Genomic DNA, 57671 nt, shown 5'->3' with positions numbered 1-57671 from the left:
CTTCCCGTAAGGATTGTATGAGAGGCGGAAGCGGGTATTTCATATATTTATACTCACCTTTTCCAAAACGATACCGCTCCATAGTAATGGTTTTTCGATACAATCCCGGATTATCGTATTGTTGCCTCAGCGCATCGCATTGCTCCTCACTGAGAAAATTGTCGATGATCACAAATCCTTTGTTGTGCAGCGTTTCACGGTAGATCTGCCAGGGTAGCTGCGCTATTTCGTTCTGCATTTTTTTCTGTAAAAGTATCCCTGTTGCAACGCCCCTTAAACCCGGTTCTTGCTAAAATGGTGAAATATCACTAAAACACGGAGGTCTTTAGCGATATTTCGCTAAAATACTACGATGATATCCTTGTAATTAATTGATTATTAAGTAGATATGGCTATGGCACGGCGCTTGACTACTACAGGCCATTATACTAAATCAATAGACGATGGCACCCTCATACTACGCAACACCACATCTGACTCCTGCAAATGGCGGGAAGTACCGGGGCAACATGATAGCTGTTACCATTAACGGAGGAATAAGTATTGAACCCTTGTCGTGGCTGGTACAACAAAACCAGACCGCGGCCACACAACTGCACTGCTATGAAATCATCTGGCTTAAAGCCGGTAGTGGCACCATGATCGCTGACCTGGCCGACTGGAACCTTTCCGACTACACGGTGCACATCCTCAGGCCCGGCCAGTTCCGTAAGATCATGATAGATGATTACTGCGAAGGATTTTGTATCCATGTAACACGCGAGTTTCTGGAACAACACGAAATGCACGGCATGGAACAATTCCTCCGCGCCAACCCCGCCATTTCCATAACAGGCGAGCTGCTGGCAGAAACAGAAGAAATCCTGCTGAAGCTGCGCCGCGAATACATGACGCATGCCACTGTAAGGCAACCTATCTTAAAAAGATTTTTCGAACTATTCCTGCTATACCTGGCCGAACAGCCGGTAGCAGAAAGTGTAACCACCACCGTTAGTTCGGAACAGGTGCTGGCAGAAAAATTTCTGCAGGCCGTGCGGGCGGAGTTCCGCGTACGTAAGATGGTAGCCGATTACGCCGCCATACTCTGGGTAACCCCTGGTCATCTCAACAGAACAGTGAAACACGTCACCGGATTCCCGGCCAGCTACCATATACAACAGCAAATCATCCTGGAAGCCAAACGGAAAGCACGCTATTCTGAAATGAGTATGAAAGAAATTGCCTACGATCTTGGATTCGAAGATGCTTCGCATTTCAGTAAATTTTTCAGAAATAACTCAGGTGTCAACTTCACAGATTTCCGCCGACAGGTGCTGAAAGACCAGCTGATATGCCAGGAAGCTATGGTGTAAAACAGAAAAACCCGCTATATTTGAAGGTCAAAACTGCACCCGGCGGGATCGGACTGTTCACAACCGTAACATATGAAGTTGAAACGAGCGCCAATATTTGTACTCACCTGTTTCCTGTTATTATGCTCCTTTGCTAAGGCACAAAATATTAACCGACAGATGGTCATGCTGCTACAGGAAGAACTGCGCAGCAGCAACGCGGATACCACCAGGATCAGCATCCTCGTGGAGTTAGGCAAATATCAGCTGTATAAAGCCGGCGAAGCTAGGGCCGACCTGGATAGCAGCCAGCAGTTCCTGCAGGCCGCCGCAAAACTCAGCGACTCGCTTGGCCAACTGAGCTGGAAACATGAAATTAAGAGTCTGGAAATGGTGCTCACCATGGAACGGGGCGACTCCGCCGGGGGCAGAAAGATCTACAATCAGCTGATAGAAGAATGCAGACGCACCAACGATAAAGCTACGGAAGCGGCTACACTCTTCAGAATGGGCATATGGGAGCGGGTCCGCTTCGGCTCCTACGTAAAAGTGCTGCACGCATTCGCCCGGTCCATGCAGCTCTACAGAGAACTGCACGACACCCTCAACGAAATAAAGATGCAAAAAGAAATAGCCTGGATGCATCTCACAGAAGGGAAAAATCAACTGGCAGAAGATATGCTGCTGGATATTTTAGAGAGATATAAAGCTGTCGGATACAAAAAATTACATTACACCTATAACCTGCTCTCTGTTGCCAGCAGGGTAAAGGGAGATAACGATAAAGCACTGCTGTACGCCATCGCTACGGTAGAAACCATGCAGGCCACACAGGATACCCTGAGCGCCGCCAGCTTCTACGGCGACCTTGCCAAAATTTATGAAGACATTGGTAACCACAAGGAAAGTATCCGCTACTTCCAACGCTCACTGGATACCTGGAAACAGGAAGGCCTGCCTAACTTTGCCATGTTCTTCGCCGCCAGCAAGGTAGTGCGGGAAATGATCAGCCAGGGCAAGCCTAAAGAAGCACTGGACCTGATCAATAACCTGGTAGTACAGGTGCCACCCATCACCCTCATTCAGCACGCCATCATCGCTCAAACACGGGCACACTGCTACGATGCCCTGCAACAATACCCCCTCGCAGAAAAATATTTCTTAACGGCACTGGGCAAGTTCCAGGAAGCCAATATGGATTTTGAAGGGTCACAGCAGCTGCAACAGCATATCGGGAGGTTTTACCTCGCCCGGGGCGACTTCCAGCGCGCCGGCACTTTTCTCCGCAAGGCCCTGAGCTATTATCCGCAGAAAAATGCAGTAGCCTCCCTGATGGATATCCACTTTATGCTGTACAAAGTGGATAGCGCACAAAACGATTTCCGCTCTGCCCTCAATCACCTGCGCATCAATAAGGAATTATCGGATTCGATATTCAACGAAAATAAAAGTAAGCAGATCTCCGAGCTGGAAGTGAAATATCAGACGGTACAACAGGAGAAAAATATACAAGAGTTGAATAATCAGTCGTCCCTGCAGGCGGCGCAGCTTCGGCAGGCGGAGATGAAGCAGCAGGTTACACTGGGAGGCATCGCCGTACTGGTGATTATGTCGGGCCTGTTGTACTACCTGTACATCATGAAAAACCGGCATAACCACGAGCTGGAAGTACAGCAAACGAAAATAGAAAGTAAGAATACCTCCCTGCAACAACTCCTCGGTGAAAAGGAATGGCTGCTTAAAGAATTACACCACCGCGTAAAAAATAACCTGCACATGGTGATGAGCTTACTGGAATCACAATCGGCCTTTCAGCACAATGAGGACGCTGTGCAGGCCATTACGCAGAGTCGCGACCGCGTATATGCGATGTCGTTAATCCACCAGAAACTTTATCAGACGGATAATGTATCGACGGTGGACGTCGCGGAATACCTGCGCGAGCTGGTAGCACATTTGAAGGACAGCTTTGACAATTGCAGCAAAATCCGATTTGACTTACAAACCGAGCGGATTGAAATTGACATCTCCCAGGCAGTACCACTGGGGTTGATACTCAATGAAGCGATTACCAACTGTATCAAGTATGCTTTTCCGGCAGCCAGAAAAGATAATGTAATCTTAATTCGCATGGCATATGCCGCCGATGGCCAGGTACAGCTGCTGGTAGCGGATAATGGCATCGGGTTGCCGGCCGACTTCAACAGCAAACGCCGTGGAAGCCTGGGCATGCGACTCATGCAGGGACTTACTGATGATTTAAATGGTATCTTTACCGTTAGTTCCGAAAACGGAACGACTGTTACAGTGGCGTTTGCCCGTAGTGAAATGACGGACATGCCTGCAGCCAGTACTGACTTAAATGCCATGTCGCTTACAGCATGAAGGAGAAAATACTGATAGTAGAAGACCAGTTTATTGAAGCCAACAACCTCGAAATGATTTTAACCCGCGCTGGATATGCCGTTAGCGGGATTGCACGTTCAGTGCCTGCTGCACTGAAACTCATCGAACAGGACAAGCCGGATATGGTGATGTTGGATATTTTTTTACAGGGGCCTGCCACCGGCATTGACCTGGCAAAGGTGCTGCGCGAAAAAAATATCGCTTTCATCTACCTGTCCGCCAACTCCAATAAAGAAATACTGGACCAGGCGAAGGCCACCTATCCATACGGGTTCCTCGTGAAGCCCTTTCGCGAGAAAGATGTGCTGGTAACACTGGAAGTGGCCAGGTACCTGCATTTGCACAGTCTCGAGTCCATGATCCGCAATACGGTAACATCTCCCGAACCGGAAACAGACACGGACAGCAATTTTCATGGGATCATTGGCCACAGCAGCAGCCTTAAAAAAATGCTGGAGCACCTGCAGATAGTAGCCCCCGTGGATACCTCGGTGCTGATCCTGGGGGAAAGTGGCACAGGTAAAGAGAAAGTAGCGGAACTGGTGCATGAACTGTCAGCCAGGAGCCAGCAGCCACTCGTGAAGGTTAACTGCGCCGCCCTGCCGGCCACTTTGATTGAATCCGTGCTATTTGGGCATGAAAAGGGTGCTTACACCGGTGCTACCGAACGCCGCATCGGTAAATTTGAACAGGCCAACAAAGGCACTATTTTCCTGGATGAAATCGGGGAGATGCCAATGGACCTTCAGATGAAACTGCTGCGTGTATTGCAGGAGCGCGAGATTGAACGTATAGGAGGCAATACCACCATCAAAATAGATGTGCGGGTAATAGCCGCCACCAACAGAAACCTGGAACAGGAGGTGGCGGAAGGCCGCTTCCGCATGGACCTCTACTACCGCCTCCGGGTATTCCCGCTCACCCTGCCCCCGTTGCGGGAAAGGAAGGAAGACATCCACCTGCTGGCCTATCATTTCCTGCATATTTACAACGCGAAGGCCGGGCGGCAGATCAAGTCCATCTCTCCCAAAATCATGGATATGTTCCTGAGCTACGACTGGCCAGGCAACATCCGGGAGCTGGAACATATGATGGAAACAGCTGTACTCCTGAGCGACGGGAAAACCATTAACCAGGTACCCATGCCGGCTGCTAAACCTGCTGAACCCCCGAAAGTGAAGACCATAGAGGAAAACGAAAGAGAACATATCATTTCCGTGCTGATCAAATGCAACGGGAAAATATTCGGTAAAAACGGCGCGGCAGAACTGCTGGGCATGAATGTATCCACCCTCAACTCCCGTATCAAAAAACTGGGTATCGATAAAACCCGGTACTGATATTTGAAATATACATATGTTAGCGCAATTTGTCCGTTGATGCCGGCAATGGTGGCAGCTATCTTTGTACGGACAAACTATGCTGCTTTATGGCCCGGATCACTTCTAAAACGATCCTGTTTATTACAGGTGCTTTTATAGACCACAGGTGCTGGGACAATTGGAAGCAGTTTTTTCATCATAAAGGTTACAGGGTAATAGTAGCACCATGGCCGGCAAAAGATGCAGATGCGGAGACCTTGCGGGGCCGACATCCGGACCCGGTACTGGCAGCAGTTACCATCAGGGAGCTGATTTCCTATTATGCAGCCATCATACACGGTTTGCCGGAAACGCCTATCGTGATAGGCCATTCTTTTGGAGGGCTGCTCACACAGATACTGCTTAACCGCGATCTGGCAGCAGCGGGTATCGCGATTCATTCCGTACCACCAAGAGGTGTGATCGCCTGGGAGCCCCGGTTTTACCTCAGTAATACAGCCGCATTAGGCCTGTTTACCGATATCAGTAAAACCTACCTCATGCCATTTAAAAGCTGGCGTAAGGTATTTACCAACGGAATGCCATTTGAGGATCAACAGGAATCCTATTACGACCACTGTATCCCTGAATCCAAAAGGGCTATCCGTGGCGGACTGGGACCTGCAGCGAAAGTAAATTTTAAAAAGCCCCATGAGCCGCTGCTGATCGTGGCCGGTAGCAACGACCACTGTATCCCATGGACGCTGAATCGCCGCAATTTCAGGGCTTATCAGCATAAAGGCTCCGTAACAGACTTCATCGTAAAGCCACGGAACCATTATGTACTCGGACTCCCCACCTGGGAGGACGATGCATCGGAAATACTAGAATGGATTAAGAATCATTAGCCTGCACAGAGCGTTAATTTAGTTAGGAAAGGGCCATGTGCCCTTTCTTTCGTTATACGGGGTATTTTTATATCTTTGCAACCTTGTGAAACGTATCATCGCATACATATTATTGAGCATATTTCTGTTGCACAACACAACGGTGGATCAGCTGCTGAAGTTGCCTACCCTGGTCATCCATTACCAGGAGCACCATCAGCTGAATCAGAACCTGACAGTAACAGACTTTCTCTGTATGCATTATATCGGCGATGACGATAAAGATGATGATTACGACCGTGATATGCAGCTGCCCTACAAAAGTGTAAACGTACAGGTGCTGCAGCATGCCTACGTACCACTGGCCAGGGTGATTGCCGAACGGCCACAGTTCAGTAGTACCATCGATATCAACTACCCGGTGCTGAAGCAGTTTCATCTCCCTGAACCTGCCTTATCCTCCTTATTCCGCCCTCCACAGGTATAAACCTTACCAGATTTATACTGTTATCCATGCAGTGGCATGGATCAATTATTAATGCCAATTTTTATTATCATGCTTAATAAGATAATTAGCTTTTCCGTGAGGAACAAGCTGATCGTTGGGCTGTTTGTACTTGCACTGATTGGCTGGGGGAGCTTTGAAGTCACCCGCCTGCCCATCGATGCCGTGCCCGACATTACCGATAACCAGGTACAGGTAATTACCGTGTCGCCGGCTTTGGGCGCACCGGATGTAGAGCGCCTCATTACCTTCCCGATTGAACAGTCGTGCAGCAACATTCCGGGCCTGAAGCAAATCCGCAGCTTTTCCCGCTTTGGACTGAGCCTTGTTACCATCGTATTCGATGATGAAACGGATGTGTACTGGGCCCGCCAGCAGATTGCAGAGCGCCTGCAACAGGTGCAGCAGCAAATCCCTGCGGGCGTAGGTTCGCCCGAGATGGCCCCGGTGACTACCGGTTTAGGGGAAATATATCAATATGTGGTGAGACCCAAGCCCGGCTATGAAAGCAGGTACGGTCCCATGGAACTGCGTACTATTCAGGATTGGATCGTACGCCGGCAGCTGCTGGGAACCCCGGGCATCGCCGATGTGAGCAGCTTTGGTGGCCGGCTGAAGCAATATGAAATTGCCGTAAGGCCAGGGCAGCTTAAGGCCAATAATGTAACCATTGCAGATATTTTTGACGCCCTCGAAAAAAACAATGAAAATACCGGTGGCGCCTATATCGAAAAGGGGCCAACGGTATTGTATATACGAAGCGAAGGGCTTACCCAGAGCATAGATGATATTGAGAAGATCGTGGTGAAAACACTGCCAGGTGGGATGCCCGTGCTGATCCGCGATGTAGCGGTAGTGCAGCTGGGTTCGGCCACCCGCTATGGCGCCATGACCTTCAACGATAAAGGGGAGGTAGCCGGCGCAGTGGTGATGATGCTCAAAGGAGAAAACTCTTCTGCCGTTATCAAGCGCGTGAAAGAGAAAGTAGCAGCTATTCAGAAGTCCCTGCCGGAAGGCGTTGTGATAGAGCCTTTCCTGGACCGCACTAAAATGGTGAACAACGCTATCAAAACCGTGGAAACAAACCTGATAGAAGGGGCGCTGATCGTGGTGTTCGTACTCGTGTTCTTCCTCGGTAACTTACGTGCCGGCCTTATCGTATCCTCGGTGATTCCATTGTCGATGCTATTTGCCATCATCCTCATGAACAAGTTTGGCGTAGGGGGTAACCTCATGAGTTTGGGCGCCATTGATTTCGGGTTGATTGTAGATGGTACGGTGATCGTGGTGGAAGCGATTCTGCACCGCTTCAGCCATTCGAAGCAATTTAAAACCCTGATGAAGATCGATCAGCCTACGATGGACGCAGAAGTGAATGCCAGCACCGGCCAGATGATCAAATCCGCCGTTTTCAGTCAGATCATTATCCTCATTGTATATATTCCCATCCTAACGTTGCAGGGCATCGAAGGAAAGATGTTTAAGCCGATGGCCTTCACTGTAGGCTTTGCGATATTAGGGGCCTTCCTGCTATCCATCACCTACGTGCCCATGATGAGTGCACTGTTCCTGAGTAAGAAAATCAGTCATAAAAAATCGTTAGCCGATAAAATGATGATTTGGCTGGAGAAACGTTACCAGCCCTTGTTAGGCAGGGTGATGTATTATCCTAAAACCATCATTGCCGGGGTGCTGGCATTGTTTGCCGTGGCCGTTATTATATTAGGGGGTATGGGGGGAGAATTTATACCACAGTTGGAAGAAGGCGACTTCGCCGTTGAAACCCGGCTGTTAACGGGAAGTAATTTGAATACCACCATCCAGGCTACCCAGCAGGCTTCCGGCATTTTGCTGAAAAAATTTCCGGAGGTAGAAAAAGTGGTTACCAAAATCGGTAGTGCTGAAATCCCTACTGACCCCATGCCGCTGGAAGCCAGTGATATGATGGTAATCCTGAAAGATAAGAAGCAGTGGACCTCCGCTAAAACCTTCCCTGAGCTGGCGGAGAAAATGACGAAGGAATTGTCTGCCGTTCCAGGCATTAGCGTTGGTTTCCAGTTTCCGGTACAGATGCGTTTTAATGAGCTCATGACCGGTGCACGGCAGGATGTGGTGTGTAAAATCTTCGGGGAGGATTTAGATTCACTTGCACATTATGCTAATAATCTGGGAGACATTATTAAAACGGTGGACGGTGCCGTGAACCTGTATGTAGAAACAGTAACGGGAATGCCACAGCTGGTGATTACCTACAATCGTGATGCTATGGCGCAGTTCGGGCTGAATGTAGCTGACATCAATCGCGTAGTAAACACGGCGTTTGCAGGTCAGGCTTCCGGCGTAGTATACGAAGGTGAAAAACGTTTTGATATGGTGGTGCGCCTCGCTGCCGATGCCCGTACCAACATCAGTGATGTGCAAAACCTGCTGGTACCTACACCTTCCGGCAACCAGGTACCTTTGCAGCAGGTAGCCCGGGTAGAAGAAATTGAAGGACCAAACCAGATACAGCGCGAAGATACCCGCCGCCGCATCATCGTAGGCTTTAACGTTAGCGGCCGCGACGTACAAACCATCGTACATGAGCTGCAACAAAAAGTGGAAGCGAAGCTGAAACTGCCGCCGGGCTATTCTATAGTGTACGGTGGTGCTTTCGATAACCTTACCGCCGCCAAGCAACGTTTATCCATCGTGGTGCCGGTGGCGCTGCTGATGATCTTCCTCCTGTTATATATGGCTTTTAACTCCGTGAAGCAGGGACTGCTGATTTATACCGCTATTCCCTTGTCCGCCATTGGCGGTATCCTCGCGCTCTGGATGCGGGATATGCCATTTAGTATATCCGCCGGCGTTGGGTTCATCGCCCTCTTTGGCGTGGCAGTGCTCAACGGTATATTGCTGGTAACCGAGTTTAACCGCCTCCGCAAGGAAGGCTGGACGGACGTTAGAAGAATTGTTATTCATGCTACCAAAACTAAGCTCCGTGCTGTGCTCATGACCGCGCTGGTGCCTTCGCTCGGCTTTATTCCCATGGCAGTGAGCCAGGGGGCCGGTGCAGAGGTACAGAAGCCGCTGGCTACTGTAGTAATCGGAGGTTTAATTATATCAACCATGCTTACACTCTTTGTGCTGCCCGTGTTCTACATCCTCTTTGAAAAAGGATTCGGATTTTTCCGGGCTAAGAAAGCACTCACGGTAATGGCTATACTGTGTTTATCGCTGCCATTTGCAGTGCGTGCACAGCAGCCCGTTACGCTGGACAGCGCCTTGCAGAAGGCCGTCAGAAACAACCTGCAGGTACAGGCTTCCCGGCTGGGAGAGCAGTATTACCAGGCGCTCAAACGCAGCAACCTGGATATAGATAAAACTAATGTAGGGGTGGAGTACGGCAAAATCAACAGCATCGCGAACGATAACAAGTTCACCGTTTCCCAGGGAATACAGTTTCCTACCGTATACTCCCGCCAGCGTGCCGTAAATAACACCAACATACTGCTGAGTAAGATCAATACCTTACAGAAAACGCATGAAATTAAAGCGGCGGTGAAAGAGCTGTTCTATTCCCTGCTGGTAATGCAGCAACGGGAGCGGCTGCTGCTCGAGGCGGACAGCATGTATAACGTATTCCTGCAAAAGGCCTCGCTGCGCTTCAAAGTAGGGGATACGGATATCCTCGAAAAATCCACCGCCGAAAACCAGCGTCAGCAGATTGCCAATCAGCTCGCCACCCTGCGTACGGATTATAACGTGACCTTAAACCAGTTCCGTATTTTGCTCAATGAGCAGGAAATGCTGGTGCCGCAGCAGGAGCAACTCGTATATCACTTACCGTTAGTGCCTGATACTACTGCGATCGACAGCACTCCTTTGGTGACCATGCAGCAGCAGCTGGTCAACAGGAGTCAGCAGGAGTACCTGCTGGAAAAAAGTAAACTGCTGCCTACGCTGAACCTGGGCTATAACAACATGAGCATTATCGGCTATCAGCGGGTAGGTAATGAGGAGCAGTATTTCGGTAGTGGCGACCGCTTTTCGTCTGTCAGTGTAGGCGTAGGCGTACCTATTTTCAATACCGGCCAGCGGGCGCGTATCAAAGCCAGTAATGTGCAGGTAATGCAGCAGCGTAGGGAGCTGGAAGCCTCCAGGCAGCAGCTGGGCAATGCGCTGGAAAATGCCATTGAGGTATACAACCGCAATCTGGTGCTGTTACAGAATTATGAAACAGTGACCCTCCGCAACGCAAAGCTGGTGATCGATGCCGCTAATAAACGGATGGTGAGCGGTGAAATCGGTTATCTCGACTGGGTGATCCTCATTAACCAGGCGCTGGAGATGAGAAGCAGCTATTACAGCACTATTGAGCAGCTGAACAATGCTGCCTTTACAGTAGAAAAATTGAGCGGTAACATTTAATATACAATTGATGAAAAAGATTATTCCTATCATATGCGTGCTCTTTGCATGTAAGAACGGTGAAAAGCCGGCACAGGAGGCCGCTAAAGACACTGCTGCCGTAGTGGAGGCTACCACTGTAGAACTCACACCGGTACAGGTTAAAAATGGTAATATTGAAATTGGTGCAGCCACTACCCGCTCCATGGCAGCAGTGCTGCGTGTAAACGGTACCGTGGATGTGCCGCCGCAAAATGTTGTGTCGGTAAGCATGCCGCTTGGTGGTTATCTCAAAACCATGAAGCTGCTGCCCGGTATGCCGGTAAGCCGCGGACAGGTGCTGGCCACCCTCGAAGATCCGCAGTACATTCAGCTGCAGCAGGATTACCTGATGGCAAAGAGTAAGCTGCGCTACCTAGAGGCGGACTACCTCCGTCAGAAAGAGCTGAACGAGTCCAAAGCCAACAGCGATAAGGTATTCCAGCAGGCTAAGGCAGAATACGAAGGCCAGCGCGTTACCGCAGGAGCCCTTCGTGAAAAGCTGCTGCTGATCAATATCAACCCGGATAAGCTATCGGACGGTAACATAACCAGATCCGCCAGCATCTATTCGCCGATTTCCGGGTACGTGACCAAAGTAAATGTAAACGCAGGCCGCTACGTAAGCCCTACGGATGTGCTGTTTGAACTCATTAACCCGGCGGACCTCCACCTGAGTCTGACGGTGTTTGAAAAGGATATCGATCACATCTCCGAAGGACAAAAAATTACCTGCTATGCAGTAAACAACCCTTCCCAAAAATACACGGCTACCGTTCACCTCATCAACAGGAATGTGGATGAAAACCGCAGCAGCGAAGTGCACTGCCACTTTAATCAGTTCGATAAAAAGCTGGTACCGGGCATGTTTATGAATGCGGAAATTTCCCTGAACAACGCCCAGGTGCAGGCCGTACCGGATGATGCCGTAGTAAAGTGGGGTAATAAGCCTTATGTTTTTGTGGCTGATGGTGCCAATAAGTTTACCATGCTGCCCGTTGAAACAGGTACACAGTTCGATGGGTTTACCGCCATCAGTACGGACCTCAGCGGAAAACAGGTGGTAACGAAAAACGCCTATACGTTATTGATGAAATTGAAGAATACTGGTGAAGATGAGTAAATACACTGGTATGTAAAGCACGGGAAAAGATCGATCTTTCCCCGTGCTTTTTTTATTTCTCAGGGTCTTCGTCATCCCATTCTATATCATCTGCCTCTTCATCGGATAGGTTATTTTCTTCGAGGTCTTCTTCATCCAGGTCGGGATCCATCTCATCTATTGCAGAAATATCTTCTTCGTCCGCTACATCATTTTTTTGTTTTCCTGTTTTAGGGCCATTTTTCGGGGTGGTATTGGCTTTTGCCGCCAGTTCATCGTCTGTCTGGTCTTTTCCCTTTAATGGTCCCCTACTAAGTCCGGTTTCCGGTTTTTGCATTGGATTTTTGTTTGCCTGCTGGTAATCAGCGGTATTAGGCTGCACCTTTTCCTGGATGGTGTCTTGTTTTTTGGCGTTAGTATGCTTAGTCATAAAAGTATTTTAACAGTGCTGGTTCAAAGAACGCGCCATATGTAGCTGCGTCAGCGCTAGGCGGGCTGGCGCTGGTTTTGTTAAGGTGGAAATAAAAGAATCTATGGAAAAAATACATGTAGAAAACAGAAACAAATATGCGTTAATCACTGGTGCAACGAGTGGTATCGGATATGAACTGGCGAAGTTATTTGCTGCTGACAGTTACAACCTGATCCTTGTAGCCCGTAATGAGGACCGCCTTCAGGATATTGCGGACCAGCTGAAGCTGGCCTATGCCGTGGAAGTAACGCCGGTAGCCAAAGACCTGTTTACTGTTGCCGCCGCCGAAGAAATTCATGGACTCACTAAAAAAATGAATATCGATATAGAGGTACTGGTGAATAATGCCGGTCAGGGCGAGTGGGGGCCATTTGTAGAAACGCCGCTGGAGCGGGAGATAGACATTGTGCAGTTGAATATTATTTCGCTGTTGTCGCTCACCAAGTTTTATTTACAGGATATGGTGCGCCGTAATTCCGGGAAAATTTTATTGCTGGGTTCGGAGGCAGGCGCTACGCCGATGCCGCTTTTGTCCGTATACGCTGCTACCAAAGCATTTGTGATCAGCTTTGGCGCCGCGCTGGCAGAGGAGTTGCGGGATACTGACATTACGGTTACCGTACTGATGCCGGGTGCTACTGATACGGATTTCTTTCATAAGGCGCACCAGGAAGATACCGTTACCTACAGGGAATCAGAACTGGCGCCACCGGAAGAAGTGGCAAAAGATGGATATGATGCGCTGATGAAGGGGGAGCGTAAAATTATATCAGGTGCAAAAACAAAAATGCATGTATGGTTAAGTGACTTACTGGGTACTACTGCTGCCGCAAAAAATGCCCGCAAGCTGAATGAAATCAGTGAGAAGGCGGAAGGTGAAAAGTTGCCCGAACACAGTGCCAGCAGGCAGGAGCGGGAATTTATTAATGATGAAACGCGGAAGTTGGATGGGGACTTACATCAGGATGTGAATTAATGAGTAGAGAATTGCCCGGTTGGTGGAGCTCTTCAGTGAGAGAATTCCTCACTTGATTTTTTCTCGCAAAGAGGTATAAGGATTATGTATTGTCTTTTTTTCTCGCAAAGCAGCATAAGCAGGTAAGCAGCAAAGGATATTCTTTTGTTATTATTGCCTGAATTTTTTCGGCTTTAGCAGGCGCTTTTGGCGCCTGCTAAAGCCGAAAATGGCCGGCACCGCAGGTGCCGGCCATTTTCGGAGATTACTTTTTATCACTATCCTCTTCATAAATCAATTTATTAAAATAACTGGTTTCCCCCTTCTGAGGTTTCATCCTGAAACAGAAACATTTTTCGAAGAATTTATCCCATGATATGTGTTCCAGTGTATTGTTGCCGTGCGGGAAATCGATGCGCAATACACCTGCTTATCCGTTGGCTCCGGTGCCTTTTACCTGTGCGGGCTTGCCTTCACGGGATTCCACCACTCCCGGATAGTGTTGTGATCCGTGGTGGCTTTAGATAGCTTTTCCATGTGTTTTTTACTTAAAAAGTGCACAGGAATTATACCATTGCGATGGTTATTCATCAGGCTGATAGGCGAGGATATCGCCCGGCTGACAGTTGAGCTCGCGGCAGATAGCTTCCAGTGTTTCGAACCGGATAGCCTTTGCCCTGCCTGTTTTCAGAATAGACAGGTTGGAGAGGGTGATGCCTACTCTTTCGCTGAGCTCTGTGAGCGACATCTTACGCATGGCCATCACTACATCGAGGTTTACGATAATGGCCATACTAAATAGTTAAATCCTGATCTGATTGTAATTGAACACCGCGTTGATATACTACCGCCAGCAGGAACGTGATCACACCAGTAATAGTGCTACTGCCGATTTCCTTGAGATAAGATAGATAGGGGACTGGTACTGCCTTGTGTACGATGCTGTTTACCACATTGTATTCTACAAGGTTGAGTACATCCGTGAATATAAACAGCGCTGCCGCTATTTTAGCGTAACGCACAATCCGCGGATGGAAAGGCCTGCTGAGGTCCAGTTCCTTCAGTATACGCAGAAATATCCACATAATGGCCAGTGCTGTCAACAACCGGAAGATAGATAATAGCATGGGTAGTGCATTACGCGTTTTATTTTTTTCAAGGGTTACCTTATAGTGATCATTTAGCTGCGCATAGGATATGGAGGAATCAGCACTGTATAATTTAACCGGCTGCTCTTTTAGGCCAAAGGCCTGCATTTCATAGGATGTGGCTGTAAGGTAACGACTGTTCGTATTTCCCGTGAATAAATTATAGAGCATGAATATTAATGAGGCGCCAACAATTATGAACCCCAGTATGAGCATGAATTTGAGAATTGTAATGAGGTGTTTGATTTTCATGAGCAGTGAAATTTAATAGAACGAAGATATTTTTTATTTATTAAAATACAACATAAATTTATCGAAAAACGATAAAAAATTATTGTTATGCGGGAATTTTGTTGAAAATGAATGAATTGTATATTTCATGATGATTTTTATTTTATCAGGTAAGGATTCCTTTCTAAATAATGGCATTATAACAAGGGCATGCAATTTGGTTTTTCTTTTAGAAAAATATTGAGAACCTTAAAAAACATTTTTTATGGCTACATCACAAGCTGCATCTAAAACTACCTCTCGCTCAAAATCCGGTACTAACTCCCGTTCTGCTGCTACCAGCAAATCCACCGGCAGGTCTAACTCCAATGGCACCGCTAAACGTGCTTCGTCTTCCCGTTCTAACGCCCGTTCCGAACAAATGGAAAATTCTGAATTCCACCAGATGTTTGTTGATGAGCTGAAGGATATATACTGGGCAGAAAAGGCATTGACCAAAGCATTGCCTAAAATGAAGAAAGCCGCTACCAGCGAGGAGTTGCAGGATGCTTTTGAAAAACATGCAGAGGAAACACAAACGCATGTGCAAACCCTGGAACAGATTTTTGAACTGCTGGGTCAGAAAGCGCAGGCAAAAAAATGCGATGCTATGGAAGGTTTGATCTCAGAAGCACAGAGCATTATAGAAGATACCGAAGGGGGTTCTATGGTGCGCGACGCTGCCCTGATCCTGGCTGCCCAGAAAGTAGAGCACTACGAAATTGCTACGTATGGTACCTTACGTGTTTTTGCAGAAAACATGGGTCATACGGATGTAATGGAATTACTGGAGCAAACTCTTGAAAATGAAAAAGCTACGGATGTGGCTTTGACAGAGATCGCTACCAGTACTATTAACGAGGAAGCCAGTGAGGAGTAGTACTGATTTTTTATTTTGCTTATAGTGCGGGCCTATGGCCCGCACTATAAGCAAAGAGGTCCACCGCCGTTGGCGGTGGACCTCTTTGCTTATTAGAAGTAATGATACTTTTTTATCCAAACTTTTGCAGCCATTTCCCAAAATAGTAATTCCTGTTTTTTCCATTTAAATTTAGTTACGAAAAGAGCTGTGCTGTCCGCGTTATTTATTCAGAGCATTACCCAAGGGTGTAACCCTACGCAATATCCTTTTCTCTAAACCCAAAATTGAATAATGAAAAACAACTACGTACGGCAGCTTGCGCTGCCAGCAATCATTGCTCTTTTCGGCGTTAGCTGTTCTAAAGATGCCAGCCAGGGCAACCTGGAAAAAATTACCGGCGCTAAAGCACAGATCGCCTCTTCCACGCCAGGCATCGACAGCGCTAACATTTCCCTCAACTGGGCACAGGGTTATCAGAAAATTGATGGCTTCGGTGCTTTTGCCGGTCGTGTTACTCCTTTCTTTGAATCACCGAAGCGCGACAGCATCCTGGACCTGCTCTGGGGCAACAGTGGCCTGCAGCTCAACATGATCCGCGGGGAAGTATTACACACCTATCCATTCAATTCTTCTACCGGCGCGGTTACCATCAAACCTGCCACGGTAGATATTGATGTATCCCCAACAGCCGCCGCCTATACCGGGCTTACCGCAGATCAGAAAACACATATTTCCCAGCTGTGGATTATGAAATCGGTGAAGCAACGCTATAGTACGCCCATTGCATTTGCCAGCACCTGGACGCCGCCACTCAGCATGAAAACCAATACCAGCGTAGTAAGCGCCAAGTGGTTTAACGGGCTTAATTACAGCTGCTGCTCCAGTTCCTTTGCCAATTATGTAGCTGGCTTTGTAAAAGGCTACCAGAATGAAGGAGTGAGCCTGTACGGCGTATCGCCAAGCAATGAGCCGGAAAACGTATTCTCCGACTGGCCTGCCAGCTATTGGACGGCTGCACATCTGGGCGAATTCATCACCAATAACCTGCGTCCGGCTTTAAATGCACAGGGCCTCAATGGAGTAAAAATTATTTCTTCAGAAAATGCTGCCTGGGGCACTGCTAACAATTTCCTTTCTTCCATGGATAAAAGCAATGTGGATATCCTGGCTGGGCATGGTTATGTGGAAATAGGTGACCTGATTGTAGGCACCCGCGGATTAAATCAAAATCCTTCCATCTGGAACTACGCTACCGGTAACAAACCTGTTTGGGTAACAGAAGCCTCTGATGATGCCGGTACCTATGATGCCAGCATGGCAATGGGTTTGAAACTTGCCACCAGCATGCATAAATTTCTGGCGGAGTGTAACGTAAATGCTTACGTATACTGGCTGGGTATGCTGGCATTTCAGAACAACGAAGCGCTGATTTGTACCAGGTCAGACGGTAGCCTGGAGTTTCCTAAAACCTACGATGTAATGGGTCAGTTCTCCCGGTTTGTACGTCCAGGTTATTTCCGTTTTGCTGCCAGCGTATCCAATAACGGCAACCTTCGTGTGTCGGCCTATAAAGACCCTGCCACGGGTAAATTCAGCGTGGTGGTAATCAATACCGGATCTGTACCTGTTAACTGCGCCGTAGCGTTAAGTGGCTTTGCAGCCAGCTCCCTCACCGGCTATGTGACTTCTGCTGCCAGCACAGCGCATTGGGCGGCTACAACCCCTGTGAATGCTAACGCATCAGGTGGGTTTGTAGTAAATGTACCAGCAAGTAGTGTAGTAACATTTACTGGTACCAGCACTTTGCAGTAGTCCTGCTCCTTTTTGGTGAAACAAGTGCCTGTTGCTTTTACGGCAACAGGCTTTTTATTTTTCCGATTTTTTAACAACTTGAGCCGCCAATTAGTAGATTTGTCTGTAGCTTATAAAACTTATCATGACTGTACAATCCTTATCCAATGAAGCTCAACTGCTGTCCGACCTCCGGGTGGGCAACGAGGCGGCTTTTACGGCGCTGTATTACCACTACAGCCCTGGGTTATACGTAGTAGTGCAGGGCATGATAAAAGATGAAGCTGCCACCACGGATATTATACAGGAGATTTTTTCTGCAATCTGGAAAAACAGGAAGGAGATACAAATTGCCAACTTTGCCGGCTACCTCGTAAGGGCCGGACAAAACAGGGTCATAAATTACTTCCGGCAGTTGCAACATGATAAGGAAAAGCTGGACCAGTTCCGTCAACACGTGGAAGTCCAGTATTCACATATCGAGGAGGCACTGCATTACCAGGACAGTAAGGAAATGCTGGATGAGCTTTTGGACAGGCTGCCCCCGCAGCAGGCGAAGGTATATCGCCTGTGCCGTATTGATGGACTTACCAACCGCGAAGTTGCCGAACAGCTGGGCATTTCCATATACACCGTGAAAGAATACCTGAAAGAAGCCAACCGTAAGATCCGCACTTCCCTGGGTAATGACCCCGGCAAAGTGTTGCTATTACTGCTGTTTTTTAATGTGGTTACAAAAAATTAAAAAAAATACCTTGCCGGCACCCCCTCCATTTCTTTTCTCCGTTGTCATTATAGTAAGATGAGTCAACCAAACAATAAAGCAGCCCTGTTCAACAGGCTGTTAACAGATTCCTGTACACCGGCAGATACGGCTGCACTAATCAGCTGGCTGGGTTCTCCCGCTGTGGCGAAGGACCCTGAAACGGTTGCGCTGATCGAAGAGCAGCTGGCGTCCATGCCAGGGGCCAGCGAGGTAAACCCGGCAGTGATAGCGCGATTACAGGCATTGCTGCCCGCCATCCTGCAGCAGGAGCCGGTAGCGGCGCCCCGTGGCCGCATAAGGAAGTTGCTCACGATGGCCGCTGCGGCGGCAGGTATACTGATTATTTCAACCATTGCATATTTATCCCTGTACCAGCCGCCGGCACCTTCGCGTATAGCCATGGCCGTACCCGGAGGAAACAAAGCCACGCTTACCCTGGCCGATGGCAGGGTGCTGCAGCTGGACAGTGCCAGAAAAACGATTGTACAGGGGGAGCAGGCCATAGAGCAGGATAACGGCACCCTGCGCTACAGCGCCGCCGCCACTACGGGCATGAATACACTGGTAACACCCCGCGGCGGACAATACACGCTGCAACTGCCCGATGGCAGTAAGGTTTGGCTCAACGCCGATTCTAAACTACATTATCCCGCCGCTTTTAGCGGCAGCGAGCGTGTGGTGACTCTGGAAGGTGAAGCGTTTTTTGAGCCGGCAGCAAACCCGGAAAGGCCGTTTAAAGTAATCACCGGCACAGTAACCACCGAGGTGCTCGGCACAAGTTTTAATATCAACGCTTATAGTGATGATCATCAGATCAGCACTACAGTGCTTACCGGCGCGGTAAAAATAAATACAGCAGAAAAAGAACAGGTAGTAAGGCCCAATCAGCAAGGTACCGTAGTGAACAGCGGCACCCACATCTCCCTGAAAAAAGTAAACGCCTATAAAATAGCCAGTTGGAAAGATGGCATGATCGCTTTTGAAAACATGGAAGTGCCGGCAGTAATGAATATGATTGCCCGCTGGTATAATGTGGATATCTCCTATGAAGGAGCTATCCCGCAGGTGCTCATGTCAGGAGAGTTTAAACGCAGCACCAGCCTGGCCGAAGTACTGAAGATCATGAACTACAGCGGCATCCGCTGTGAACTGAAAGAACAAACTATCGTAGTGTATTAATAGCAGAAACCAACCATTTTATCAGCATCAATCAAAATCAGCAATTATGTATCAACCAAAAGAAAAGAACATCCGCCGCTTTCATTAAAGCCAGCAAAGTTAACAGACAGGCATACTCATAAAAAAGCCGGAAATATTCGCAGTATTCCCGGCAGGGGTCTGGTATGCTTTCTCAATCCGGAAGATTGTTATTTCTAACCAAACACATTCAAATCTATGCAATTACTTGCAAAAGGCAAAGCCGTGCCCCCCGGAATAACGGAGAGTAGGCGGCACTTTCTGAATATCAGACAAATAGGACGCATAATGAAGCTGACTTCCTGCTTATTACTATTTTTTGCTTTGCACATCAGTGCAAAAACGATGGGACAGCGAATCACCATCGAGGCCCGCGCGGCCCGGTTGGAATCGGTGTTCGAAGAAATTAAACTACAAACCGGTTATACGTTTGTATATCGCGATGACCTGATGGCCCAGTCCAGAAAGGTGGATCTTCATCTCCAGGATGCCACGCTGAAAGAGGTCCTGGAAGTATGTTTCAAAAACCAGCCATTTACGTACAGTATCACCCAAAACACCGTGGTGCTTCGCAAAAAAGATGAGGAGCCTCCTGCGCCCGTACCGGTGCCGGTACAGCAGGAGGTGATCATCCGCGGTAAAGTAACGGATGAAAAAGGTGAACCCATCCCCGGCGCAAGCATAGCGGTGGCCGGCCAGTCCATGGGAGTGGCTACCCGCACCGACGGCTCCTTCGAACTCAAAACGGACCAGGATAATGTGCAGCTGCAAATCAGCTCCATCGGTTTTAAAACGCAAACCATTCATGCCAGTAGCAAATCTGTTGTGAGAATCACGCTCAAAACCACGGACCAGAGCTTATCACAAGTGGTAGTAACGGGGATGTTTACACGTAATAAAAATAGCTTCGCCGGCTCCACAGCGGTTTATAGCGGTGAACAGTTGAAGACTGTCAGCAACAACAACGTAGTACAGGCCCTACGGACGTTGGACCCTTCCTTCCTTGTGATGGAAAACAACATCGCAGGCAGCAACCCCAACGTACTGCCAACGATTGAACTGCGAGGACAGTCGGCCATTTCGAGTAACAACCTGCGCGACCAGTTTGCCGGCGACCCCAATCAGCCCCTGTTTATACTCGATGGATTTGAAGCTACCCTGCGCCAGATCGTAGACCTGGATATTAACCGGATCGCCTCTATTACTATTCTGAAAGATGCTGCCTCCACGGCAATCTACGGCAGCCGCGCCGCCAACGGAGTAGTGGTGGTAGAAACCATTCGTGCCGGTGCCGGAAAGGTAACCATGACGTATACTTCGGATTTATCAGTAGATGCACCTGACCTGAGCAGCTATAACATGATGAACGCCCGTGAAAAACTGGAATTTGAAAAGCTCGCCGGCAGGTATATTGCCAACGGCGTTTTTGATGGAGCTATGGATCAATATCTCTATTATGATTCACTGTATAGTCGCCGCCTCCAGGATGTAGAACGGGGGGTAAATACCTATTGGCTCAATGAACCGGTACGCACAGGCATTACGCAACGCCATTCGCTATATGCCGGCGGTGGTTCAGGACCCGTTACATTTGATGCAGGTGGCAGCTACCGTAAAGTACAGGGCGTAATGAAAGGCTCCGGCCGAAATGAATGGAGCGGCAGACTCACACTGGGCTATCGTACCGGGAAAGTGAATATCTCCAACAGTACCTTTATTTCCGGTTACACGTCCGCCGAATCTCCCTACGGTACTTTTTCTACCTGGGTAAACACAAACCCTTACTATGAAAAATTACCGGCGTATGAACCCTATCTCGATAAAACAAGAAATAAAACCAATGCAAACACCAACAACCTCTGGGTGAAGAACCCAATGTATGCGGTAGCACTGGGTAATTACGACAAAAATAAATCGCTCAATATCACCAATAACCTGGGGCTGACCGCGGATGTTACGGATGCCCTGCGCATCAGCGGTGCCTTGCAGCTGGCCACCACCAATACGGTAAACGAAGTGTATACCAGCCCGCGCGACCTGGCATTTGCGCAAACTGACCCCTCAAAAAAAGGGACCTACGCCAATGCTAAAACCAGCTCTTTTAATTATGCTGCCTGGTTGATGTTGACTTATTATAAGATGTTAGGCCAGCATATGATTAACGCCAATGTCCGTAGTGATATTTCTGAGAATAAAAATCAGCTGGAAAGCTATCGGCTGGAAGGCTTTCCCAATACGGCCAACGGTAATCCGCGCTTTGCATTTAACTATGCACAGGGCTCTTTACCCTACTACGTCACTAACATCTCCCGAAAAAATAAAATACTGGCCAGTGTAAACTACTCCTACGATAACCGTTATAGTGTGGATGGAACTATTGCATACGATGGTTCCACCTCCTTCGGCACCGCTAATAAATATTCGCCGTTCTATTCCGTAGGTGCCAGGTGGAACCTCGCGAAAGAAGGCTTCCTGAAAAATACAACGTGGATCAGTCAGCTGAGCCTACGCACCAACTTCGGTGTTACCGGTAACCAGAACTTCAATGCATTCAGTTCTGTATCTACCTACGTCTATAACGGTGCCGCCTATGTTAATACGGTTGGCTTGAACCTGGCTACAAAAGGTAACGTGAACCTGCAGTGGCAGAATACCGCAGAAAAAAGTGCGGGTATAGACGCTGGTTTCTTTGGCGGGCGGTTAAAACTAACGCTCGATTATTACGAAAAACGTACGTCCCCATTGGTAATTGCGGTGAGCCTGCCTGCATCCACCGGCTTGTCCAATTATCCGTTTAACGCCGGTACACTTACCACCAAAGGCCAGGAGTTTAAAGTTTCCTACAGTGTGATTGCTAACCAGCAGAAAGGAATAACCTGGACATTGTCCGCCACCGGCTCCCACTACACTTCCCGTTACAGTGACCTCGATAAATATCTCGGGGCGGTAAATGATAAGCTGAGAGCATCAAATTCACTGGTGCAGTACCGCGATGGATATGCGCCGGATGATATATGGGCCGTGCCGTCCCTGGGTATTGATCCCAGCACCGGCCGTGAAATCTTCCTGAAAAAAGATGGTACCCAAACGTATGATTATGACTATAAGGACCGTATTGTGGTGGGGAATAGCCGCCCGCAGCTGCAAGGCGTGTTGAGCTCCTACCTCTCCGTCAAAAATTTTCAGCTGAACCTGAGTTGCCGATACATACAGGGGCAGGATGCGTTTAACAGTGCGCTGTACGACAAAGTGGAAAACATCAGTTTCGATAAAATGGCGAACTACAACCAGGATAAAAGAGCGCTGTACGAGCGCTGGAAAAAGCCCGGCGATGTAACGCAGTTTAAAGGTGTGAGCATTTACGATAAGAGTTATATGAGCTCCCGGTTTATGCAGGAAGAAAATACTTTTTCGCTCGAGTCGGCCAGCCTTACCTATACGTTCCGCGACAAGGCCTGGCTGCGTAGTATGCACCTGGCCAATATTCGACTGATGGGCATGACCAATGAACTGTTTCGTATTTCCACCATTAAGCGGGAACGCGGTATCAGCTACCCTTATGCCAGAACCTTTTCTTTCACGCTGTCTGCCAGCCTGCTTTAAAAATTATGATTATGAAGATATTAAAGACCACCTTCGGGCCGCTGCTGTTATTGGCTGTGCTGTTTACATCCTGTAGTAAATGGCTGGATGTAAAGCCGGAAGACAGGATAACAGAGGAAGCGGTATTTGATTCGGAAAACAATGTATCCGATGCATTAACGGGCGTGTATGCGCAGATGACTACTTCTGCGCTGTACGGCAAAAATCTGACGATGACGGTGCTGGACTGTTTTGCACAAAACTACTGGTGTACCAACAGCAGCTATACCTGGTACCAGTATACCACCATAAATCAGTCGGATGCCGCGGTGGCCGGGGATTTACAGAATATCTGGAATGGTATGTACCTGGCGGTGGCCAACTTAAATAATTTTATAGAGAATATAGATCACGCACGTAACATAGCACCGGACAGGATTAAATTTTACAAGGGCCAGGCACTGGCACTGCGTGCCTTCCTGTATTTCGACTTACTGCGCATGTGGGGGCCACGCTATACTTCGGCGGATTCAGTTAAAGCTTCCATTCCGGTGTATGATAAAGTGAGTGTGAATGTGAGCGATTTCCTGCCGGCAACGATGGTGATGGATTCGATTTGCAGGGATATCAGCCAGGCAGAGCAGCTGTTGGAAACAGACCTGGTGACCACAGCAGGTTATAAAGGCTACAACAATTTACGTATGAACCTTTTTGCGGTGAAGGCCCTGAAAGCGCGGGTGTACCTCTATCGCAACAACAAGCCCGCAGCCTTTGCCGCAGCAAAGGAAGTGATCGCGGCTAATAATCCGAAACTCTTTCCCTGGGTAAATCCTGATAATATTAAACTGAACCAGGATAGTACGGATAAAGTATTTGCTACCGAAGTGTTGTTTGGAATTTATAACAAACAGTTGTATAGCTATCAGACGCAGTTGTATGATGAAAACCTCACGGATGCCCGCGTGCTGGCAGGAGGAAAGATAACGGCGCCGGCTACACAGAATTTTACAGATAAAGTATTCGAGGGTAAGCTGGAAGATTTCCGTTACAGTATCCTGTGGCGATTATCCTCGCCACTGGGTTACCGGAGCTTCAGGAAGTATGAGGATGTAAAGGTAGCCGGTTATACGATGCGTTACCTGCAACCGCTGATCAGGCTGAGTGAAGTGTATTACATCGCGGCGGAAGCTGATCCTGACCCGGCGGATGGACTGAACTACCTGAACACGGTGATTGCCGCCAGGGGGATTACCACTAAAATCACAGATCCTGCCAGGCTGGATGCGGAGATTCAGAAAGAATACCGCAAGGAGTTTATCGGTGAAGGGCAGTTATGGTTTTATTATAAGCGTAAAAATATAACGCTGGTACCTACTCCCAACACTACTAATGGTAACCTGGATATAGCATCGGGGCGCTTTGTATTTGCTTACCCGGATTCTGAAATCTCATCCAGATAATTAAAATTGATTGAGACATGAAACAAATCATCTTTATCATAACGATTGCCTGCCTGCTGGGAGCCTGCCGGCAACAGCCACTGGAGCTGTTTGACCAGGAAGCATCGCAGAGCAACATTTACCTGAAGCAATTCTTTGATGCCTCCCGTAAGTCGTCCAGTGCCGTTTTTCAAACGGATACGGCTACTTATTTCTGGGTGGGCATGGGCTTTTTCCCGGCGGAGGTGAAAGACAGTGTGGTATCGTTTGCCGTTCAAATTACCGGTAAGGCCGCTGATCATGACCGTGCTTACAGGCTTTTGACACTGGATTCCACCACTATGCAGGAGGGCCGCGATTATACAATTACCCGGGCCGTAATTGGTGCCGGTAAGTATATAGACAGCCTGCAGATTACAGTGCACCGTAATGAGTTCATGATAGCGAAGCCGCTGCGCCTGGACTTTCAGCTGGCCGGCGGCCCTGAGCTGTTTATCAATATGCCTTTTGCCAAAACTGCGTATACGTCTTACCGTGATTCCATCAATTTATTGAAGTATACCCTATATGCGGATAACAGTACCAGCAAACCGTATCTCTGGACAAATACGACCTATGCGGCAGGTACACTCAGCTTTTTTGGAGAATACAGTCCGGAGAAAGTGACGCTGATGATGAAAGCCATTGGTCTGAAAATGACCGACTTCACCATTATGCCAAAAGGAGGTTTTGACCGTAACAACTGGTTTGTATGGTCGCGCTATATGGTGTGGTGGTTTGCAAAGGAAGCCACCGAAGGCCGCACCTATACTACCTCTGACGGTAAGCCGATTACGATGGGACCGAGTGCGCAAGGATAATAACATCTCACGAAAAACAAAACAGTACTATGCGAATTCATTATATACTGATGGCTGCCTTCCTGTTCCTAATGAGCACAGGATGTTATAAGGATCTTGGTAATTACGATTATGTGGCCATTAATTCAGCAGAGATCAAAGGTATACCGGATACCGTAATGGTAAGAAACGGAGATACAGCCTCGGTGGTTCCGGAGATCATCTTTGCCAAAGGTGGTGGTGAAAGTGATTACTCCTACAAGTGGATTCTGATTGGCACTACCGGCGCCAGTTCTAATAAGATTTTGTCGGTGCAAAGAAACCTGAAAGTCACCATTCCTGCCTCATTAGGTGTTTACGATGCTTTTTACCAGGTAACGGAAAACGCCACGGGTATTATCTGGCAGAAGCGATTTAAGATATCCGTGGTAGGTGCAGTAAAGCCGCAGGGTTGGTTTGTATTGTCGGAAGTAAAAGGTGCGGCGCGACTGGACTACTACCAGGAAGACGTTGCCTCGTTGGGCACGTACCTGCAAACCTACCGGGATTTTAGCCAGCGCCTCAGTGATCCTGCGGATGCAACGCCGCTGGTGCTGAGCGGCAAGCCTACCTTCATGAGCATCTGGATTAATACCATCGCACCGGCCGAGGCGAGGGCAAAAACCTGGGTTTACGTGGGCACTACTGATAAGATTGAGAAGATCAACATTACGGATGGTTTTATCTGGAAAAAAGATAAGTACAATTTCCAGAAGGAAGCGATCAGCAAAATGTGCCAGCATCCGGAATGGGTGAAGGGACAATATATCGGCGCCGGATATGCTTACCAGGATAAGAAAATGTTTAAGTCCTACTATTCGGGCATCCAGGCATTTGATGTGCCGATTAACCAGATGAATGGGCAGGTATTTGACATTGCGCCATTATTTGCTACGATCTATAACTCGATCTTCATGCAGTGCCTGATGTTTGATATTACCAACAAGCGCTTACTGCTGCATGACGGCGAAAACTATAACTATGTGAAGCTGCTGGCGCCAGGTAATGGCTCTTTTGACCCCAGTAATGTAGGTATGGATGCCGTATGGCTGGGTTATACGCCGGTACAGGGCGGCCTTGGCTACGCCGTATTTGATAACGGCAAGGGAAAGCGTTACCTGGCGCGCCTCAGCTGGATATACACCGATGGCACTGCTACGCCGGTGTCGTTCGATGAAATCAGTCAGCTGCCGGATATTGGTAAGGCGACTATGTTTGCCACCGACGAGCGGTTTGGATATGTGTTTTATGCCGCAGGCAACAAAGTATATCGCTACAATGCGGATACCAAAGAGGTGCTCGTGTACAGGGAGTATCCTTCCAACTTCCAGATTACCATGTTGAAAGCCCGCAGTAACCCGCAACTATTGCGCTGGATTGATGTGGCGAAGCTCACTAACCCGGTGCAGCGGGAGCAGCTGGAGCCGGCTGTTATTGGTATCCAGGTAGGGGTGTATGATCCTTCCATGCCTGATATTTCCGGTAAGGTGGATATATTGAGAGTGACGACTGATCCGGTGCCGGCTACGGTGTATTATACACTGGGTGGGTTGGGTAAGGTGGTAGCAGCGGATTATTTATTTCAGTAGTAATCCTTATTTAAACGCGAAGGAGGAGGCCAATGGCCTCCTCCTTCGCGTTTAGCGTCATTCATCCCGTAGGGATAAATGGCGCTAAACAAACAGATAAGTTATTTCTTCTCTTCCACAAAACTAATAGCATAGCCACCACCCGGCGCTACGTAAGTAGCCAGCTTCGATTTACTTGTTACAGCTACTTTCTTAATCGTATATGCCTGTGGGTTAGTTTTATAATGTGCATCTTTTGCATCCGCATAAATGGTAGCTGTATATTTTTTGCCTGGCTCCAGGAAACTGAGGGAGATATTGGAGGTGCGGGCATTATCGCCTTGTACACTGCCGAGGAACCATTGACCGGTGCCTTTAGCTTTACGTGCTACCGTCACGTATTGACCGGGTTCTGCTTCCAGGTACTGGCTGTCGTCCCAATCCACCGCTACGTCTTTAATGAACTGGAAAGCGTCTTTAAAGCGCATGTAGTGTTCTGGCAGGTCGGCAGCCATTTGGAGGGGGCTGTACATGGTGAGATATAAAGCCAGCTGGTTAGCGAGCGTGCTGTTGACATGCGAATGGTTATCGGGATTGATTTTATCGATGTCCATTTCGAAGATGCCGGGCGTATAATCCATCGGGCCGCCAACGAGGCGGGTAAACGGCAGGATGGTGACGTGATTCGGCTTATTACCGCCAAACGCCTGGTACTCGGTACCTCTGGCAGCTTCGTTGCCGATCAGGTTGGGCCACGTACGTGCGATACCGGTAGGGCGTACGGCTTCGTGGGCGTTTACCATGATGCCATAGTCCGCCGCTTTTTCAATGGCGGTTTGATAATGGTTCAGGATCCACTGGCTGTAGTGGTGTTCACCGCGAGGGAGGATGTTACCTACGTATCCGCTTTTAACGGCGTTGTAGCCATTATCGCGCATGAATTTATAGGCCGTATCCATGTGGCGTTCGTAGTTGCGCACGGAGCCGGAGGTTTCGTGATGCATGATAATTTTTACACCTTTAGATGCGGCGTAGGCTTGCAGACCTTTTACATCAAAATCAGGGTATGGCGTTACAAAGTCGAACACATAATCTTTAGAGTTGCCGAACCAGTCTTCCCAGCCTACATTCCAGCCTTCTACCAGTACTGCATCGAAGCCGTTGTCGGCTGCAAAGTCGATATACTTTTTCACGTTAGCGGTGTTAGCACCGTGGGTGCCATTGGGCCTGGCATGTACAAAATCAGTGGTGCCCAGTTGAACAGTTGGGTATTGATTGGTATACGACCAGGTGGATTTTCCGGTAATCATTTCCCACCAAACACCTACATATTTCACTGGTTTGATCCAGTCGGTATTTTTGATTTTCGCAGGCTCGTTGAGGTTATAGGTCATTTTGCTGGCGAGGATGTCGCGGGCATCATCGCTCACGATGATGGTGCGCCAGGGGCTCTGGCAGGGCGCCTGCATATAACCTTTGTTACCTTGTGCGTCAGGGGTAAGCCACGACTGGAACACAAAGTTTTTATCATCCAGGTTGAGGTGCATGCAGGAGTAATTGATCAGTGCTGCTTCGTGCAGGTTGATGTAGATACCGTCTGCGGATTTCATCATCAGGGATGTTTGTACGCCGGTTGGGGAGAAGGTGGTTTGTGATACGTTAGGTGTTACGGCTTTGCTCATCAGCCCTCTGATTTCAGAGAGCCTGGAGGTGGTGTAGTCGTATTCCTGTGTGTCGTAGTCGCCCGGAATCCAGAAGGCTGTATGGTCGCCAGTCATGGCGAACTGCGAATGTTCTTCAGCAATCACGAAGTAGGTCAGGTTTTTCTGTGCCGGGAATTCGTAGCGGAAGGCCAGCCCGTCGTTAAAGAGGCGGAAGCGGATAATGATGTGGCGGTTGGTTTCCTGTTGGTTGAGGGTAATAGCCATTTCATTATACTGGTTACGGATGGTTTTTACCTCACCCCAAACCGGGTTCCAGCTCTCGTCCACCTTATTGTTGGTGGTGTTGGTAATGCTGAAGCCATGGAGCAGCGACTGCTTGTCGTTTTTCAATTCCAGGCCCAGTGTACTTTGTTTGATCACTGGTTTGCCTTTGTAGCTCAGCTGATAGGCAGGAGTGCCATCATTGAGTAAACTAAAGGCCATGGTAAATTGGTCATTCGGTGATTTTAATTCCTGCGCATAGGTGATACAGCAACATAGCAACCACGTGGAAATCAATAAAATGTACTTCTTCATATTGATACTTGGATATTTGTCTTTTTTGTGCTCAGTTTCCCAAACCTGAAAACTACTATAATTGATGGTGACCGCCATTTGTGTGTGTATAAGGAAGTGTGCTGTTTGTATAAGAAAAGATGTCGTTAGTACCAGGTAAAAATTGCCCGTAAAAGCAGCGGTTAAAAAAATACCGTAAACAGCGAAAGGAGTATTAGTGGTTGTTTTGGCTGTAAATCCTTTATGGTATTATATTACGGCCTAAAATTGCCAATTATTGCAATCGTTTGCAATTATCCTGATTTTTACTATTTTTAGTATACAAAATTTTGTTCCACTTTATGAGAATAGTGTGTGAGTCCCGTCACACAAATGCGCTGTTGTGTAAACCAAAATCTATCATTATTTAAAATCACCCAAATGATTCCCGTTCTTTACTCACGGTCATGCCGTAGTGCCCGCAAGTGGCTCTTATTACTCCTTTCTGTATTTGCCGCGTTACCATTGTCTGCGGCCACTATTAATGTGAGTTCCCTATCCGCCCTGCAAACTGCTATCAACAATGCTGTAGCGGGCGATGTAATTATCCTGGCCAATGGTGTGTACACTGCCAGCACCGACATCTCCATCAGCAAACAGGGTACTGCCTCACAGCCCATTACCATTCAGGCGCAAACAATTGGCGGAGTGGAAATCAATGGTACTGCAGGTATTAACATTGTGAGTCCTGCGAAGTATATCATCATCAAAGGATTCAAATTTAAATTCAGTGCTAGTCAGGCCACCATGGCTACCGGTACCAGTTTTTGCCGCTGGACGCGTAACCTTTTTGAAACACCGGGTGATGGGGAAAACCTGTTGCTCAACGGTAGTGATCACGAGGTGGACTACAACACTTTCCAGCATAAAGATGCGATGGGCCGTTTTATTGCAGTAAGAGGCAGCGGCAGTCAGATCGCGCAGCGCCTGCATATCCACCACAATTATTTTTACGATCAGCAGCCGCAAACCGCCAATGGCGCTGAAACATTACAGTTTGGGCTGAGCGGCTATAGCTTATCATCTTCCAATAGTATAGTAGAGTATAATGTGTTTGAGGCTTGTCAGGGAGAGAATGAAATGATCTCCATCAAGGCATCCGCAGTAACATTACGCTACAACACTATCAGGGATTGCGTTTCACAGTTTACCCTGCGACATGGAAATTTCTGTAACGTGTATGGCAACTATTTCCTGAACACGCAGGGCATCCGCATTTTTGGCGATGACCATAAAGTATACAGTAACCATTTCGAAAATTGCAGTCCGGGTATTAACATCGGTAATGGCGATGGGGAAGTGGCGGATGGAGCAGCGCTCACCAGTCACGACCGGCCGGATCGCTGTGTAATCGCATTTAACACGCTCGTTAATTGCCCTACCAACTACGTTCAGTCTGGCCGCACCGGTGGTTTAGGCGCCACTTACACCACGTTTGTAAATAATATTATCCAGGGTGGTGGTCCGGCGGCTTCTATCGCCGGCCCCTATACGAATGCCACCTGGGGCAGTAATATCCTGTATAATACCAGCGGTGCAGGCGCAGTGCCTTCCGGTACTTACACTACGGCAAATCCTTTGCTGGCGCGGGATGCTACAGGTACCTTCCATTTACAGAGCGGTAGCCCTGCCATCAATGCTGCTACTGGCAGCTATGGTACACTGAATACAGATATGGATGGCCAGTCGCGCAGTGGTACATTTGATATCGGTGCTGATGAGGTGTCCACCGCGGCAGTAACTGCCCGTATCCTGGACGGCACCATGGTGGGCGTAAACGGCTCCGACACGCCTGTAGGTACCTGCGTGCCTGCCAGCGCCAGTGCTGACGATGGCAATGTGCCAGCCAACGTATTGGACGGGGATACGCTCACCCGCTGGTCTGCCAGTGGCGACGGCCAATGGATACAGTTTTGCCTGAACAGTGTGGTATCTGTTTCCGCAGTGAAAATTGCTTTTTACAATGGCGATAGCAGAGTAAGCACTTTCGATATCCTCGCCAGCAACGACGGCAGCAGTTTTACTACGGTGGCTGCGGGCCTCACCAGCAGCGGTACTTCCAGAACGCTTGAAACGTTCACTTTTACACCGGTATCTGCAAAATATATACGCATTGTAGGCCATGGCAACAGCGTAAATGCCTGGAACAGCTTTACAGAAGTGCAGGTGGTTACCGGCTCCTCCTGCGTGCCGGTGATTGCCAGTGCGGATGATGGCAATGTGCCTGCCAACGTGCTGGACAATGATTTAAACACCCGCTGGTCCGCTAATGGCAACGGTCAGTGGATACAGCTCTGCCTCGGTACAACGCAAAGTGTGACCGGTGTTAAGATCGCCTTCTTCAGCGGTAATACCCGCACCAGCACTTTTGATGTGAAAGTGGGGAATGACACCAGCAGTCTTACTACGGCGGCCACCGGATTGGTGAGCAGCGGGACTACCACTGCACTGGAAACTTTCAACTTCACGGCGGTATCAGGCAAGTATGTACGTATCATCGGGCATGGCAACAGCAGTAATTTGTGGAACAGTTATGCGGAGGTGCAGGTGATTACAGCGGGGACGCTGGATGCTGTTTCAGGCGGTGCAGTGATGGCGGCCACACCAAAGCTGGCTGTTACCAGTACAGAGCAGCTGGACATCTATCCGAATCCTGCCGGCCTTCAGACCACCGTTTCGTTTACCCTCAAGCAGCCTGCCCGTGTGGCGCTGAACCTGTATGATGTAAGCGGAAGGTTTATCCGCAATATTGTTGGCGGGAAGCTGCCGGCAGGAAAGCATACCTTCGCGGTTCCGTTATCGAATGTAAGCAGTGGCAATTACCTGCTGATTCTTAACAACGAAGGTAAGTTGAGCACTGGTCGTATCAGCAGGCAGTAAAAAGTAAAGTGGAACAAAATTTTGTTGCTGGGGATTATAGTGCTTCCAATGGTTTTTTCAAATAATTATTGAGATTTGGTAACCATTTTATTTTGCGAAGTAGTGACTGGCAGGCGTCTGCGCAAGTAAATCTCCACAATTATCTCCGCTAAAATTTATTCTCTACAAGATATAATTGTGGAATAGGTTTTAGCGGAGATTGTGTTTTGATAGACGCCTGCGAGGCGTCTCTACACCGCTGGTTAGCGCATTCCTGCTCACCAGGAATAATAAATTGAAATATTCCCTGTTTCCATGTCTGATAGTCCATTTACCACTGGTGTGGTGGTTTTCTGGGAGATGGAAAAGCCCCATCGCTTTATGCTGGCAGCAAGGGAGAAATCGAGCCGGGGTAGCACCTTATGTTGAGCATATGGCCTTTCGTGCTCGGATTGTGCAGCGGGGTAGGGCAGGCTGCTAAAGTATCCCCCGCTCACGAGGCTGTTGTGAAAGTTGGCGGATAAGCTGGGGCGGATTGTACCATATAGCTGCCATCGTTCCCGGTTGCTGTATTGCTGGATGTAGCCGTTATAGTAGGGCGTCATGCGGCCGATGCGGATATTGGAATAGATTGCCATGCCGTTTACCATGGTGCCAAGGAAACCCTGGGCGCCAGCACTTACCTGGAAATGTTCTCCTACGGTCACCAGTTCTTTTTCCACGATCATGTTCAGGTTTAGCAGGAGGTCGGTTTTGAGTTGTTTAGGCCAGCCCTGGGGTTTGCGGTAGTTCATGATGCTGTGAATGAGGCGCTGCGTGGATTCAGCCAGGGCGGGTGGTCCCATTACTCCAAGGAGTAGTTCTGTCTGTATGTTGTATTTTTTTTCAGGATTAGAGGAGTGCTGGGTATGGGTAACGAATAAGCCACCGGAATAGTAGAAGTCAGCAGGATCCGGGTCCGGTGTCATCAGCCTGGACGGGGTGAACATCGTTTGCATAAATCCGTATCCGTAAGTGTTCACGCTGGCTTTACCAGCCTTGGGCATCCAGCAGTCCATGATGGAACGCGACCGTTTTTCCGGCTGATAAAAGAGGTCGAACCGGGTGCCGTTGGTATATGCCTCGTCGTTGTCAAAACTGGTGAAGTTGATGAAGTCATTGTCTTCATACAACCTGAACATACTGGTATAATCCTTTTTTTCCTGTGCCTGTGCTGCAGTGGTGATCAGCAGTAGCAGGCACAAACGCATTAGTGTCTTCATTCCTGGCGCTCGTTTCTTAAGTACAACCTGAAATTAAGGCAAAGGTTCGAGATATGATAGGGGGAGAGGGGGAAATTAGTGGCTTGGTTATCATGTGGGGGGCTTTTCCTGCCGACCTTGTTTCAGGGCCTGCGGCCCTGAAACAAGGTCGGATTAATGTGGCGCAGATGTCGCCACATTAATCCGACGGTACTGCACCTGCATCTCTCGCCATGCATGTTTTTGCACGCCGGGAATCAGCTTACGAGATATTCGTCTGCTGAGGTCTCCCATCCTGATATTTCGTACCGGGGTTGGTCCGCCTGCGGCGGACCAACCCCGGTCCTGGGGGAGGACCTTCGGTCCTCCCCCAGGACCGGAACCGGTAATTTTACGAACGGTAAAATATTTTCCAATTAATAATTGTTAATGTGACAATTAATTTGTTTTTTTGGGCACAAGACGGTCCACGTCGTCAATGAAAACATGTAATACCTCGTTATGAAAAAATTTCATTTCTTCCGCCTGGGAATAATGGGTTTGCTACTCTCGTGGCAGGCCACCAGCGCGCAAAACAAAGCCTCCTTTATTACTGATTCCACCGGCCCGGTGATCAACAGGGACATTTACGGACATTTTGCGGAACACCTTGGCAACTGCATCTATGGCGGTTTCTTTGTGGGTGATACCTCGCATATTCCCAACAGCAGCGGGGTACGTAAAGATGTAATCGCAGCACTGAAAAATTTAAATATACCCAACCTGCGCTGGCCAGGTGGTTGCTTTGCCGATACTTACCACTGGAAAGATGGGATTGGTCCAAAGGCAAAAAGGCCTACTATCGTAAACACCTGGTGGGGCAACGTAACGGAAGATAACAGCTTCGGTACACACGATTTCCTGAATATGTGCGAAGCCCTGGGCGCAGAACCTTATCTGTCCGGCAATGTGGGCAGTGGTACGGTGCAGGAGCTCAGTGACTGGGTGCAGTATACCAACTTCAAAGGCAAAAGCCCTATGTCGGATCTACGGGCGGAGAATGGTCGCGCTACCCCATGGCAGGTAAAATACTGGGGCATTGGTAACGAAGCATGGGGCTGCGGTGGTAATATGCGCGCCGAATATTACGCGGATGAATTCCGTAAATATGCCACTTTCATGAGCAGCAGCGGTGGTAGACTTTTCCGCATCGCCTCCGGTGCCAACTCCTCCGATTACAACTGGACAGATGTACTGATGCGTAACATCCCTAAAAACCTGATCGAAGGGATTGCACTCCACCACTACGCGGTGATCCGCTGGGAAGGTAAAGGTCCTGCCGTGAAATTTAATGAAGAACAATACTTTGCTACCATGCGTTCCGCCCTGTTTATGGATACGCTGGTAACCCGCCACAGTGCCATTATGGATAAATATGATCCTCAGAAGAAAATAGCGCTGGTGGTAGATGAGTGGGGTGGCTGGTACGATGTGGAAGAAGGTACCAACCCGGGTTTCCTCTTCCAGCAAAACACCATGCGTGATGCTGTGCTGGCAGGTTCTACACTTAATATCTTCAACAATCACGCCGACAGGGTACGCATGGCTAACCTGGCACAGGCGATCAACGTTTTACAGTCTGTTATTTTTACTAAGGGAGATACTATGGTCCTGACGCCTACCTATCACGTAATGGAAATGTACAAAGTGCACCAGGATGCCACCCTGATTCCTATGAGGATCAACACGAACGACTATACGTATGGTAATGAAAAATTGCCGGCTGTATCGGTTTCCGCTTCCAAAGATAAAAGTGGTGTCACTCATATTACCCTGGTAAATATCGACGCCAACAAAGCGCAGGACATCACGGTGGATACCAAAAATACAGGTTATAAAAACGTAAGCGGCCGTATACTCACTTCTGCCAAACTGCAGGATTATAACAGTTTCTCCCGCCCCGACCGTATTAAGCCTGCTGCCTTTACCGGTGCCGCGCTGAAAAATGGTGCGCTCGCGGTAAAGCTGCCGCCGTTTTCAGTGGTGATGCTGACGCTGCAATAATTTTTTCAGCAATATCCGTTGCCTTCGGCAACGGATATTGCTGAAATCCCGCAGCACCGCAGGTGCTGCGGGATTTCAGCATAAAACTTAACATACCCATTTTTATAATTGTCATACAAACAATTAATATGAGCAGCAAATATGTGATAGGAGTTGACTACGGCACGGACTCAGTACGCACCATCGTGGTAGACGCCGGCAACGGCAACGAGGTAGCGGCCGCCGTAGTACACTATCCCCGCTGGAAACAAGGCCTCTACTGCAACGCCGCAGAGAGTCGCTTCCGCCAGCACCCTCTTGACTATATCGAAGGCCTGGAAACAGGCATCCGCAAAGTACTGGCGCAGGCAGGCCCCGAGGTAGCCGCCGCCGTGGTAGCCATTTCGGTGGATACCACCGGCTCCACACCGGTAGCTGTAGACGCCACCGGCACGCCACTGGCATTGCTTCCGGCGTTTCAGGATAATCCCAACGCCATGTTCGTGTTGTGGAAAGATCATACGGCCATCGGCGAGGCCGCAGAAATCAATACCACCGCCGCCACCTTCCCGGGTAACTACCTGCGGTTTGTAGGTGGTATCTATTCCTCCGAATGGTTCTGGGCTAAACTGCTGCATATCCTCAGAGTGGATGAAAAAGTGCGGGAAGCCACCCACAGCTGGGTAGAGCACTGCGACTGGATTCCGTTCCTCCTCACCGGCGGTTCAAAAGCTGCTGACCTCAAAAGAGGCATCTGCAGTGCAGGCCACAAAGCACTCTATGCCGCCGAATTCGGAGGACTGCCGCCGGAAGAATTCTTTACCGCTATAGACCCACTGCTGGCAGGATTCCGTGCCCGCCTGTTCGATAAAGCTTACACCAGCAGCGAAGCCGCCGGGAAGTTGTCGCCCGAATGGGCCGAACGTTTGGGATTACGTACCTCCGTTACCGTGGGTATTGGCGCCTTTGACGCCCACATGGGCGCGGTAGGTGGCCAGATAGCACCTTATCATCTCTCCAAAGTAATGGGTACCTCTACCTGCGACATGCTGGTAGCCCCTATGGAAGAGGTGAACGATACGCTCGTAAAAGGGATATGCGGACAAGTACCCGGCTCCGTTATCCCCGGTATGATGGGGATGGAAGCGGGACAATCGGCCTTTGGCGATTGCTACGCCTGGCTGAGCAATGTATTGGCCTGGCCATTACAGCACCTCCTGCCGGCTACGCCCGAAGCCGCCCAACTCAAACAAGAAATCCTGGATAAGATGATCCCTGAACTCTCCCGGCAGGCAGCATTGCTACCGGTAGACGAATCCAGTGAACTGGCGGTAGACTGGCTCAACGGTCGACGTACGCCTGACGCCAACCAGGAGCTCAAAGGCAGCATCACCGGCCTGCAACTGGCCACCGATGCACCGCGGCTCTTCCGCGCCATCGCGGAAGCTACCTGCTTTGGCGCCAAAGCCATCGTAGAGCGCTTCGAAAGAGAAGGTGTGCCGGTAAAAGGATTGATAGGCATCGGCGGGGTAGCTAAAAAATCTGCCTTCATCATGCAGATGATGGCGGACGTAATGAACATGCCTATCCGCATTCACCGCTCCGAACAAACCTGCGCCCTCGGCGCCGCCATGTTTGCCGCCACCGCCGCCGGCGTGTACAGCAAGGTGGAAGATGCTATGCAGGCCATGGGACAGGGCTTCGAAAAAGAATATCATCCCGATGCCACACGGGTAAGCATATACGCAAAAAGATACCAGCGCTACAAAGCGCTGGGCGAATTCACGACTACACTTACTAAAACCAAAGCACATGCAGCCCTATCAGACATTGCGTGAGGAAGCATATGCTGCCAACATGCAGCTGCCTGCGTTAGGCCTGGTGATATTCACCTTCGGCAACGTGAGCGCGGCCGATCGCAGCAAAGGCATCTTCGCCATCAAACCCAGCGGTGTTCCGTACGAGGAGTTGTCGCCCGAAAAAATGGTGATTGTTGACTTCGACGGAAAAACCGTAGACGGCCAGCTGCGGCCTTCTTCCGATACCCTCACCCACGCCGTACTATACAAACACTGGGAAGGTATTAGCGGGATCGTACATACGCACTCCACCTTCGCCACCGCGTGGGCTCAGAGTCAGCGCGACATACCGCTGTACGGCACCACCCACGCCGATCACAACACGGTGGATATCCCCTGCGCGGCACCCATGTCCGATGAAATGATTGCGGGCGATTATGAATACCAGACCGGCTTTCAGATCATGGATGCACTCACCCAACGCGGCCTTACCTACCATGATATAGAAATGATTCTCGTAGGTAACCACGCTCCTTTTACCTGGGGAAAAACCGCTGCCAAAGCGGTGTACAACAGCGCTGTGCTGGAATCCATCGCGCAAATGGCACAACTCACTGAAAGCATCAATCACAACGCACCGCGACTGAAAGATGCCCTTATTCGTAAACACTTTGAACGTAAGCACGGACCCAACTCCTACTACGGTCAATAAATTCATACGTTATGATCAACCTGAAAACACTCGAACTCTGGTTCATTACAGGCAGCCAGCACCTCTACGGAGAAGAAACATTAAAGCAGGTAGCTGCCCACAGCCAGGAAATTGCCGCTTCATTAAGTAACGATAAACGTATGCCCGTTACCGTGGTATACAAACCGGTGGTAACCACCCCCGAAGAAATCTATAACGTATGCATGGAAGCCAGTGTAAGTAAAAACTGTATCGGGGTAATTACCTGGATGCATACCTTTTCACCGGCTAAAATGTGGATCCGCGGCCTCAAAGCCTTATCCAAGCCCATCTGTCACCTGCATACCCAATACAACCGCGATATTCCATGGCAGTTTATTGACATGGACTTCATGAACCTGAACCAGAGTGCTCATGGTGACCGTGAATTTGGTTTTATGATGAGTCGCATGCGCATGAACCGCAAGGTGATCACCGGCCACTGGCAGGATGCAGATGTACTCGAAGAACTGGGTGCATGGGCACGTGTGGCCGCCGGCTGGAACGACTGGCAGGGCGCCCGCTATGTGCGCTTCGGTGATAACATGCGCTTTGTAGCTGTAACAGATGGGGATAAAGTAGAAGCAGAATCACAATTCGGTTTCTCCTGTAACACCCATGGCATTGGTGACCTGGTACAGGTGATCAATCAAATCGGCGATGGCGAGGTGGATAACCTCGTGAAAGAATACGCCGACGCCTACACGATTTCCGGTAACCTGCTGATGGACCCGGCACTGCGCGATGCTGCCAGAATCGAGCTGGGCATGAAAGCATTCCTGGAAGCAGGTAACTACAAAGGCTTCTCTGATACCTTCGAAGACCTGCATGGTATGATCCAATTACCGGGTATTGCAGTACAGCGCCTCATGCAGGCGGGCTACGGCTTTGCCGGTGAGGGCGACTGGAAAACCGCTGCACTGGTGCGTGCCATGAAAGTAATGGGCCACGGCCTCCCTGGTGGTAACTCCTTCATGGAGGATTATACCTACCACTTTGAGCCGGGCAATGAAATGGTGCTGGGTGCGCACATGCTGGAAATCTGCTCCTCCATTGCTGCCGGTAAACCTTCCTGTGAGAAGCATCCGCTGGGCATCGGTGGTAAAGCTGATCCGGTACGCCTCGTGTTCAACGTAGCTCCCGGTGAAGCACTTAATGCCTCCCTGGTTGATATGGGTAACCGCTTCCGCCTAGTGGTAAACGAAGTACAGGCCGTAGCTCCTCCAAGGGAACTGCCACAGCTGCCGGTAGCACGCGTACTCTGGAAGCCTTATCCGGACATGAAAACGGCCTGCACCTCCTGGATACTTGCCGGTGGGGCACACCACACCTGCTATAGCCAGAACGTGACCTCGTCGCAGCTGCAGGACTTTGCCGGTATCGCCGGTATTGAAATGCTGCTGATAGATCAGGATACACAGCTGCGCCAGTTTGAGAATGAGATTCGTTGGAATGATGCGAGCTTCCGGTAATCTCCATCCTGTTATACGAAGAGGGAGGACCGGCGGTCCTCCCTCTTCGGTTTTAACCTGCGCCAAAGGCGCGGGTTAAAACCGGACCTGACAACAAACTTTTATCATCTTCCCGTGAAGCAATCACTTATCTTTGCTGCACGGGAAGATGATCCCTTTTTAATTCAGTTATGAAAAAGTACTCGCAACAAACCAGGATGCTCCTGGCAGTGGACTGTATTATATTCGGATTTGACGGGCAGGATATCAAGCTGTTACTTATCCAGCGTGGATTTCAGCCAAGGAAGGGAGAGTGGAGCCTGGTAGGAGGGTTCGTACAACCCGACGAGAGCGCTGATGCTGCCGCAGCAAGGATTCTCAAAAAGCTTTCCGGCCTCGATGGCATTTACATGGAGCAGCTGCATACCTTCAGCAACCCCGACAGAGACACGGTAGAACGCACGGTGTCAGTTGCCTACACTGCCCTGATCGATTTGCAGAAGTTTAAGCAGCACCTGCATGAAGACTTCCACGCCGTCTGGTTTCCTATCAATCAACATCCGGAACTGATCTTTGACCACCAGCTGATGGTCAATAAAGCGAAAGAGCAACTGCGTTATAAAGCAGCACTGCACCCGTTATTGCTGGAGCTGATGCCTGCGAAATTTACCATTCCGCAGCTACAGCAGTTGTATGAGTCGGTATATAATTCGGAATTTGATAAAGGGAATTTCTCCCGCAAGATATTGTCCACCAAATTGCTGGTAAAGCTGGCGGACAAAGACAAGTTAAACTCCAAGAAAGGAGCCTTTTATTACCGGATCGACCGGAAGCGTTACGACGCCAATAAGCAGGCCTTTTTGAACTTTGTACCTGATCCTAAAATTTAGGATCAGGTTTTATTTATTCCGCCATGGAGGGCAGGCCACCGGCGTAATATTTCAACTCTATAATACCGTTTGGAATCATCTTCGAATTCCAGGAATGGTGAATGGCCAAAGCGGCGCCCATAGCGGTTGCCTGAGCCATGGAAGCGGCAAATACTTCTATACCGTTAAACAGCATCGCCAGCATGTTCATGTAAATCTGGTTCTTGCTGAATCCTCCGTCCACAAAGATTCTTTTCACATCACCGTTGTTCATCACCAGTTTGGTGGCATGGTACTGTTGTGTAGCCAGGTCAAAAAGCAACTGGTGGTAAGCGGTGGTATCATCCGGGAAGATGCGGAGGTCGCGGTCCGCAAAGTTGCCCGCAGGTAACAGAGAAATGGCCGGCTGGTAGTCCATATGCCGGTATTTCATGGCTGCCTGCCCAAAATGTGCAGCAATGCGTTTCAGCTGCTGTTCGTGCTCATATCCTGCAAACAGCCGGGATGCCTTTACCGGGTTGCCCTGGTAGGTCATGTAGCAGAGGCAGTCCTGGCGGAGCTCTTCAGCTGTGAGTGGACTATTGTTAAACGGATTCAGGCTGATACACCAGGTACCGGTGCTCAGTAATATAAACGGTTCGTGGAAGCAGACCAGGTACGGAATCAGGGCCGCAGAGCTATCATGCAGGCCGGTACCAATCTGGTAGCCTCCCCCGGGAAAGAGTGGGGGCAGCACCTGGGTGGCCGGCATAACCGGTGCCAGCTTTTCGTATATCCCTTCCTGGTGTACCCACTGGTGGTATTTATTCTCTCCAAAATTCCAGAGGTTGGTATGACAGCCGATGCTGGTAAGGTCAGTGGCTGCCTGGCCGGTGAGCAGGTAGCTCATATACTGTGGCAGGTGCAGTGCATATCGGGTGGAGCGGAACACATCAGGGCGTTCATGCTTGAGCCGGTATAACTGCATCCCTGAATTGAGGCTGCCGAGTACGGGCGAGGCCGTTTGCACCGAGAAAATATCTTCTCCCCCATAATTATCATAAAACTGCTGCTGCAAAGCGGCAGGGTAAGGTTTCAGGTAATTATAAAGGGGGGTAAGCGGATTGCCATCTTCATTTACATACACAAAACTAGCCCCGTAGGTGGAGAAGTTGATGGCTTTGATCTCTACATCTTTCTTTTTGAAAACTTCACGAAGGGAATCAAACACAGACAGGCGAAGACTTTCGAGGTTTTCGCACGGATCTCCGTCTTCATCTGTTGTTTCATTGAATCGGGCTGTTCTTTCAAAAATAAGCTGGTACTGTTCATCAAAGAGGAACAGTTTCTTGTTGGTTTTACCAACATCGAATACGACTATAACGGGAATCTTTTTCATGCCTGAAGGATTTTGGGGCCAACGCATGAATGGCTGAACTTGAGTATTGGGTTTCTTTATAATCCGGTTGCGATGCTCACGGCGCCTCTTTCTTTGACAAGATTTTTTCTTATCTCAGCAGCACGGAATACAGCAAGTGGCTGTAAAGCGCCACCATCCAGCAGGCGGGCTTCCGCTACCAGCGGACGTACATCTGTACGGTAGGCCTGTTGCAGGATTTCCTGAGCACGGGCCACATCGTTTTGCAGCTGCGCCTCTGTGAGTGCCTTACGATCTACCAGCAGGGCCTGCGCATAAGCGATCATGATCGCTTCTACGGACTGCAGGAGGTCTTCCAGCGGGTCTTTCACGTTATGGGAGGCGTCGATCATCCAGCCCAGGTCAGTGGCATGTTCCATGCCTCTGGCGTCCATACCTTCGATGAGTTCATTGAAGATAAGGAATAACTGGTAAGGTTTGATCGCACCTACGGTGAGGTCATCATCGCCATACTTGGAGTCGTTGAAGTGGAAGCCACCGAGTTTACCTTCCATGAGCAGCAGCGACACAATTTGTTCGATGTTTACATTCGGGTGGTGGTGGCCAAGGTCAACCAGGGTATATGCCTGTGGTCCCAGCTTGCTGGCGTACAGGTAGCTCTGGCCCCAGTCGCCTACCGTTGTAGAGTAGAAGTTAGGCTCAAATGCTTTGTATTCCACAAACATTTTCCAGTTTTCCGGCAATGCCCTGTAAATTTCCTGTAAGCCGGAGAGGGTGTTCTGGAAGGCTTTCCGGAAGTTGAGCTGACCAGGGAAGCAGGACCCATCTGACAGCCACACGGTGAGGGAGGTGGAACCGAGTTCGATACCGTAATTGATTACTTCGATATTATGGTCGATCGCCTGTTTGCGGGTAGCCGCATCTACGTGTTGCAGGGACCCGAATTTATAGCTCAGTGCCTGGCCTGGCTGGTCCTGGAAAGTATTGGAGTTCATCGCATCAAATACAATCCCTTTCTGGGCAGCTAATGCCTTAATATGGGATGGATTGGAGGGGATGTCCCAGGGAATATGCAGGGAAATAGCGCCACTCGATCTGTTGAGTGCGTGGAGCATACCGATGTCTGAAATTTTTTCTTCCAGGTTGCGTGGTTCACCACCACCGGGGAAGCGGCCGAAGCGGGTACCACCGGTGCCGAGTGCCCAGCTGGGGATGGCTATCTGGAAAGCGCGAAGCTTGTCTATAATAGCAGCAGCGTTAGGCACGGTAGAGGCGATATAATCAAAAGCCTTACCATGCGCGGCCAACAGTGGTTCGTTATACGCTTCAATCTGGTATTTCTCAATATCCATAACGTGTAGTGTTTTTAGGCCAGAAAAAATACTTCTTTTAACGGAAAACTCACAGGAGAATTATCCTCGTTGGTTTCCATAATGTCTTTCATGTAGGCCCACCAGCGCTTCATCACCGGGTGATCCGGCAGATTTTCCAGCGCTTTTGGGTCTTCGATGTCCATTTGGGCGAACAGGTAATTCGTATCATGATCAAGGAAAATGGAATAATTGCTTATTCCATTTTCCTTCAACAGGGCGTGCAGTTCCGGCCACAGTTCATCGTGGCGTTTTTTATATTCCTCTTCAAAGCCTTTGAAGAGTTTCATTTTAGATGCTACCCTGGGCATACTACGGGATTTAGATGATTATCTTACGAAAGCCATGGCCACACCGCCGTCTACGTTCAGTACGTTTCCGGTGGCTTTGTTGAGCAGGCCGCCAACGAAGGCGAAGCATGCGTTGGCGATATCTTCGGGCAGGATGATTTCGTTGAGTAATGTTCTGCTGGCGTAGAATGCTGGCAGGTCTTCCACTTTCACACCGTAGGCTTTTGCACGGCCTTGTGCCCATGCGCCTTCCCATATTTTACTATCGGAGATAACGGCGTCAGGGTTTACTACGTTAACGCGTATACGGTCGGCGCCCAGTTCAGCGGCATTGAGGCGGCTCAGGTGCAGCTGTGCGGATTTCGCAGAACCGTAGGCAGCGTTGTTAGGGCCGGATACCAGTGCATTTTTAGATACAATGTTGAGTACATCGCCACCCACACCCTGTTTGCGCATGATGTTTACACCGGCTTGCGTAACGAGGAACTGGCCTTTTACCAGTACATCATAGAGCAGATCCCAGTCGGCTTCTGTGTGCTCGTCCAGCGGTTTGGATATGGAGAGGCCGGCGCAGTTCACCACGATGTCCACACCACCGAAGGTGAGTGCTGCGTGCTGGAAAATAGCCACTACGCTGTCTTTCGCGGTAACATCAATCAGGTGTGCGGTGAAACCGTCTTTACCGTATTGCTTTTCGAATGCGGCGTTGGCTACTTCGAGGCGGTTAGCGTCGTTATCACAGATCACCACTACGGCGCCTTCATTGGCAAATTTCTGTGCGATGGCTTTACCGATACCGCCGGCGCTGCCGGTAACGAGGGCAATGCGGCCGGAGAGTGGTTTAGGCTTAGGCATACGTTGCAGCTTCGCTTCTTCGAGCAGCCAGTATTCGATGTCGAATGCTTCCTGGCGGGGCAGGGAAGTATAGGACGAAATGGCTTCAGCGCCGCGCATAACGTTGATGGCGTTGATATAGAATTCAGCAGCTACGCGGGCAGTTTGTTTATCTTTTGCGAAGGTAAACATACCTACACCTGGCCAGAGGATCACTACCGGGTTAGGGTCGCGCATGGCGGGGCTGTTAGCGTGCCTGCAGGTTTCGTAGTAGTCGGCATACATTTTACGGTACGCTTCAAACTGCGGTGCCAGTTTTTCTTTTATTTCTTTTGTATTGGAGAGATCTGTGTCGGCAGCTATTTCCAATACCAGCGGACTGATTTTGGTACGGAGGAAGTGGTCCGGGCAGCTGGTTCCCAGCGGTGCGAGGCGTTCCAGGTCGTTGGAGTTGGTGAATTCCAGTACGCGTTTATCATCGGTAAAGTGGCCGATCATTTTAGTGTAGCTGGAGCAGAATCCGCGCAGTACCGGAGCCAGGGTGGCGGCTTGTTGGGACCTGTCGGCCGCTGGCAGCGGAGCTGATTTTTGTCCGCCGAATACCGGGCGTTTTACGCCTTCGTTTTCAGCGATGAAGGCGGCGCAGCGTTCGATTACTTCGAGGGTGTTGATATAGCTTTCGTAAGCGGTATCACCCCAGGTGAAGAGGCCGTGTGAGCCGAGCATGATACCACGGATGCCTGGATTTTCGGCGAGGCATTGGGCGAGTTTCAGTCCCAGATCGAAGCCGGGGCGTTGCCATTCTACCCATCCGATGGTGCCGTTAAACAGTTCCTGGGTGATGCGTTTACCATCTTTTGCAGCAGCAATGGCGATGGCAGCATCCGGGTGCAGGTGGTCGATATGTTTGAAAGGCAGGAAAGCATGCAGGGTGGTATCTATGGAAGGTGCTTTTGACTGGAGGTCGTAGATGCAGTAGTTCTGCAGTTCTACCATCTCATCTTCCATGTGTTTGCCCTTATAGTTATTTTTCAGCTGATGCAGTTTTTCCACGTACAGTGCTGCCAGGCCGCTTTTTTTGAGCGTACCCAGGTCACCGCCGGAGCCTTTCACCCACATTACTTCCGTTTCTGCCCCGCTCAATGGATCGGTGGCTGTTACTTTGCAGGAGGTGTTGCCGCCGCCGTAGTTGGTCAGGCGCAGGTCGGCGCCGAGCAGGTTAGAGCGGTAGATGAGGAGGGCAACTTCGTCACCCGCCATGGATGCGGCTTTTTCAGCATCCCACAAATAACTTACATGTTTGAATTGGGTGATAGTGCCATTGTTGATTGACATAATTGCTGTTATTTTTTCGCTTGATCTTATTTATCCAGTGAATTACCGTAGCCAACCAGCATTACGGAAATGATGATGGTGGTAATACCAATAAGGATGGTGGTTAAAGTTTTTTTGCTGACGCCTTTCCATTCTTTCAGTGCAAAGCCCCAGAGGCTGGAAATCAGGATGATAAAGGCCATGTGAAGTATCCATGAGCTGGGCGCATTTTCCAGTTTGCTTTCGCCCATACCATAGAAGAAGAACTGTAAAAACCAGGTGGTACCGGCAATGGCTGCAAACACGTAGTTGTTCACCAGCGGCGTGTTGCGGTTGGTATAATCACCAAAGGTTTTGTTACGGGTATTAAGGATCATGCACCAGATGAAGTTGGTCGTAAGTCCGCCCAACATGATGATGACAAAAATTACGTTGTTACGGAACAGCGGGTTAGCCTGGTTTTCCACTGCGGCGCGGCCCATCGGCTCACCGGCAGCAATCGCAAAACTCATACAGGCGCTGAGGATACCGGAAATAATTGCTACGGTCAGTCCTTTCTTTAAATCGAACTCCTTAATATGTTCCTTCTTTTTTTCTTCCGGCAGGTCATCTTCCTTAAACATACCAGCACGGCCGCAAATGGCAATACCTAACAGGCAAACAACCACCCCGAGCAGGATGAAATGGCCACTGGGCTGTTGCACCATGCGGGAAAAGTTATCCTCGCTGCCACCCGTAAACTCCCGGTAGATAGGCGGAATCAGGGCGCCGAATGCAGAGCAGAAGCCCAAAGCTACCGCCATACCCAGGCTCATTCCCAGGTAACGCATGCTCAGCCCAAAGGTCAGCCCGCCAATACCCCACAGTACACCCAGCGTGTATGTCCAGAACAGGGTGCTGAAATCAGTATTTCCAATGATGTCCATAAAGCCGGGGATCGTAAGCCAGGCTGCGATAAGTGGAACAATCAACCAGGAGAAAATACCTCCTGTAATCCAATAACTTTCCCAGCTCCAGCCTCTTACTTTTTTATAAGGAATATAAAAGCTGCCGCTGGCGAAGCCGCCGATAAAGTGGAACAGAATACCTAGAATTGCTTGCATGGTGGAATTTTAAGGCTAAAGTTGTTTTTGGTTTGATATTTAAAGTTATATAATGGGGGATGTCTAACTGTCATGTACTGTCATGCTTATGATACAGACTTTCAGTAATTTTACTAACTTGTTGCTGAAACGATAAATTCCACAGCGATTTGATCAAACAACATCCGCTATTTAAGTATATATATATTGATGATTTCTCGGTTACACCGAAGTACTTTCAGCTGGCCAACTCTATCATCAAATCCATTGCAGACGGCAAACTGCAACAGGACGATATCATGCCCTCCATCAACGAAGTAAGCTGTGTATTCGACATTTCCCGGGATACGGCCGAAAAAGCCTATAAGTACCTCAAAGGACTGGGGATATTAGGCTCCGTACCTGGTAAAGGATATTTCATTAAACATACCAACCTTGGCAAGCAGTTTAAAATACTGCTACTGTTCAATAAATTAAGCGAGCATAAAAAAATTATATACGACAGCTTCGCCGATAAGCTCGGGGAGCAGGCCAGTATCGATTTCTATATATACAACAGCGATTTCGGGCTGTTCCGTAAGCTGCTCTCCCAAAACCTGGACGCCTATACGCATGTGGTGATACTGCCGCATTTCCGGGAGCGCTGGGATAACGTAGACGAGGTCGTGAACAGCATTCCAAAGGAAAAACTGATTCTCCTCGATAAAAAATTAAAAGGGGTAACCGGTGACTATGGGGCAGTGTATGAAAATTTTCAGGAAGATATTATTTCCGTGCTGGAACAGGCCAAAGACCGGCTGCAAAAGTACCAGACAATAAAAATCATCTTCCCGGATCACAGCTACTACCCGGAAGAAATCCAGCAGGGCTTCCTGCAGTTCTGCCAGAACTATGCCTTCCAGTATGAAATCGTAAAAGATATTGATAAAGAAACCATTAACCGGGGAGATGTATATATCAACATGCGGGAAAGTGATCTCGTAACGCTGATAGAAAAAATTATCTCGCTGGACCTGGTCATCGGCAAGGATGTAGGCATTATCTCTTACAACGAAACACCGCTGAAAAAACTGATCCTGAACGGACTCACCACTATATCTACCGACTTTAAATATATGGGCGAAACAGCTGCACAGCTGATTCTTGAAAATACTACCGCACAAATAGAAGTTCCTTTTTATTTAACAATGCGACAATCTCTTTAAATGTTATTACATGCGACGCTCTTGCTGGCGGGACTTATCCCTCCGTCAGACACGACGAAATTTTATTTCGGTGGTGAAAATGTACGTGGCTGCAAACAGGTAACTGCCAATACCGTTTATACCGACAGCTTAGGATTTGGATTCGAAGGATCAGCCGTCCGGGACATACGCCCGAAAGGCCGCAGCCTTGTCATAGGTGAATCTCCTTACTTCTTTTCAGTAAAAGTGCCGGAAGGTAATTACGATGTTACAGTAGGCCTGGTAGGGCAGCGTGCCCCTTCACATGTGGCCATCCGTGCAGAAAACCGCCGTAATATGACGGATAAAATCGATGTCCGCCCCGAAGGATTAACCTCCGTACAATTCACGGTACATGTGCGTGATACCTTCATCCGTAATGCGGCTAATGCGGTAGTGGACCGTGTGCGTATTAAGCCACGTGAACGCAATTATGCCCAGTGGGATAACCGGCTTACCCTTGAATTTGCAGGCGATACGCCCGCCATCAGGACGGTTACCATAAAACCCAATGCTACTGCCGTCACTGTTTTCCTGGCGGGCAACTCCACCGTGGTAGACCAGGACAAAGAACCATGGGCCTCCTGGGGACAAATGATCCCTGCGTTTTTCCAACCTGGTAAAGTGGCAGTTGCCAACTATGCGGAAAGCGGTGAATCCCTCAGCTCCTGGATTCATGCCAAACGATTTGAGAAAGTACTCAGTTTAATGAAGCCCGGTGATTACCTGCTGGTAGAATTCGGGCACAACGACCAGAAACAGAAAGGGGAGGGCATAGGCGCCTTTACATCTTACAGTAAAGACCTGAGGTATGTAATAGATGAGGTGAGAAAGAAAAACGGAATTCCTGTGCTGGTGACTTCTGTACAGAGAAGAAGTTTTGACAGTACCGGCCATATCCAGCATACCCTGGGCGATTATCCTGCTGCCGTACGCGCGGTGGCAAAAGAAAAAGGAACGGCACTGATTGACCTGAACAAGGTTACAAAGGTAATGTATGAAGCATGGGGAGAAGAAAAGTCAATCAAGGCATTTGTGCACTATCCTGCCAACACCTTTCCGGGGCAAACCACGGAGCTAAGAGATAATACTCATTTTAACAATTTTGGCGCCTGGGAGGTAGCCAAATGTGTAGTAAAAGAAATCCAGGAAAATAATATTCCGCTTGTAAAACTATTAAGAAAAAATCTCCCTGCTTTTGATCCTGCACATCCTGATTCTCCTGAAATGCTGTACTGGCCAATGAGCCGACTGAGAGCATCTGCCAAACCTGACGGAAATTAATTTTTTTTCTACATTAATTTAACAATCAGTAAGTTCGCGTCCTGCGCCTTTTGAAATAAGTGTCAAAAACACAATTAAATTTAGTAAAACAGGATAGCGCAGGACAGTACTGTAATGCAAATAAGATATTTTTAAAACAGAAACACACCAGCAACCAACGGGAGTGTCGCCAGAGTAGACACTCGTTATGAACAATATTCACGTTATTGATTAAACAACCGGGCAGTCAACCCCCGGGTACAAAACCACGATAGTAATGGATTACAAGCTATCCAGGATGAAAGTAATTTCTTCCACACTATTTCTATACTTATCCGTTTTTATCCTGCTACCGTCATGCAAAAAGAAAGCATGGGATGAATTTTACGGTCGCCCCGACAATCTGGAGCCCCCGATTTACCAGGTACTTGAAAAGAAGGGTAATTTCAAAAACATGCTGGCAGCCATTGATAAGGCAGGGTATAAAGCTACTTTATCCGCTGCAGGTTACTGGACATTTTTCGCTCCTTCGGACTCCGCGTTCGACGTGTATTTCAAGGCCAACAACATCAGCGGCATTGCACAACTGGACAGTGCCGCCTGCCAGAAAATTGTTACGTACTGCTTAGTGTACAACGCTTTCCGCCTGGAGCGCATGTCGGATTATCAAAGTACTACCGGCTGGATTCCAGGGCTGGGCTTCCGCCGCCGCACCGCCTCCTATACCGGTGTATATGATGGTACGGACAGCCTGGGTAACAAAATTAAAGTCATTAACAGCAACCGTAACGGCGCTGCCATTTATGCGGATGCTGATAATAACAACAAGTACATCACTTACTTCACGGATAACTTCATGTTGGCAAAAGGTCTGTCTGCAGCCGATTACAACTACTTCTACCCCAACACCACCTATACCGGGTTTAACGTGTTGGATGCTGTGGTTACCGAAAAAGATATTGCTGCGGAAAATGGAATTATCCACGTAGTAAATAAGGTGATCACCACCTTGCCTGGCATCGATGAATACCTGGCGCAAAATCCGCAATACAGTGAGTTTAAGAAAATCTTCGATCAGTTCCTGATCAAGTATGCCCTGAATGCCAATATGACGGCCAAATACCAGGCTATCACCGGCTCTGAGTATAATGTATATACCAAAGTATTCAATGCGGCACTGGCATTTGCACCCAATAACGAAAACTTCATGAAACTGCAGGACAACGATGGTCAGCAAAATGCCTACAGCATTTTTGTACCTACCAACGAAGCCCTGGAGCCGTTTATTAAAAATGTGTTGCTGGAACACTATAATAAACTCTCAGACATGCCGGTGAACATCATCTATGATTTCATCAATGCGCATCTCTGGCAAACGGCCGTATGGCCAAGTAAATTTGCTACTACCTATAACGTAGTGGGAGAAGAAGCCCGCTTCGATCCCAATAGCAATATCACCGACCGTAAGATACTGAGTAACGCCATCTTCTATGGTACCAACAAAGTACAGGATGCCAACGTGTTCAGCAGCGTATATGGAAAAGCATACCTGGACCCTGCTTACAGCATGATGACCAGCCTGCTCAACCAGGAACTGAAATTCCAGATTTCGAATATCCGTCAGCGTTACTCCATCCTGATGCTGAGCAACGATGTGCTCAATGCAGCAGGTTACTTTGCTGATCCGATGGTGAATACCAACCCGCTGTACCAGTGGAGATATACCCCTCCTGCAGGTGGTACGCAGCTGACAGGTCCGGATGCACTGAACCGTTTACTGCGTATTCTCAGTCTTTGCATCATCCCTGAGCGCGACCTGAACGACCTCAGTGGCAGCGGTGTGGTACAAACCTACGGTGGTGAATTCATCAAGTACAATGCGAATAAGGTATATGCCAGCGGAGAAATTGCGACCAATACCGCAGCTAAAGTAACGAATGCCAAAACGGCGAAAAATGGTACTGCCCAATACCTCGATAAAGCTTTAAGTTTCTCTGAAACTACCGTTGGAAAGCATATCGAATCACTGGGTGCTGCCACCACCTCCCAGTTTAATTACTTCTACCAGTACCTGAAAAATGCGACGATGTTTAACGCTACTACCGGTGATATTACCGGCGTTTCAGGAGGTGCATTCTATACTGTATTTATCCCGGATAACGCAGCTATACTGGCGGCAGTAAACGCTGGCGTACTGCCGGGTACCGGCACAGCGCCAAACAAAACTCCAAAATATACCGGGCTTACGCCGGCAGAGCAATTCGCGGTGGAATCATTTATCCAGTATCACATTCTGGATAAAAAAGTAGTAGCCAGCGACGGTGTGGAAAGCGGTGCATTCCCCACCCTGTTTAAGAACCAGGAAGGCGATGCAGAAACTCTGTTCATCACCAACACCACCGGTACTTCCATGTCGGTTACCGATGCGGCTAACCGCATTTCAAACATCAGAATGGATCAAAGCAACTTCCTCGGCAACCGCTGTGTGATTCACCTTATTAACAACTATCTGAAATATACAGAGTAATCTGTTCCCAATACCAGTTTAGTATGCGAAAACTATTTACAATTCTCCCCTTATTGTGTGCAGTGCTGTTCCTCACAGGAACCGCTGTGGCACAGGCCCCGGCTACTGCGGCTACCTCCATACTTATTAAAGGAAAGGTAACAGATAAGAACACGAAAGAAGCACTGATTGGTGTTACGGTTATGGAAGTGGATGCGGATGGCCGCGTGTTGAAAGGTACTACCACCGACCTTAACGGGCAGTATGTACTGAAAGTGACCAGCCTCCGAAGCAGAATCAACGTTTCCTTCATCGGTTACGCCACCTTCAAGGATGCTATCAACGGTCGCACTACCATTAACGTACAATTAGGCGCCAGCTCCAACGACCTGAAAGAATTCAAGGTGTCCGCCAGAGCTACTTCCTCCAACGGTATGATCAGCATCCCGGAAAGGAAATCTACCATGGCAGTAAGTAAAATTAATGCCAAGGAGTTGGAAGAAATGCCTGCTTCCAGTATTGACCAGGCCCTTCAGGGTCACCTCAGTGGGGTGGATATCACTGCCAGCAGCGGCGATCCCGGCGCGGCTATGAGCATCCGTATCCGTGGTGTGTCGTCGCTTTCCGGTAACAACAACCCCCTCATCATTGTGGACGGTATGCCTTACCAGACGGATATTCCGAGCGACTTCAACTTCGGAACTGCCGATGAACAGGGCTATGCGCAGCTTCTCAACATTGCGCCGGCAGATATCAGTGAAATCTCTGTATTGAAAGATGCTGCTGCAACCGCCATCTGGGGGGCACGCGCTGCAAATGGTGTACTGGTGATCACCACCAAACGGGGTGGTATCGGTAAACCGGCCATTACCTATTCTTTCAAAGGAACCATGTCAAAACTGCCGGACCCTATCCCGATGCTCAATGGTGATCAGTACTCCACCCTGATCCCCGAAGCGTATATCAACAGGATGGGAAGCGCGCTCAATACCAGCTCCGTTCGTGAGTTTAACTACGATCCCAACGATCCGTACTGGTACCATAACTATAGCAACAACACCAACTGGATTGATGCCATCTCCAGAACCGGATGGATCCAGGATCATACGGTGAGTATGAATGGTGGGGGTGAAAAAGCCCGCTATTACGCATCACTGGGTTATTTCAGCCAAACCGGTACCACCGTGGGTACCAGCCTTCAAAGACTGAACACACGTATCAACCTGGACTATTACATCTCTGAAAAAATAAAAATATTTACCAGTATTGCCTACACGCATACGGACCAGAGCCGTAACTACATGAGTGATAAAGACGGTGCCATCCGTGGGGTGGCGTACCTGAAGATGCCTAACATGAGCGTGTTTGAGTACGATGAACAGGGGAATATTACCCCTAACTATTTTTCGCCGGCATCCAACGTGCAGGGACAGTACTCCCGCATTTACAACCCTGTAGCCATGGCGAAGGAAGCAAAATATGGTGTACTCGGTGAACGTATAGTACCACGCTTCCAGCTGCAATACAATATCTATAAGGATGTGTTGCGCGCGATTGCAGACGTGCAATTTGATATCTACAATACAAAAAATACCAGCTTCCTGCCGCAGATAGCGACCGGCCGCCCCTATACGGAAACAGTAGTAAACCGCGCATACGATGGGGATATCGACCTGTTTGGTGTTACCTCCAAACTGACCGTAGAGTACACGCCGCACTTCAAAAATCCTAAACACGAATTATCCAGCTTCCTCAACATCATTACCGACGATGGTAAGAGTGTAAATCAGGAAGTGATGATTTCCAATACAGCGTCCTCCTTGCTGGTAGACCCTTCTGCCGGCGGCCGTACGCAAAATGAAGAACTGAAGGCAACCAATGGGTTGTCACAAACCCGCAGCATTGGTACTGCATTTACCACTCAATACGGTTATGATGACCGCTACATGATCATGGGTAGTGTGCGCATGGACGGTAGTTCCCGCTTTGGTCCCAACTACCGCTACGGTTACTTCCCATCTGTAGGCGCCCGCTGGCGCTTATCCGGTGAGCAGTTTATGCAACGCTACAATAAAAAACTCGATGACCTGAGCTTCAGAGCATCTTATGGTCTTTCTGGTCAGTCGCCCGATAAAGACTACACCTTCTACAACCGCTATTCTACCATGCCCTGGAGCTATATGGGAGAAAGTGCTGTTTATCCTTCTACCATGGAGTTGCAGAACCTGCGCTGGCAGTCTGTCAGCATCGCCAACCTGGGTTTAAATGCTTCCTTCCTGCAGGGCCGCTTCCGTGTGGATGCGGAATTATACCGCAAACGCACCAACGACATGTACATGCCTAACCTACAGGTAGCCTCCCAAAACGGCTTCACAGCGGTGAACATGAACGTGGGCACCATGGATAACCAGGGTTGGGAAATTGCCATCTTCACCACCCCGTATAAGTCTAAAGACTGGACGGTGAGATTTGACCTGAACCTGGCTAGAAACGAGAACGTGATCCGCAGTATCTCTGAATTCTACCCAAGTACCAAAGGTGATGTAACCGCTCTGGGAACTTATATGAGCCTGCTGCAGATCGATAATCCTTTTGGTTCTTTCTACGGCTACCGTTATAAAGGAGTTTATAAAGATGCAGATGCCACCGTAGCAAAAGGGGAATCCGGAAAACCCATTATTGGTCCTAACGGGGAGATCATCAGAATGAAATTTAACTATCCCAATGTGGATTATACTTTCCAGCCCGGAGATGCCATCTACGAAGATATCAACCATGATGGCAACATCAACTATATGGATGTGGTATACCTCGGTAACAGCAATCCTAAGCTGAACGGTGGTTTCGGACCTACCATCAACTGGAAAAACAAAATTAACATCACCACCTTCTTCAATTTCCGTATGAACTACGATGTGGTGAATGCGACGAAGATGACCACCACCAACATGTATGGCTTCGACAACCAGAGTACCGCAGTATTACGCCGCTGGAGAAAAGAAGGAGATGTGACCGACATGCCACGCGCGGTGATTGGTGGTGCTTACAACTGGCTGGGTAGCGATAGGTATGTGGAAGATGCATCCTACCTGCGTTTCAGACAGTTCACCGTTCGTTATACTTTCGACAGCAAACAGCTGAGCAAACTGAAAATGAAGTCACTCAACGTGTATTTCACTGCGGAAAACCTCTTTACGCTGACGAAATATACCGGGCAGGATCCGGAAGTTACCGACAGGGGAACAGATCCTTTCCGTGTAGCGATGGATAATTCTATGACTCCACCATCCAGAAACTATGTGATTGGTTTGATGGCCAACTTTTGATCCTAAAAAAGATATCTGATATGAAGCAACTGCTGATATATATTTCCATGTTCCTTACCCTTGCGGGAGCTGCGTCCTGCAATAAATGGCTGGAACTGAAACCTAATGATGGCCTGGTACGGGAAGACTTCTGGAAAACAAAAGAACAGGTGTCCGCCGCTGTTACCGGTATTTATGCAAGTATGCTGGGCAGTGTTTCCGGCAAAACGCTGGCAATGCCCGAGTACCTGTTTGTGTGGGGAGAAGCAAGGGCAGATATGGTGACGCCGGGCTTTAGTGTGAAACCGGACGAAACTGATATCATTAACATGAATATCCTGCCTACCAATTCTTTTGCTAACTGGAGGACATTCTACGAAACGATCAACTACTGTAATACGGTGATCAAACTGGCGCCGAATGTGCTGAACCAGGATAACACCTTTACCCAGGATATGCTCAACCGCGCCCTGGGAGAAGCACTTACCATTCGTGCGCTGATGTACTTCTACCTGGTGCGTACCTTTGATCAGGTGCCGCTGAAACTGGAACCTACTGTGAGCGACAATGACCTGTCGTCAATGGCGAAGAGTCCTTCCGAAGCCATTCTCAACCAGATTGTAGCCGACCTCAGAGCGGCTGAAAACTTCCTGCCGGAGAGTTATGGTAACAGTGCTGTTGACAGAGGTCGTGCTACCAGATACACCGCTTCTACGATTCTGGCAGATACCTACCTATGGATGGAGAAGTATACAGAATGTGCTGCCCAATGCGATAAGGTAATCAACTCCGGCAGATATGGCCTCATAGGTCAGGAAAACTCCCTCTTTAATGCTTTGTTCTGGCAAGGTAATGCCGTGGAAAGCATTTTTGAACTACAATTTGATGCACAGAAACTGAATCCGTTCTTCAATATGTTTGCTGCCAACTCCCGTCGCTGGGGTGCCGCGTCACACCTGATGGAAGAAGTATATGGGGTAGATGCCGTAAATACCATTCCGCTAAAAGATTCACGTGGCGACGGTATGGCACTACGTGCAGAAGATGCCACCATCTGGAAATACATTGGTGCCAACGATGCCGGCACAGCCCTGCGCACCGCTGATCAGTCATATGCACACTGGATTTTTTACCGCTATGCGGATATCCTGCTGATGAAAGCAGAAGCAATCAACCAGCTGGATCAGCCGCTGGAGGCTTCCCGCCTGGTAAAAACTATCCGGGAGCGTGCTACTGCACTGGATTTTGGCGATGCCATGGACAGCACCAGCAAATCCAGCATGGAAGAATTCATTTTGCAGGAACGTGAAAGGGAATTTGCTTTTGAAGGAAAACGTTGGTACGATCTCGTTAGAAACGCGAAACGCAACAATTATGCGGGTATTCGCTACCTGCTTAACTCAGCAGCTAAAAGCATTGCACCGGATATGCAGCAGTCGGCCTTCGGCAAGCTGAGAGACAGGAACAGCTTATTTATGCCGATTTTCCTGTATGAATTACAGACCAACAAGCTGCTTGTGCAGAATCCATTCTATAAATAATTCAACCGCACGTTATGACCAGAAAGAAACTGTTTTACATGATGGTGCTTATTTGCGGTGTGTTGACCGCCTGCACCAAAACTACGCTCAAACAGAGCACTACGGAGGATGTTAATATAGTCGGATACCTGCGGCAACATCCGGATTCCTTCTCCCTGTTCGAAAAAGTGCTGGTGCGCGCAGGCTACAGCGATTACCTGAACGCCTATGGTGCCTATACCTGCTTTGTTCCTACCAACAGCGCTGTGCAGCTCTGGCTTACCAAAATTAAAGCCGGCAACGTAGAAGCCGCTGATATCAATACGCTGCAGGATATGGTTAAGTTCCATCTCCTCAATGATACACTGACCACCGCCTCTTTTAAAGATGGCAAACTGCCCGTACCTACCATGTATGGTCAGTTTTTGGTTACCGGCGTAGCCTCCGGTGAAAGAGGTTCCAGTTACCTGATTAATCGTCAGGGAGCCGTAACCAGATCGAATGTGAAGGTGGGAAATGGTTTGATCCACGTGATTGACCAGGTGCTGGAACCAGCTAAGCAAAGCATTGCCGAAGAGCTGGCCGCCAAATCTGACTTCAGCATTTTTGTGGAAGCCATGAAAGCAACCGGCTATTACGACCTGCTTAACAGGGTGGACCCGGATACGGCTAAACGCTGGATGACGGTGATTGCGGAAAGCAATAAGACCCTGGCAGACAGTGGCATCTTCTCTTTCGCAGATTTAAAAGCACGTTATAGTCATACCGGTAACCCTGCCGGTGCTAATGATAGTCTGCACATGTACATGGCTTACCATATCCTGGGGGGTATTAAATTTCTGGGAGATATTATTAACTCGCCTTCCCACCAGACCCTGCAACCGCAGGAGGTCATCAGCACACAGCTGATCAACCAGGAGGTGGTAGTGAACGAAAATGTGTTTAATGGCGTGCTGGAAAAAGGGATGACCATCGACCGGGTAGCCAGCGATAACGCTGCTACCAACGGCGTATGGCATTCCATCGAAGGGCACTACCAGGTGAAATACCGTAAACCTACAGCTGTATTCTGGGATGTGGCCACGTTTGAAGAAATTCTGAAACTTCCGGCCACCTACAGAAAGGCATCGAAAGATTTCACCAGACAAAGTGAGGCTGATCAGCCATTCAAGGATATCACCTGGGGTTGGGGAGCGCTGGCAGGTACGAATGTACTGACTTATTATTACGCACCTACTGTAAGTATCGGCATGTATTGTAACTATCAGGATGCCATCAAAATGCCACTGGGGCTGCCTAACAGGCCTACCTACCTGGAGCTGCGCACACCGCCGATTATCAAAGGGAAGTACAAGATCTGGATCTGCTACTCCGCCCGTAACCAGTCTACCAGTTCCCAACAGCTGTGCGAAGTATACGTAAACGGTACCCTGATGCCACGTACATTCAACTTTGTAGTGAAGCGCCCTACCGGTACTGCTGCTGAG

At 48.9% G+C, this 57671-nt stretch carries 39 protein-coding genes (2 of these 39 running past the window's edge); 28 read left to right on the top strand and 11 right to left on the bottom strand.

Annotation, left to right across the window (positions count from 1 at the left end; all coding sequences use genetic code 11):
* A protein-coding gene (locus tag BUB18_RS07275) for a 2OG-Fe(II) oxygenase (protein WP_073079419.1) crosses the window boundary here: on the bottom strand, window positions 1-238 show its 5' portion. The gene continues 467 nt to the left of window position 1, outside the view; the window shows 238 of its 705 coding nt (coding positions 1-238); its start codon is at window positions 236-238; the stop codon falls past the left edge of the window.
* Between the two features lie 205 nt (window positions 239-443).
* Here BUB18_RS07275 and BUB18_RS07270 point away from each other — a divergent pair, with 205 nt between their 5' ends.
* The 7 genes from BUB18_RS07270 to BUB18_RS07240 all read left to right on the top strand — a co-directional run bounded on the left by BUB18_RS07270 (window position 444) and on the right by BUB18_RS07240 (window position 11984).
* Complete coding sequence (locus BUB18_RS07270; RefSeq protein ID WP_073079417.1) at window positions 444-1352, top strand: AraC family transcriptional regulator; 909 nt, start codon at window positions 444-446, stop codon at window positions 1350-1352.
* Between the two features lie 72 nt (window positions 1353-1424).
* Window positions 1425-3716: a tetratricopeptide repeat-containing sensor histidine kinase gene (locus tag BUB18_RS07265; protein ID WP_083549495.1), complete on the top strand. Its 2292-nt coding sequence runs from the start codon at window positions 1425-1427 to the stop codon at window positions 3714-3716.
* Window positions 3713-5077, top strand: coding sequence for a sigma-54-dependent transcriptional regulator (locus tag BUB18_RS07260; RefSeq protein ID WP_073079414.1), 1365 nt, complete (start codon window positions 3713-3715; stop codon window positions 5075-5077). Before BUB18_RS07265 ends, BUB18_RS07260 begins: the two co-directional genes overlap by 4 nt.
* A gap of 89 nt (window positions 5078-5166) precedes the next feature.
* Window positions 5167-5946 carry an alpha/beta hydrolase gene (locus BUB18_RS07255; protein WP_073079413.1) on the top strand — a complete coding sequence of 260 codons (780 nt, stop codon included), beginning with the start codon at window positions 5167-5169 and terminating at the stop codon, window positions 5944-5946.
* Between the two features lie 85 nt (window positions 5947-6031).
* Window positions 6032-6412 carry a hypothetical protein gene (locus BUB18_RS07250; RefSeq protein WP_143159857.1) on the top strand — a complete coding sequence of 127 codons (381 nt, stop codon included), beginning with the start codon at window positions 6032-6034 and terminating at the stop codon, window positions 6410-6412.
* 69 nt (window positions 6413-6481) lie between these two features.
* On the top strand, window positions 6482-10843 hold the full coding sequence (locus BUB18_RS07245) for a CusA/CzcA family heavy metal efflux RND transporter (protein ID WP_073079593.1): 4362 nt from the start codon (window positions 6482-6484) through the stop codon (window positions 10841-10843).
* 10 nt (window positions 10844-10853) lie between these two features.
* Window positions 10854-11984 carry an efflux RND transporter periplasmic adaptor subunit gene (locus BUB18_RS07240; RefSeq protein ID WP_073079410.1) on the top strand — a complete coding sequence of 377 codons (1131 nt, stop codon included), beginning with the start codon at window positions 10854-10856 and terminating at the stop codon, window positions 11982-11984.
* Window positions 11985-12036: 52 nt separating this feature from the next.
* Here the strand turns inward: BUB18_RS07240 and BUB18_RS07235 are convergent, their stop codons facing one another.
* Complete coding sequence (locus BUB18_RS07235) at window positions 12037-12393, bottom strand: hypothetical protein (RefSeq protein WP_073079409.1); 357 nt, start codon at window positions 12391-12393, stop codon at window positions 12037-12039.
* Between the two features lie 103 nt (window positions 12394-12496).
* On the opposite strand from BUB18_RS07235, the gene BUB18_RS07230 reads away from it, so the two are divergent.
* Window positions 12497-13411: an SDR family NAD(P)-dependent oxidoreductase gene (locus BUB18_RS07230; protein ID WP_073079407.1), complete on the top strand. Its 915-nt coding sequence runs from the start codon at window positions 12497-12499 to the stop codon at window positions 13409-13411.
* Between the two features lie 562 nt (window positions 13412-13973).
* Here the strand turns inward: BUB18_RS07230 and BUB18_RS07220 are convergent.
* Window positions 13974-14183 (bottom strand): helix-turn-helix domain-containing protein, encoded by a 210-nt coding sequence (locus tag BUB18_RS07220; protein ID WP_073079406.1) that lies wholly within the window; start codon window positions 14181-14183, stop codon window positions 13974-13976.
* A 1-nt stretch (window position 14184) separates the two neighbouring features.
* Window positions 14185-14790, bottom strand: coding sequence for a DUF2975 domain-containing protein (locus tag BUB18_RS07215; RefSeq protein ID WP_073079404.1), 606 nt, complete (start codon window positions 14788-14790; stop codon window positions 14185-14187).
* Window positions 14791-15034: 244 nt separating this feature from the next.
* Between BUB18_RS07215 and BUB18_RS07210 the strand changes: the two genes are divergently transcribed.
* From BUB18_RS07210 to BUB18_RS07175, 8 genes are all read left to right on the top strand, one after another.
* Window positions 15035-15688 carry a YciE/YciF ferroxidase family protein gene (locus BUB18_RS07210; RefSeq protein WP_083549493.1) on the top strand — a complete coding sequence of 218 codons (654 nt, stop codon included), beginning with the start codon at window positions 15035-15037 and terminating at the stop codon, window positions 15686-15688.
* 273 nt (window positions 15689-15961) lie between these two features.
* Window positions 15962-17482 (top strand): glycoside hydrolase, encoded by a 1521-nt coding sequence (locus BUB18_RS07205; RefSeq protein WP_073079403.1) that lies wholly within the window; start codon window positions 15962-15964, stop codon window positions 17480-17482.
* Window positions 17483-17606: 124 nt separating this feature from the next.
* A complete protein-coding gene (locus tag BUB18_RS07200; RefSeq protein WP_073079402.1) occupies window positions 17607-18206 on the top strand; it encodes an RNA polymerase sigma factor in 600 nt (199 codons plus the stop codon).
* 57 nt (window positions 18207-18263) lie between these two features.
* Entirely contained in the window at window positions 18264-19406 is a 1143-nt protein-coding gene (locus tag BUB18_RS07195) for a FecR family protein (protein WP_073079400.1), read from the top strand.
* A gap of 306 nt (window positions 19407-19712) precedes the next feature.
* Entirely contained in the window at window positions 19713-23027 is a 3315-nt protein-coding gene (locus tag BUB18_RS07190; protein WP_073079399.1) for a SusC/RagA family TonB-linked outer membrane protein, read from the top strand.
* An 11-nt stretch (window positions 23028-23038) separates the two neighbouring features.
* Window positions 23039-24466 carry a RagB/SusD family nutrient uptake outer membrane protein gene (locus BUB18_RS07185; protein ID WP_073079398.1) on the top strand — a complete coding sequence of 476 codons (1428 nt, stop codon included), beginning with the start codon at window positions 23039-23041 and terminating at the stop codon, window positions 24464-24466.
* A gap of 17 nt (window positions 24467-24483) precedes the next feature.
* On the top strand, window positions 24484-25305 hold the full coding sequence (locus tag BUB18_RS07180) for a DUF4843 domain-containing protein (RefSeq protein WP_073079396.1): 822 nt from the start codon (window positions 24484-24486) through the stop codon (window positions 25303-25305).
* A 29-nt stretch (window positions 25306-25334) separates the two neighbouring features.
* Complete coding sequence (locus BUB18_RS07175; RefSeq protein WP_083549482.1) at window positions 25335-26912, top strand: PKD-like family lipoprotein; 1578 nt, start codon at window positions 25335-25337, stop codon at window positions 26910-26912.
* A gap of 101 nt (window positions 26913-27013) precedes the next feature.
* Here the strand turns inward: BUB18_RS07175 and BUB18_RS07170 are convergent, their stop codons facing one another.
* Complete coding sequence (locus BUB18_RS07170) at window positions 27014-29131, bottom strand: glycoside hydrolase family 97 protein (protein ID WP_073079589.1); 2118 nt, start codon at window positions 29129-29131, stop codon at window positions 27014-27016.
* 399 nt (window positions 29132-29530) lie between these two features.
* Between BUB18_RS07170 and BUB18_RS29915 the strand changes: the two genes are divergently transcribed.
* On the top strand, window positions 29531-32029 hold the full coding sequence (locus tag BUB18_RS29915) for a discoidin domain-containing protein (protein ID WP_073079393.1): 2499 nt from the start codon (window positions 29531-29533) through the stop codon (window positions 32027-32029).
* A 257-nt stretch (window positions 32030-32286) separates the two neighbouring features.
* Here the strand turns inward: BUB18_RS29915 and BUB18_RS07160 are convergent, their stop codons facing one another.
* Window positions 32287-33270 carry a lipid A-modifier LpxR family protein gene (locus BUB18_RS07160; RefSeq protein WP_083549480.1) on the bottom strand — a complete coding sequence of 328 codons (984 nt, stop codon included), beginning with the start codon at window positions 33268-33270 and terminating at the stop codon, window positions 32287-32289.
* Between the two features lie 480 nt (window positions 33271-33750).
* On the opposite strand from BUB18_RS07160, the gene BUB18_RS07155 reads away from it, so the two are divergent.
* From BUB18_RS07155 to BUB18_RS07135, 5 genes are all read left to right on the top strand, one after another.
* Window positions 33751-35292, top strand: a complete 1542-nt coding sequence (locus BUB18_RS07155) for an alpha-N-arabinofuranosidase (RefSeq protein WP_073079390.1) — start codon at window positions 33751-33753, stop codon at window positions 35290-35292.
* A gap of 128 nt (window positions 35293-35420) precedes the next feature.
* Complete coding sequence (locus BUB18_RS07150) at window positions 35421-37109, top strand: ribulokinase (protein ID WP_073079388.1); 1689 nt, start codon at window positions 35421-35423, stop codon at window positions 37107-37109.
* The gene (locus tag BUB18_RS07145; protein ID WP_073079387.1) at window positions 37084-37782 is read left to right on the top strand and encodes an L-ribulose-5-phosphate 4-epimerase; all 699 of its coding nucleotides are present in this window, start codon (window positions 37084-37086) and stop codon (window positions 37780-37782) included. The genes BUB18_RS07150 and BUB18_RS07145 overlap by 26 nt, the downstream gene beginning before the upstream one ends.
* Window positions 37783-37793: 11 nt before the next feature.
* The gene (gene araA, locus BUB18_RS07140) at window positions 37794-39272 is read left to right on the top strand and encodes an L-arabinose isomerase (protein ID WP_073079385.1); all 1479 of its coding nucleotides are present in this window, start codon (window positions 37794-37796) and stop codon (window positions 39270-39272) included.
* A 170-nt stretch (window positions 39273-39442) separates the two neighbouring features.
* A complete protein-coding gene (locus BUB18_RS07135) occupies window positions 39443-40141 on the top strand; it encodes an NUDIX hydrolase (protein ID WP_073079383.1) in 699 nt (232 codons plus the stop codon).
* Between the two features lie 13 nt (window positions 40142-40154).
* Here the strand turns inward: BUB18_RS07135 and BUB18_RS07130 are convergent, their stop codons facing one another.
* Genes BUB18_RS07130 through rhaT form a run of 5 tightly spaced genes read right to left on the bottom strand, consistent with a single transcriptional unit; the run spans window position 40155 to window position 46388 of the window.
* On the bottom strand, window positions 40155-41498 hold the full coding sequence (locus BUB18_RS07130) for an FGGY-family carbohydrate kinase (RefSeq protein WP_073079381.1): 1344 nt from the start codon (window positions 41496-41498) through the stop codon (window positions 40155-40157).
* Window positions 41499-41554: 56 nt separating this feature from the next.
* Complete coding sequence (locus BUB18_RS07125) at window positions 41555-42829, bottom strand: sugar isomerase (RefSeq protein ID WP_073079379.1); 1275 nt, start codon at window positions 42827-42829, stop codon at window positions 41555-41557.
* A gap of 14 nt (window positions 42830-42843) precedes the next feature.
* The gene (gene rhaM / locus BUB18_RS07120) at window positions 42844-43158 is read right to left on the bottom strand and encodes an L-rhamnose mutarotase (protein ID WP_073079378.1); all 315 of its coding nucleotides are present in this window, start codon (window positions 43156-43158) and stop codon (window positions 42844-42846) included.
* Between the two features lie 18 nt (window positions 43159-43176).
* The gene (locus BUB18_RS07115; protein WP_073079376.1) at window positions 43177-45306 is read right to left on the bottom strand and encodes a bifunctional aldolase/short-chain dehydrogenase; all 2130 of its coding nucleotides are present in this window, start codon (window positions 45304-45306) and stop codon (window positions 43177-43179) included.
* Window positions 45307-45332: 26 nt separating this feature from the next.
* Complete coding sequence (gene rhaT / locus BUB18_RS07110) at window positions 45333-46388, bottom strand: L-rhamnose/proton symporter RhaT (RefSeq protein ID WP_073079374.1); 1056 nt, start codon at window positions 46386-46388, stop codon at window positions 45333-45335.
* Between the two features lie 149 nt (window positions 46389-46537).
* Here rhaT and BUB18_RS07105 point away from each other — a divergent pair, with 149 nt between their 5' ends.
* From BUB18_RS07105 to BUB18_RS07080, 6 genes are all read left to right on the top strand, one after another.
* Window positions 46538-47572 (top strand): GntR family transcriptional regulator, encoded by a 1035-nt coding sequence (locus BUB18_RS07105; RefSeq protein ID WP_245805623.1) that lies wholly within the window; start codon window positions 46538-46540, stop codon window positions 47570-47572.
* Window positions 47573-48874 (top strand): rhamnogalacturonan acetylesterase, encoded by a 1302-nt coding sequence (locus BUB18_RS07100; protein WP_073079373.1) that lies wholly within the window; start codon window positions 47573-47575, stop codon window positions 48872-48874.
* Between the two features lie 256 nt (window positions 48875-49130).
* Window positions 49131-51380, top strand: coding sequence for a fasciclin domain-containing protein (locus BUB18_RS07095; RefSeq protein ID WP_083549477.1), 2250 nt, complete (start codon window positions 49131-49133; stop codon window positions 51378-51380).
* Window positions 51381-51403: 23 nt separating this feature from the next.
* Window positions 51404-54685: a SusC/RagA family TonB-linked outer membrane protein gene (locus BUB18_RS07090; protein ID WP_073079371.1), complete on the top strand. Its 3282-nt coding sequence runs from the start codon at window positions 51404-51406 to the stop codon at window positions 54683-54685.
* A 20-nt stretch (window positions 54686-54705) separates the two neighbouring features.
* Entirely contained in the window at window positions 54706-56205 is a 1500-nt protein-coding gene (locus BUB18_RS07085) for a RagB/SusD family nutrient uptake outer membrane protein (protein ID WP_073079369.1), read from the top strand.
* 14 nt (window positions 56206-56219) lie between these two features.
* A protein-coding gene (locus BUB18_RS07080) for a fasciclin domain-containing protein (protein WP_073079367.1) crosses the window boundary here: on the top strand, window positions 56220-57671 show its 5' portion. The gene runs 228 nt beyond the window's last position; 1452 of the gene's 1680 nt are visible here — the first part of the coding sequence; the start codon lies at window positions 56220-56222; the stop codon falls past the right edge of the window.

The organism is Chitinophaga jiangningensis (assembly GCF_900142605.1).
GTDB classification, from domain to species: domain Bacteria; phylum Bacteroidota; class Bacteroidia; order Chitinophagales; family Chitinophagaceae; genus Chitinophaga; species Chitinophaga jiangningensis.
This window is presented reverse-complemented; position numbering and strand designations above follow the sequence as displayed.

Excerpts from the sequence above, each read along its gene's own strand:
- BUB18_RS07245 (WP_073079593.1), top strand. The coding sequence starts at position 6,482 with ATGCTTAATAAGATAATTAGCTTTTCCGTGAGGAACAAGCTGATCGTT.
- BUB18_RS07085 (WP_073079369.1), top strand. The coding sequence starts at position 54,706 with ATGAAGCAACTGCTGATATATATTTCCATGTTCCTTACCCTTGCGGGA.
- BUB18_RS07205 (WP_073079403.1), top strand. The coding sequence starts at position 15,962 with ATGAAAAACAACTACGTACGGCAGCTTGCGCTGCCAGCAATCATTGCT.
- BUB18_RS07215 (WP_073079404.1), bottom strand. The coding sequence starts at position 14,790 with ATGAAAATCAAACACCTCATTACAATTCTCAAATTCATGCTCATACTG.
- BUB18_RS07175 (WP_083549482.1), top strand. The coding sequence starts at position 25,335 with ATGCGAATTCATTATATACTGATGGCTGCCTTCCTGTTCCTAATGAGC.
- BUB18_RS07195 (WP_073079400.1), top strand. The coding sequence starts at position 18,264 with ATGAGTCAACCAAACAATAAAGCAGCCCTGTTCAACAGGCTGTTAACA.
- BUB18_RS07145 (WP_073079387.1), top strand. The coding sequence starts at position 37,084 with ATGCAGCCCTATCAGACATTGCGTGAGGAAGCATATGCTGCCAACATG.
- rhaT (WP_073079374.1), bottom strand. The coding sequence starts at position 46,388 with ATGCAAGCAATTCTAGGTATTCTGTTCCACTTTATCGGCGGCTTCGCC.
- BUB18_RS07090 (WP_073079371.1), top strand. The coding sequence starts at position 51,404 with ATGCGAAAACTATTTACAATTCTCCCCTTATTGTGTGCAGTGCTGTTC.
- BUB18_RS29915 (WP_073079393.1), top strand. The coding sequence starts at position 29,531 with ATGATTCCCGTTCTTTACTCACGGTCATGCCGTAGTGCCCGCAAGTGG.
- araA (WP_073079385.1), top strand. The coding sequence starts at position 37,794 with ATGATCAACCTGAAAACACTCGAACTCTGGTTCATTACAGGCAGCCAG.
- BUB18_RS07270 (WP_073079417.1), top strand. The coding sequence starts at position 444 with ATGGCACCCTCATACTACGCAACACCACATCTGACTCCTGCAAATGGC.
- BUB18_RS07115 (WP_073079376.1), bottom strand. The coding sequence starts at position 45,306 with ATGTCAATCAACAATGGCACTATCACCCAATTCAAACATGTAAGTTAT.
- rhaM (WP_073079378.1), bottom strand. The coding sequence starts at position 43,158 with ATGCCCAGGGTAGCATCTAAAATGAAACTCTTCAAAGGCTTTGAAGAG.
- BUB18_RS07150 (WP_073079388.1), top strand. The coding sequence starts at position 35,421 with ATGAGCAGCAAATATGTGATAGGAGTTGACTACGGCACGGACTCAGTA.
- BUB18_RS07170 (WP_073079589.1), bottom strand. The coding sequence starts at position 29,131 with ATGAAGAAGTACATTTTATTGATTTCCACGTGGTTGCTATGTTGCTGT.
- BUB18_RS07210 (WP_083549493.1), top strand. The coding sequence starts at position 15,035 with ATGGCTACATCACAAGCTGCATCTAAAACTACCTCTCGCTCAAAATCC.
- BUB18_RS07260 (WP_073079414.1), top strand. The coding sequence starts at position 3,713 with ATGAAGGAGAAAATACTGATAGTAGAAGACCAGTTTATTGAAGCCAAC.
- BUB18_RS07185 (WP_073079398.1), top strand. The coding sequence starts at position 23,039 with ATGAAGATATTAAAGACCACCTTCGGGCCGCTGCTGTTATTGGCTGTG.
- BUB18_RS07190 (WP_073079399.1), top strand. The coding sequence starts at position 19,713 with ATGAAGCTGACTTCCTGCTTATTACTATTTTTTGCTTTGCACATCAGT.
- BUB18_RS07240 (WP_073079410.1), top strand. The coding sequence starts at position 10,854 with ATGAAAAAGATTATTCCTATCATATGCGTGCTCTTTGCATGTAAGAAC.
- BUB18_RS07255 (WP_073079413.1), top strand. The coding sequence starts at position 5,167 with ATGGCCCGGATCACTTCTAAAACGATCCTGTTTATTACAGGTGCTTTT.
- BUB18_RS07135 (WP_073079383.1), top strand. The coding sequence starts at position 39,443 with ATGAAAAAGTACTCGCAACAAACCAGGATGCTCCTGGCAGTGGACTGT.
- BUB18_RS07100 (WP_073079373.1), top strand. The coding sequence starts at position 47,573 with ATGTTATTACATGCGACGCTCTTGCTGGCGGGACTTATCCCTCCGTCA.
- BUB18_RS07235 (WP_073079409.1), bottom strand. The coding sequence starts at position 12,393 with ATGACTAAGCATACTAACGCCAAAAAACAAGACACCATCCAGGAAAAG.
- BUB18_RS07160 (WP_083549480.1), bottom strand. The coding sequence starts at position 33,270 with ATGAAGACACTAATGCGTTTGTGCCTGCTACTGCTGATCACCACTGCA.
- BUB18_RS07125 (WP_073079379.1), bottom strand. The coding sequence starts at position 42,829 with ATGGATATTGAGAAATACCAGATTGAAGCGTATAACGAACCACTGTTG.
- BUB18_RS07265 (WP_083549495.1), top strand. The coding sequence starts at position 1,425 with ATGAAGTTGAAACGAGCGCCAATATTTGTACTCACCTGTTTCCTGTTA.
- BUB18_RS07230 (WP_073079407.1), top strand. The coding sequence starts at position 12,497 with ATGGAAAAAATACATGTAGAAAACAGAAACAAATATGCGTTAATCACT.
- BUB18_RS07095 (WP_083549477.1), top strand. The coding sequence starts at position 49,131 with ATGGATTACAAGCTATCCAGGATGAAAGTAATTTCTTCCACACTATTT.
- BUB18_RS07220 (WP_073079406.1), bottom strand. The coding sequence starts at position 14,183 with ATGGCCATTATCGTAAACCTCGATGTAGTGATGGCCATGCGTAAGATG.
- BUB18_RS07200 (WP_073079402.1), top strand. The coding sequence starts at position 17,607 with ATGACTGTACAATCCTTATCCAATGAAGCTCAACTGCTGTCCGACCTC.
- BUB18_RS07180 (WP_073079396.1), top strand. The coding sequence starts at position 24,484 with ATGAAACAAATCATCTTTATCATAACGATTGCCTGCCTGCTGGGAGCC.
- BUB18_RS07130 (WP_073079381.1), bottom strand. The coding sequence starts at position 41,498 with ATGAAAAAGATTCCCGTTATAGTCGTATTCGATGTTGGTAAAACCAAC.
- BUB18_RS07155 (WP_073079390.1), top strand. The coding sequence starts at position 33,751 with ATGAAAAAATTTCATTTCTTCCGCCTGGGAATAATGGGTTTGCTACTC.